Source organism: Pseudomonas sp. THAF187a, assembly GCF_009363395.1.
Classification (GTDB): Bacteria; Pseudomonadota; Gammaproteobacteria; order Pseudomonadales; family Pseudomonadaceae; genus Aquipseudomonas; species Aquipseudomonas khazarica.
The window spans coordinates 2386570-2443356 of record NZ_CP045349.1 but is presented as its reverse complement, the minus strand read 5'-3'; the positions used below and the strand labels follow the sequence as shown (position 1 = coordinate 2443356).

Below are 56787 nucleotides of genomic sequence, written 5' to 3'. Positions count from 1 at the left end.
CGAGGACATCTGCTTGAGGCCGGCCATCTGCCCGAACTGGCGCTCCAGCGGCGCCGTCACCGCGCTGGTCATCACGTCCGGGCTGGCGCCTGGATAGAGGGTCAGTACGCGGATGGTCGGGTAGTCCACTTCCGGCAGGGCCGACACCGGCAACAGGCGATAGGCGATCAGGCCGCTGAGGAAGATCGCCACCATCAGCAGCGTGGTGGCGACCGGCCGCAGGATGAACGGGCGCGAGATGTTCATGCGTCGTTCCGCGCTGCGGCCGTGCCCGGTTTGCCCTTGCCTGCCGCGTCGCCGGCCTGCGTGGCGCTGGCGTCGATCACCTCGACCTGGCTGCCGTCGCGCAGGCGGTCGGTGCCCTCGAGCACCAGACGCTCACCGGGCTGAACGCCTCCAGCCACCATGCTGCGCTCGGCATCGCTGGCGGCGATCGTCACCTGGCGCACACTGACCTTGCTGTCGCTGTCGACCACGTAGACGAAGGTGCCCTGGGTACCGAACTGCACGGCAGCCGACGGAATGATGGTGGCGGCCTCGCGGGTCTCCACGCGCAGGCGCACGTTGACGAACTGGTTGGGGAACAGCATCTGCTCGGCGTTGGCGAAACGCGCCTTGAGCTTGACCGTGCCGGTGGCGGTGTCGATCTGGTTGTCCAGGCTCTCCAGCACGCCCTCGGCCAGGCGCAGGCGCTCACCGCGATCCCAGGCTTCGACGGCCAGGGTCGCGCCTTCGTTGCGGCGCTTGAGCACCGCCGGCAGATCCCCTTCGGGAATGGTGAAGATCACCGCGATCGGGTCGGCCTGGGTGATCACCACCAGCGGCGTGGTATCGCCGCTGCTGACCAGGTTGCCGAGGTCCAGCTGGCGCAACCCCAGGCGTCCAGCGATGGGCGCGCGGATCTGGGTGAAATCCAGGTTCAGCTTGGCCGTGGCCACGTCGGCCTGGTTGCTCTGCAGGCTGCCACGATACTGGTTGACCAGCGCCTGCTGGGTATCGAGGGTCTGCTTGGCGATGCTGTCTTCGGCGTAGAGTCCCTTGTAGCGCTGCAGGTCCAGTTCGGCATTCTTCAGTTGCGCCTGGTTTTCCTGCAACGCGCCTTGTGCCTGCTGCAACGCCACCTGATAAGGACGCGGGTCGATCACTGCCAGCAGGTCGCCAGCCTTGACCTGCTGGCCCTCCTCGAACAGCACCTTGACCAGCTCGCCGTCGACGCGCGAACGCACGTTGACCGTGTTGTAGGAGGTCACCGTGCCGAGCGCCTTGAGCTCGATGGCGAAGTCACCCTGCACCACCGGCGCCACCCGCACCGGGACCGGGCCCGTGTCGCCGAAGCGGCCCCGCCCCATCTGCTGCTTCTGTGGCTCGCTCGGCCAGAACCACCACAGCAGCACGAGCGACAAAGCGAGCAGTGCCAGGCCGATCAGCCACTGGCGAGAGGTATTCGAGGGGGATGGAGAAACGTTCGACATGGCAGGCGTGGGATCACTTTTTCTGGGAGTCGGAACGATAAGCACTCGCCCGCGTCAAGCAAAGCCCATTTACCGGCTATTTACGCTGCGCTTACGTAACCAACTGTTTGCATCCGGCCTTGGCCGGAGATTGGCCAGCACGGCGGACACCTTTTGCGGCAGCAACGAAAACGGCCTGCAGAGCAGGCCGTTTTCAGGTGACGCCTGGCGACTTACTTCAGCACGGCCAGGGCAGCGGCATAGTTCGGCTCGTCGGCGATCTCGCCAACCAGCTCGCTGTGCAGCACCTTGTCGTTCTCGTCGAGCACCACCACGGCGCGCGCGGCCAGGCCGGTCAGCGGGCCGCTGGCGATGGCTACGCCGTAATCCTTGAGGAAGCCGGCGCCGCGCAGGGTGGACAGGTTGACCACGCTCTCCAGACCTTCTGCGCCGCAGAAACGTGCCTGGGCGAACGGCAGGTCAGCGGAGATGCACAGCACCACGGTGTTGTTCAGCTGGCTGGCTTCGGCGTTGAAGGTGCGCACGGAGGTCGCACAGGTCGGCGTGTCGACACTCGGGAAGATGTTCAGCACCTTACGCTTGCCAGCCAGGCTGGCCAGGGTGACGTCGCTCAGGTCGCCTGCGACCAGGCTGAAGGCCGGAGCCTGTTGGCCCGCTTGCGGCAGCTGGCCGTCGACCTGCACCGGGTTGCCTTTGAGAGTGACTTGCGCCATGGGAATTTTCCTTATCGTTCAGGGAGTTGAAGGGCGGATAGGTGACTTAGGCGGCACGCTGACGAGCGCCCTGTCGAATGGCAGGTCACGGCCCGACCATCCGTCCAGACTAGCGCAGAAGCGCGGCCGATACACCTGCGAGCATGTAGGGATATAGCAAAAATCAGAAGTCTCGCCGGTAGAACAGGTCCAGCGAACTGGCCAGGCCACTGGCCGCCTCGAGATACAGGCGGCGGGTCAGCTCGTAGCGCAGGGCGATGGTGTTGGCCGGCTCGAACACCCCCACGCCATAGCGCAGGCTGAGGCGGTCGGTGAGGTTGCCGCTGGCCACCACGCTGGTGGTCAGGCCGCTGCCCTCGGTATCCAGCTGGAAGTCCTTGATGCCCAGGCTGCCTGCCAGGCTGGTGGTCAGCGAACTGCTACCCGCCAGGCCCAGCGCCAGGGCCGCCTGACCAAGCATGTTGTTGTCGCCGCTGCCCTGCCCCATCGGCCGCCCCAGCACCAGATAGGACAACGCCTGCTCCTGGCTCATGGCCGGCTCGGCGAATACCGTGGTGCTGGGCTGCTCGGCACTGCCGGACAGGCGAATGCCGGCCACCACGTTATCCACGCGGCGAATCGCCTCGACATCGAGGAACGGCTGATCGATCGGCCCGGTGAACAGCAGGCGCGCGCGGCGGATGGTCAGGCGCTGGCCGTAGGCGCGGTAGCGACCATTGACCAGGTCCAGTTCACCACGGGTGTCGAGGTCGTCGCCGATGTGCACGCGGCCGCGCAGATCGGCGCTCAGGCCAAAGCCGCTGAAGGCCAGCTTGTCCTGGCCGACCTCGACGTCGACGTCCATGGCGATGCCCAGGCCCTGCTCGGCCAGCGGTTCCTCGCGACCGACCACCCGGGCGTCGCCGGACAGCTTCACCGTGGACGGCGGCAGTTCACGCACGCTGATCAGGCCACGCGGCACGCCCACCTTGCCGCTGACCGCCAGGTGCTGCTCGCGCAACTGCAGGCGCAGGTCGGGCTCGACCTCCAGCTCGGCGTAGGGCTCCACCTTGACCGGCAGGCGCTGGCCCTGCAGGGTCAGCTCAGCGCTCAGCCCGGCGGCCCAGTTCAGTTGCCCGTTGAGCTGGCCACTGCCCTGCTCCCCGCTGCGCCAGTTGCCGGACAGCTGCACCTGCTCGCCGGCGATCAGCGCCTGCACCTGCAGCGCCTCGAGGCTCACCGGCAATGCGCTGCCGGACAGCGCACCGCCCTGCAGACGCAACTGGCCATCGATCTGCGGCGCCAGCAATCCGCCCGCCAGCCTGCCCGCGCCCTGCAGGCGGCCTTCGAGTGTTTCCGCCATCGGCACGAAGGGGCGCAGCACGGCCAGGTCGAAGCCGCTCAGGCGGAACTCGCCGCTGATCGGCTTGCTCTGCGGCCGTGGGTCGATCCGCGCCTGCAGCGACAGCTCACCCAGGCGCTCGCTGAAGAAACGCAGCTGGCTGTCGACCCGTTGCGGGCGCAGGCTGCTCTCCAGGCGCAGGCTGTCATAGGGGAAATCCAGCCACTGCTCCTGCTCCGGCTGCCGGATACGCAGGGTGCCAGCACCGGCGTCGAGGGTGATCTCGCCATTGGGGCCGCTTTCGGGCAGATCGACCTTGAGCCGGCCGTCCAGCTGCCCTTGCCAGGCAAAATCCTCGGGCAGCCAGGGTTGCAGGCTGGCCAGTGGGAAGTCCTGCAGGCGCCAGTCGAGACTGGGCTGCGGCATCAGCCGCTGCTGACCACCACACAGGCTCGCCGCACCGGACTGCCAGCAGTGTGCACCCAGGTTCAGCCGGCCGCTGGCCAGGCGTTCCAGGCTGGCGGCCTGTTGCAGCTGCCAGTCCTGGCCACCGCTCTGGATACGGCCGCTGGCGATACGCCCTCGCCAATCCCCTTGTTCACCGAGCCGGCCATCCAGCGCCAGCGCCAGTGTCAGCAACGGCCCTTGCAGGTCCAGCTGCAGCGCCTGGCGTTGCAGGTCGCCACGCGCTTCGGCCTGCAAGCGCCCGAGCAGGGTGTCACCAATGCGGATACCCCGCAGGTTCAAGGCGATGTCCGCCTGCTGCCGGGCATCCAGCGTCGCATCCAGTTGCAGGCGACGCACGCTGGGCTCGCCGAATGCCAGCCGTTCCCCGGTCAAGGCCAACTGCCCCTGTGCAGCCTGCCGGCTGCCGGCCAGCGCAAGGCGCCCCTGAAGCTGCCCCTGCAGGCCGGGCCAGAGCTGCCCGAGACGTGGCAACGCCACATCCAGCTGGCCACGCAAGCGCTGCTCGAGCGCGCCCTGGCCGCTGATGCGGTTGTCGCCCAGGCGCACCGACAGCCGATCCAGCTGCCAGTGTTCGCCACCCCCGCCCCCCTGCACCTGGAGCTGCGCAGGCTGGCCGCGCAGACGGCCGTTGAGGTCGATATCGGCGCGCGCCTGCAACACGTCCGCGGCGAAGCGCCCCGAGGTGTTCAGCGGGCCAGCCAGCGTGCCCGGCATCTCCGCCAGCCAGTAGCCAGGGTCTAAATCGCTGAGCTGCAGCATCGCCTGCCAGTCGATGCCTGTGGCGAAGCCAAGCCTGACCACACCCTCCGCTCGTCCCTGCCCGGCCACCAGCTGCAACTGGGGCAGACTGACCTGGCCAAGATCGCCGCTGACCGGGCTGCTCAGGCTGAACTCACCGGCCGGCCCCTGCAGCTGTGCGCTGAAGTTACCCAGGTAGTTGCCCTCGCTGAAACTCATCTCGGCCTGCAGGCGACGCAGCGCCACCGGTGGCGGCTGGTCCAGCGGGTAGAGGCGCTGCCAGGGAAAGTCCTGCCAGTCCAGCCGCGCATCGATGCTGAACACGTCGCTCCAGTCCAGTGTGCCGTCGAGCTGCACATGCTGCTCCTCGGCCTGGATGCGCAGCACGTCGATCTTCGCCCCCCGGGCATCGACGCGGCCGCTGAGCTGCACCGGCATGGGCGCCTGCTCGGCCGGCAGGCTGGCCGTGCCGTCGATGCGATAGCCGGCAGCCAGATCGCCCCTGGCCTGCAGGTCCAGGTCGCGCAGCTGCAGGGTCGCCGGCAAGGCGCTGCTGGCCTGGAACTCGCGACTGCTCAGATGCAGTTCCGCCGGCAGCTGCTCGGCCAGCGCCTGCACCTTGCCCTGAATGCGCGCATCCAGGTAGCCGCTGCTGTCCGCGCTGAGTTGCAGGGTGCCCTGCAGCTCGCCCGCCACCTGCAAGGCGACCTGCCAGGGCCTGTCATCGACCTGTGGCAGTTGCAGACGACCACTCAGGGTCAGCGGCCAGTCGCCCTGTGGCGTCAGTTGACCGCTGACTTCCAGCTGCAGGTCGTCACGCTGCAAGGTCAGACGCTGCAGATCGACGCCCTGTTCGTTCCAGTTGCCTATCAGTTGCACGTCCGTCAATTGCGACTGCCCGTCCAGGCGCAGCTCACCCAGACGGATATCTCCGAGCTGCAGGCGCAGGGGCAGCTCCAGGTTCGGCAGGCGCAGCGGCGCGGCGCTCGCCTCGCTCGGCGGCACGCTCAGCGCGGCCTGCTCGAGATGCACGCGGTCGAGGCACAGGGTCAGGCGCAGCAGGCAGGAAGGTGACCAGGCGAAGTCCACTCGCTGCAACTGCAGCTGCGTATCCGCCTGTTGCCAGCGCACACGTTCAGCCTGCCAGGCGCCACCCAGACGACCGCTGAAGTGCTCGACCTCGAGCCCCGGCACCTGGGCCAGCAGCCAGCGACTGCCTCCCTGCGTACCGAGCAGCCCCGCCAGCGTGGCGCCCAGTACCAGCAGCAGCCCCAGTGAAGCGGCCAGCAGGCCTTTCAGCAGGCGCCGCGTCATAGCTCGGGCCCCATGGAGAAATGCAGGCGGATGCCGCCATCGTCATCCAGGGCGTGGGCCAGGTCCAGGCGCAGCGGCCCGACCGGCGACACCCAGCGCACGCCGAAGCCGACCCCGGTCTTCAGCGTTGGCAGCTTCAGTGAATTGAAGGCATTGCCCTGGTCGATGAAGGTCGCCAGGCGCCATTTGTCCGTGAGGCTGTACTGGTACTCGGCGCTGACGGCGAACAGGTAGCGGCCGCCGATCTTGTCGCCCTGGTTGTTCTCCGGCGACAGGGTCTGGTAGTCGTAGCCCCGCACGCTCTGGTCACCGCCGGCGAAGAAGCGCAAGGACGGCGGCACGGCGGTGAAGCCGTTGGTTTCGGTGCCGCCGAACTGTACGCGACCGAGCAGGCGATGGTTGTCGAACAGCGTGGTCAGCCCCTTGAGCATGACGTTACCGTGCAGCACGTTGGCGTCGGACAGCACCCCGTCCACGGCACCACGCACATCGAACTGCAGGCGATAGCCCTGGTTCGGATCGAGCCGGTTGTCGCTGCGCAGCAACGAATAGCTGGCGCCCGGCATCAGCAGGGTACTGAGGCCGGAATCGTCGCCCAGGCGATACTCCTCGCGCTGCCACTTGAGCGAGAGCACCCGCTGCCAGCCTCCGGAGCGCTGGCTGTGCCATTCCGGCCCCAGGCTGAGCAGGCGGCTGAGGCTGTCCTTGCTGGCCAGCTCCTCGTACTGATAGCCACCCGCCAGGCGCAGCTTGTCCGTCAGCGGCGGATCGCCCGGTATGTCGTACCACAGCCCGACGTTCTGCCGTGGCGCCGACAGCTCGCTCTCTATGCCATAGCTATGCCCTTGCGGGTTGCGCCAGTGGCGCGTCCAGTTGGCCCGCAGGCGCGGCCCGACGTCGGTGGAGAAACCCAGGCCCAGCCCCATGGTGCGCGGCTCACGCACTTGCAGCGCCACCGTGACGGGAATGCGCTGCTGATCGGCCTGCGTAGGGATGGCGTCGACCCGTACCGATTCGAAGTAGCCGCTGGATTGCAACGCCTGGTACAGCTCGGCGATCAGTTCGGAGTCATAGGGCGTGTCCGCCTCGAATGGCGCCATGCGCCGCAGCAGCGCTTCGTCGAAGGGGAAATCGCCGGTGAAGCTGAGATCACCCAGGCGGTAGCGCGGCCCGCTGACGAACACCAGCTCGATATCGGCCACCCCGGCGTCCGGGTCGATCAGCAGGCTCTGCCGGGAAAAACGGCCATCGAAGAAGCCATAGCGCGAGGCCTGGTTCTGGATCAGGCGCTTGGCATCCTCGTAGCGCCCATGGTTGAGCACGGCGCCCGGCTGCAGACGGCTGGCGCTGGGCACGCGAAAGGCCGCCAGGTCACTCGCCGGGCCCTCGATTCGGATATCGACGGTGCGCAGGCGTACACGCTCGCCGGGCTCGACCTCCAGCACCAGGCGCGGCGGCTCACCTTCGTCAACATGGCTGCGGATACGAGCCTGGTAGTAGCCCAGCGCCTGGGCGGCCTTGTCGGCCTCGCCCTCGACGATGCGCCGCAGACGGCGCAATGCCTGCCGGTCGCGCCCGTCCAGGCTGCCGACATAACCTTCGATATTGGCTTTCAGAGCGGCGTTGCTCGGGGTAATCCGTACGTCCAGTTCGTTCGCGGCGAAAGCCCCCGAACTGATCAGCAACAGCGCCAGGCTGCGCCTGATATGTCCATATACACTCATGGCGGGGGATGCTACCACGGAGCAGAGCCCCAGCCAGAGCCGTCGCGTACCGGGCAGACAGCCGGGGTTCAGGCGCTGACGCGCACCACCGGCTGCGGGTTGGGATGAAAGAACACGTGCTCCACCACCGGGCCGAGCGCCAATTCACCGATTTCCTCGTAGCCCTGGCGGCGATAGAACTCCAGGTGCCTGGCATTCCCGGTATCCAGCACCACGCCCTGCGACCCGCTGTCCTGCGCGCACCAGTCATGCAGCGCCTCGAGCAGTTGCTCACCACGGTGCTGGCCCTGGAACTCGGGATGAACGCCGAGCAATGGCAATACGTGGTAGGGACCCGGCGGCAGGCAGGCGAGCACGGCATCGTGGTAGTCGAGATAGCGACGGGTGCAGCTGAAGCCGGTGGTCAGCAGCATGCGCAGGCGCCAGCTCCAGCTTTCGGTGATGTCCAGCCGCCGCTGCGGCGGTGCGATCAGGGCCGCACCGATCAAACGATCGTCGATCAGCAGGCCGATGGCCGGCAGGTCCTCGGCAAAGTGCTGCTGCACCAGCTCGCGAATCGTTGCGCGAACACGCTGATCGAACCCCGGCCGATCCGCGTCGAACAGATAGCCGAAGGTGGGTTCGTGGCGGTAGGCATGGTAGAGCAGCGAGCGCACCTCACGGGCGTAACCACCATCGAGCATGCGCACTTCTGCAGGAGCGTTGTGGGGCATGGCGGACCTCTGTTGTTATAGGTTGTGGGCCAGATGGATCACGGAGACTCAGGCGCTGTCCGTTACCGCCTGTTGATGCACGGCCCGGACTTCGCCCGCTGACTTTTCGTACAGACCCTAGCACCGCCATGCCATGCTCGCCAGGCGCTGGCCGCAGCCGTGAAGGATCGGCTAGCATCGCCTTTTGCCCAGGACCCGCTGCCCATGAAAATCGTTTCTTTCAATATCAATGGCCTGCGCGCGCGCCCTCATCAACTGCAGGCGCTGATCGAGAAACACCAGCCAGACGTGATCGGCCTGCAGGAAACCAAGGTGTCCGATGAACAGTTCCCGGAGGCCGAGATCCGTCAGCTCGGCTATCACGTGCACTACCACGGGCAAAAGGGCCACTACGGCGTCGCCCTGCTCTCGCGCCAGGAGCCGCTGAGCCTGCACAAGGGCTTTCCGGGCGATGACGAGGAGGCCCAGCGACGTTTCATCTACGGCACCTTCGCCGACGCCGCAGGCAAGCCGGTCACGGTGATGAACGGCTACTTCCCCCAGGGCGAAAGCCGCGACCACCCCGTGAAGTTCCCGGCCAAGCAACGCTTCTACGCCGACCTGCAGCAGCTGCTGACGGAAGGTTTCGATCCGCAGCAGGCGCTGGTGGTGATGGGTGACATCAACATCAGCCCCGAGGATTGCGACATCGGCATCGGCGAACCCAATCGCCTGCGCTGGCTGAAAACCGGCAAGTGCAGCTTCCTGCCGGAAGAGCGCGAGTGGCTGGCGACCCTGAAGAACTGGGGCCTGGTGGACAGCTTCCGCCACCTCAACCCCGAGGTGAACGACCGCTTCAGCTGGTTCGACTATCGCAGCCGGGGTTTCGAGGACGAACCCAAGCGCGGCCTGCGCATCGACGTGATTCTCGCCAGCCAGGCGCTGCAACCACGCCTGCTCGACGCCGGTATCGACTACGAGCTGCGTGGCATGGAGAAGCCTTCGGATCACGCGCCGATCTGGCTGCAGATTGCTGAATGATCCACGCAGGCTAGGCTAATTCGGTAACGCCATCATTTTCTCCGGTGGCGATCTCGAGGGTCCGGCCATGAGCAGTTCCGCCACCTCACCTCCCGACGCCCGCCACTGCGCAGCGGGCGTTGCAGCCCTGGTTTGCCTGCTGGTACTCGGTGCTTGCCTGCTGGGTATCCTCACCCGCCCGATCGGCCACCTGGCGGCGCTGTGGCCGGCCAACGCCGTGCTGCTCGGTGCCCTGGTCCGGTTTCCCCGCCTGGCTCGTCCGGCCGGCTGGTGCGGCGCGCTGTGCGCCTATCTGCTGGCCGATCTGCTGGCCGGCAGCAGCCTGCAGCAGACCCTGCTGCTGAGCGCCGGCAACCTGTCGGGGGTGATCGTCGGCTTCCTCCTGCTCAGGCGCCTGCACGCCGGTCATCGCAGCCTGCGCACGCCCGCCTCGGTGCCTTACCTGGTGCTGGCCATCGTCGCGGCGGCCGCTGCCTCCGGCTGCTTCGGCGCAATCACCGACCCGCTGCTGTATGGCGGCAAGCCGATGGGCGGCTGGGTGTTCTGGTTCATGACCGAGCTGGTCAACTACATGCTGTTCCTGCCGGTCATGCTCACCCTGCCCGCATGCCGGGCCGTGCGCACCGAGCGGCGGCGCCGCCCGCTGTGGACGGCCGAACAGGCGCGCAAGCTCCTGCCACTGCTCGGGCTGCTGGTCTCCGCGGCGCTGTGCCTGCTGATCGGCGGCCCCGGCGTGGTCGCCTTCCCGGTGCCGGCGTTGCTGTGGTGCGCCCTGAGCTACCGACTGTTCAGCACCGCCTTGCTGACGTTCCTGGCCAGTGGCTGGGTGCTGGTGTCGATCGCCCTGAACGGCCTGTCGCTGGCGCCGCTGGACGTCAACTCACGGCCGGTGCTGCTGTCGCTGCGCCTGGGCGTGTCGCTGATCGCCCTGGCACCGCTGACCGTGGCCAGCGTGATGTCGGCGCGCAACGAGCTGCTGCAACGCATGCGCTACCTGGCCAGCCATGACCAGCTAAGCAGCCTGCTCAACCGCTGGGCCTTTCGTGAGCAGGCCAGCGAACAACTGAGTCTGCTGGCTCAGCAACAGCGCCCCCTGGCCTTGCTGATGCTGGACATCGACCATTTCAAGCGCATCAACGACAACCATGGCCATGCCGCCGGCGACCAGGTCCTCAAGGCCTTCGCCAACCTGGCTGGCAGCGGCCTGCGCAAGGACGAACTGCTGGCGCGCATCGGAGGCGAGGAGTTCGCCCTGCTGCTGCCCGGCTGTGACCTCGAACAGGCACGGGAAATCGCCGAACGCATTCGCCAGCGCTTCGGCGACACCCAGGTGCAGCTGGACACGCAGACGATCAGTTGCACCCTGAGCATCGGGGCAGTGGTCGCCTGGCCACCCTTCGGCGACCTGGACGGCCTGCTGCTGGCGGCCGACCGCATGCTCTACCAGGCCAAGGCGCTTGGCCGCAACCGCTGCGAGATCACCTTCCTCGGCGGCGCCTCGGAGCCCGGTGCAGAGCCACCCGGCGGCCCGCTGTAACCTGACTGTCATTCAATCGACTTATTCTGCGCGACACTTTCTCCCACCCACTAGAAGGTGCCTGCCGCATGCCGCGCGCCCTGTCCTACGCTGATCGCGACCTCTGGGGTCGTACCCTGTCCCTGCTGCTCATCGGTTTCATCTGCTACGCCCTGCCCCTGTCGGTGTTCGCCGCCCTGCCCGCTTCCCAGGGCAACCAGCCGGTCCTGCGCATCCAGGGCTCCAACACCATCGGTGCCAAGCTCGGCCCGGAACTGGTCAAGGGCCTGTTCGAGGCCCAGGGGCTGCGCGACATCCGCAGCGAAGCCGGCGCCCGGGAAAACGAGCAGCGCATCGTCGGCCGTCAGGCCAACGGCCGCAGCGTGATCGTCGAGGTGGCAGCCCATGGTTCCGGCACCGGCTTCGCCTCGCTGCAGAACGGCAGTACCGACCTGGCCGCCTCGTCCCGCCCGATCAAGGACAGCGAAGCCGCCAGCCTGGCGAACCTGGGCGACCTGCACAGCCCGCAGAGCGAACAGATCATCGCCATCGACGGCCTGGCGATCATCGTCCACCCCGGCAACCCGATCAGCGCCCTCAGCGTCGAGCAGATCGCCCAGCTGTTCTCCGGCGAGATCAGCGACTGGGCCGCCCTCGGCGGCAAGCCTGGCAAGGTGCAGGTCTATGCGCGTGACGACAACTCCGGCACCTACGACACCTTCAAGGAACTGGTCCTGGCGCCAGGTGGCCGGGCGCTGGCCGCCAGCGCCCGGCGCTTCGAGTCCAGCAACCAGCTTTCCGACCTGGTCAGCGGCGATCCCAACGGCATCGGCTTCATCGGCCTGCCCTACGTTCGCCAGGCCAAGGCCATCGCCGTGGCCGCGGGCGAATCGCATCCGATGCTGCCGAGCACCTCGCTGATCGCCACCGAGGACTACCCGCTCGCACGCCGCCTGTTCATCTACAACGATCCGCAACTGGAAAATCCCTGGGCCCGCGCGCTGATCGACTTCGCGCACAGCCCTCGCGGCCAGGCGATCGTCGACAGCGCCGGCTTCATCGCCCAGACCGTGCAGGCGATCAAGGTCGCCCCGGAAACGCAGATGCCGAGCGACTACCGCCAGCTCGCCGAGCAGGCGCAGCGCCTGTCGGTGAACTTCCGTTTCCAGGAAGGCAGCGCGACCCTGGACAACAAGGCCTACCGTGACCTGCAGCGGGTAATGGACTACCTCAAGCAGCACGACAAGCTGCGGAACAAGGTGGTGCTGGTCGGCTTCGGCGACCCCAAGAGCGACCCGGAGCGCGCCGCACTGCTCTCCAAGCTGCGGGCGATGGCCGTACGTCGGGAACTGGCCAAGCAGGGCGTACTGTTCCGCGAGATCACCGGCCTGGGTAGCGAACTGCCGGTAGCGGCCAACGACCAGGACAGCGGGCGCATCCGCAATCGCCGCGTCGAGGTGTGGGTCTACTGACCACGCCAACAATCCTCGTCAGGGGGCTTGGCAGTTTCTCGGCGCAGCGTTAGCCTTTGCTCCGCGTGACGCCGGGCCCCTCTGGCGGTGAGCTGCTCACCGTGATGTCGGAGTCACTGAGTCGATTTCTTTCAACTCAGGCAGACACAGGGAGGGCTCATGGACGCTCTACTCGCCTTTTTGACACCCCCACTCTTCGGCACACCTGGCTGGTTCTGGCTGGCCTTCCTGCTGCTGATCATCGCCCTGCTGGTACTCGACCTCGGCGTGCTGCACCGCGACCAGCATGAAATCGAGGTGCGTGAAAGCCTGCTGCTGTACGCCGGCTACTTCAGCGTCGGCGTCGCCTTCGGCGGCTGGATCTGGTGGCAGCTCGGCGGCACCAAGGCCATGGAGTACTACACCGGCTTCCTGGTGGAGCAGTCGCTGTCGATGGACAACGTCTTCGTCATGGCGATGATCCTCGGCTACTTCAACATCCCCCGCCGCTACCAGCACCGCGTGCTGTTCTGGGGCATCCTCGGCGTCATCGTGCTGCGCGCGCTGATGATCGGCCTGGGCACGGCGCTGGTGCAGCAGTTCGACTGGATTCTCTACCTGTTCGGCGCCTTCCTGCTGTTCAGTGGCGTGAAGATGCTGCGCAGCAACGATGAAGAGACGCACCCGGACCTGGCGCAGAACCCGCTGCTGCGCTTCGTGCGTACGCGCATCCGCGTCACCGACGACCTGCACGGCGGCCGCTTCCTGGTGCGCCTGAAGGATCAGGCCAGCGGCAGAGCCCTGCTCTACGCCACGCCACTGCTGCTGGCGCTGGTGCTGATCGAACTGGCCGACCTGGTGTTCGCCGTTGACAGCGTGCCCGCCGTCCTGGCCATCTCGCAGGACCCGTTCATCGTCTACACCTCGAACATCTTCGCCATCCTCGGCCTGCGCGCGCTGTACTTTGCCCTGGCCGCACTGATGCACCGCTTCATCTATCTGAAGTACGCCCTGGCGCTGGTGCTGATGTACATCGGCGGCAAGATCTTCCTGCATGACCTGGTCAAGGTTCCCGCCCTGCTCTCACTTGGCGTAACCTTGGGCCTGCTGGCCGGCGGCGTGTTGCTTTCCCTGCTCAAGACACGCGACCGGAAGGCCATCGACTAGCCAGGAGTTGCGATGCCCGACGTCTGCATAGAACTCATCGAGCGCCAGGGTCAACGCCTCTGGCAGGTACGCCTCGGCCGTCGCGCGCTGACGTTCCAGGACGAGCTGGCAGCCCGTCATTTCGCCGCGCAACTGCACATGCGCCTCGGCTGGCTGGGCCAGACCCAGCCAGCCGAAGACCGCCTGCCCTGAGGCGCAAACGCAGAGGCCCGCAGGATGCGGGCCTCTTCATCTACAGCGGCGGATTCAGCGGCTGGCTTTCATCATTTCGCGCGGCACGTACTTGCCGATCTCGTACTTGCCGATCGCCGCACGGTGCACTTCATCCGGACCGTCCGCCAGGCGCAGAGTACGCTGCATGGCGTACCAGTAGGCCAGCGGGAAGTCGTTGGAGACCCCGGCGCCACCGTGCATCTGGATCGCCCGGTCGATCACCTTGAGCGCCACGTTGGGCGCGACCACCTTGATCTGGGCGATCTCGCTGGCGGCGATCTTGTTGCCCACCGTGTCCATCATGTAGGCCGCGTTCAGCGTCAGCAGGCGCGCCTGGTTGATCTCCATGCGCGAATCGGCGATGTGATCGATGTTGCCACCCAGGCGGGCCAGCGGCTTGCCGAACGCCGTACGGCTCACGGCGCGCTTGCACATCAGTTCCAGGGCGCGCTCGGCCATGCCGATCGAACGCATGCAATGGTGGATACGGCCCGGGCCGAGGCGGCCCTGAGCGATCTCGAAGCCGCGCCCCTCGCCCAGCAGCACGCTGTCGTAAGGCACCCGCACGTTCTCGAACAGCACCTCGGCATGGCCGTGCGGGGCGTCGTCATAGCCGAACACCGGCAGCGGTCGCAGTACCGTCACGCCGGGCGCGTCCATCGGCACCAGGATCATCGAGTGCTGCTGGTGGCGCGGCGCGTCCGGGTTGGTCAGGCCCATGAAGATCATCACCTTGCAGCGTGGGTCGCAGGCGCCGGACGTCCACCACTTGCGCCCGTTTATGACCCACTCGTCGCCCTCGCGGCGCGCATTGGCCTGCATATTGGTGGCGTCCGACGAGGCCACCCCCGGCTCGGTCATGGCGAACGCCGAGCGGATCTCGCCGGACAGCAGCGGCTCCAGCCATTGCTGCTTCTGCGCCTCGCTGCCGTAGCGCACCAGGACTTCCATGTTGCCGGTGTCCGGCGCCGCGCAGTTGAAGGGCTCCGGGCCGATCAGCGAACGGCCCATGATTTCCGCCAGCGGTGCGTATTCGGTGTTGGTCAGGCCGGCGCCGTAGTCCGACTCGGGCAGGAACAGGTTCCACAATCCCTCGGCCTTGGCCTTGTTCTTCAGCTCTTCCATGATCGCGGTCGGCTGCCAGCGGTCACCTTCGGCCACCTGCTGCTCGAATACCGCTTCGGCCGGATAGACGTGCGCTTCCATGAATGCGCTGACGCGCTCACGCAGCTCTTGAACCTTCGGGGAATAGGCGAAATCCATGGGCAATACCTTCTGGCGGATCGGGTGTGATGTCGGTGTGGAAATGATGCTAGAACAGCGCTTAAGATTTATCTAACCTATTTTCAGCGTGTATGAACATTCATAACCGATATATGATCGATTGATATCGACAGCCCTGGAGTGCTTGCGGCATGAACTTGACCAAGGTGGATCTCAACCTCTTCATCGTCTTCGACGCCATCTACACCGAGGCCAATCTGACACGTGCCGGACAGATCGTCGGCATCACCCAGCCGGCGGTTTCCAACGCCCTCGCCCGCCTGCGCGAAACCTTCAACGACCCTCTGTTCGTGCGCACCGCCCAGGGCATGGTGCCCACGCCGATGGCGCAGAACATCATCGGCCCCGTGCGCAACGCCCTGCAGTTGCTGCGCGTGTCGGTGCAGGAGAGCCGCACCTTCAACCCGCAGCAGGCCGGCAAGACCTACCGCATCAGCATGACCGACCTCTCCGAGCAGATTCTCCTGCCGCCGCTGTTCCAGCGCCTGCGCCGCCTGGCGCCGAGCGTGTGCATCGAGAGTTTCCTGGCCAAGCGCCGCGAAACCACCAAGGAGCTGGCCGCCGGGCGCCTGGACTTCGCCGTCGACGCCCCGCTCAACACCGACCCGCAGGTGCGCCACGTCAAGCTGCTGGATGACCGCTACGTCTGCGCCATGCGCCCTGGCCACCCGCTGGCCAAGGAGAAGATCAGCCTCGACGAATACCTGTCGCTGACCCACATCCACATCTCCAGCCGCCGCAGCGGCCTCGGCTATGTCGACCTGGCCCTGGGCAAGATGGGGATTCAGCGCAAGATCGCCCTGCGCTCGCAGCACTACCTGATGGCCAGCAGCGTGATGCAGCAGACCGACATGGTGATGACCGTGCCGGAGCGCTTCGCCCGCCGCCACAACCTGCACCATGTGACCTTGCCAGTGGGCGACGTGCCGGCACTGGAAACGCACCTGTACTGGCACGAAAGCACCGACCAGGACCCGGCCAACCGCTGGATGCGCGAGCAGATGATCGAGCTGGCGCAGCAGGTCGCCGCGCAGGAGAAGAAGGCCGAGCAAGCGCCGGCAGCATGATCGCCCGGCGCTGAACGCAAGAAGGCCCGCATTGGCGGGCCTTCCTGTTGCTGCGGAAGCGAATCAGCCAGCGATCTTGCCGTCGACCGACAGCTTGCCGGCACCTTCGAACACCAGCGCGATGCTGATCGCCAGCAGCGCCAGGGCGAACTCGTAGCCGTTGTTACTCATGAAGAAGCCGTTGGCCAGGTGCACGCTGAAGATCGCCACCAGCATGGTCACCGCCAGCACCGCAGCTGCCGGACGCACCAGCAGGCCGATGATCAGTGCCACACCGCCGAAGAACTCGGCGCTACCGGCCATCAGCGCCATCAGGTAGCCCGGCGCCAGACCGATGCTTTCCATCCACTGCGCGACACCGGCCAGACCATAGCCGCCGAACCAGCCGAACAGCTTCTGCGAACCATGCGCGGCGAAGGTAAGGCCGGCGATCACGCGCAGAATGGTGATACCCATGCCGGCCTGGCTGGCGGTGATGCTCTTGATCAGGTTGTTCATTGCAAGGCTTCCTTTGATGTGTGAGGTAGATGGCGCACAGAATATCCAATTTATTCGATTTAAAAATCGCAAAATACCGCTAAAGATAATCGAAAAAATAGATACCTATTTAACCGTCAGACGCTGTCCTTGCGGTTCGAGCAAATAGCGCTCGCGGTCATAAGCAAGGTAGTACTTATTCACCGAGTTCACATAGCTCACGACCCCCATCCCCATCTGCTCCATGGCCACCCGCTCGACCTGAAAGAACCACTGATTGGGATTGAGGCCACGCCGACGCGCCTCCGCCCGCAGACTCTGCACCCGTTGCGGCCCGAGGTTGTATCCCGCCAGGACGAAGGCCATGCGCTCACGCTCGTTGAGCTGCGGGCTGTTGAAGAAGTTGTGCCGGATCATCGCCAGGTACTTGCTGCTGGCCTGGACGTTGGCGTCGACCTGCGTGATGTTGCTGACGCCGACGCTGCGCGCCGCCGCCGGCGTGATCTGCATCAGCCCGGTCGCCCCGCTGGCACCGCGGGCCGCAGGATTGAGGGTCGACTCCTTGAACGCCAGCGCCGCCAGCAGCAGCCAGTCGAAGCCCTGCTGCTCGGCGTGTTTCTGCAATACCGGGCGCACCTTCTCCAGACGCTGGCGCTCGGTTCGCCCCAGGGGCGAATGCACCTTGTACAGGCGCCGATAGACGCGCTGGAAGGCACTGTCCTGATCGGCCGGGGCCTGATAGCTACTGAAGAAGCGGTCGATGCTGGCGCGCAGCATCGGCGCGTCGGGGCGCACGAACCACTTCATCTCGCCGTCACGCGCCAACACCAGGTGCTTGTCGACGCGCAGCCTGGGCATCACCTTGGCCCAACGCTCGGCGATCGGCAGCTCCACCGCCGTGCGTTCGAAGATGCCGGCCTGGACCATTTCCAGAACGTCCTCGACCGCCAGGCTGGGGTCGACCCACTCGACCACGATGGGCGGCAGCTTGCGCTCCGCCAGTTGCTGATTGATCCGCCGCAGCGCCTCGCCGACCGCGCTGCCCGCCGGCAGCGAAAGACTGCGCCCGGCCAGCTGCTCGAGGCTGCGGTAGTGCCGGTTGCCCTGCTTGGACACCAGCACCAGCGGTACCTGACGGCGAATCGCGGCGCTGGCGCTGACATCATGACCGGCGCGCACACTGAGCAGCTCCCCGGGGGCGACGAGATCGCCCTCGCCGCGCTGCAGGGCGCCGAGCAACTGGTCCTTGGCCTTGGGGATGATCTTCAGGGTGATGCTGCGCCCGTCGCGGGCGTTGCGATTGAGGTACTGCTCGAACGCGCGCAGACGGTGGTACTCGACACCGATGCTCTGCCCTTTCACCAGGCCCGAGCTGTTGCGGCTCTGATTGACCAGGACGCGCAGCTCGCCGCTGGCGCGAATCGCCGACAGGTCACGGGCGCTGCGCGTCTGGCTGCCGACCTCGGGCGGGCCTGCCAGGCGTGCGCTGACCGGCAGCGGCAGCGCGACCAGCAGGCACAGGATCAGCAGCAATCGCGACATCGACTCTCCAACAATGGCAGCAGGCCGGCGAAGCCTCGCGGGGGTGCTTGATCTGCTGCTCGCGGATGCGCGCCAGACGGCAACTGACTGCGAAGCTGCCAAACAAGTTCCCTGGGCCGACACGGGGGCGCGGAGATTGGCACAGGCGAGCCCCGCCACGCCAGCCCATGGCCCTCCGCCGGTCCTGAAAACAACTACCAAGCCGTTGTTTTCAATCGACTTCCTGACGAACGGATGGCGTCTGCTATTCTGCCCCCCCTCGCGCTAATCAGGTGGCACCATGCAACTCGTCGACATCGCAGTCAATCTCACCCACCCCAGCTTGGCCGCCCAGGCCGAGGCGCTGCTCGAGCGCGCCTATGCAGCCGGCGTCTGCCAGATGGTGCTGACCGGCACCAGTCTGAACGAAAGCGAGGCCAGCCTGGCACTTTGCCGACAGCTGGACGCCAGCGGCCAGCGACTGTTCAGCACGGCCGGCATCCACCCGCACGATGCCAGCAGTTGGAGCACGGCCAGCAGCACCGCCCTGAAAGCACTGCTGAACGAGCCCGAGGTCCGTGCCGTTGGCGAATGCGGCCTGGATTTCGACCGCGACTTCTCACCCCGGCCCGTCCAGGAAAAGGTCCTCGAAGAACAGCTGGCGCTGGCGGTGGAACTGCAGATGCCGGTGTTCCTGCACGAGCGCGAGGCCAGCCAGCGCCTGCTGGATATCCTGCGCAGCTATCGTGACCAGTTGCCCGCAGCAGTGGTGCACTGCTTCACCGGCGAGCGCCGTGCCCTCTATGCCTATCTCGACCTCGACCTGCACATCGGTATCACCGGCTGGGTCTGCGACGAACGCCGTGGTACCCATCTGCATCCATTGCTCAAGGACATCCCCGCCGAGCGCCTAATGCTGGAGACCGATGCCCCCTTCCTGCTGCCACGCAGCCTGCGGCCCAAGCCCAGGAGCGGGCGCAACGAGCCGGCCTACCTCGTCGAGGTCCTGCGCGAAGTGGCACTGCATCGTGGCCAGAGCGAACAGCAGCTGGCGGCGCAGTCGACGGCATGCGCACGGGCATTCTTCGCCATGCCGACCATACTGGAGAGTGGCGATACAGACTCTTGATTGACGTCAAGACTCTGACCTTGCCCCAAGGCATACTACTGGCACATAGCCAATAGTGAACGCAGCGAAACGGATAACGACAGCATGGGCGCCTGGATCAGCGATCTTTCTCTCAAGTACAAATTCTGGGCGGTCAACGCCGTCGCATTCGTCATCAGCCTGATGCTGGTGCTGTTCGCCCTGCACACCGAGCAGGCGGCCCGCAGCCTCGATGCGCGCCAGGCAGCCAGTGCCCAGGCACGTCTGCTTCAGCAGTGGCCACAGCAGGCGACACTGCCCAGCTCCGGCAATGTTCAGGTACTGCAAGGCGATGCCTCCCTGGCGAATGCCCAGGGCGCGGCCGATGCCAGCGGCTGGCAGGTGCTGAAACACGACGCCTGGTTCGACAGCATGCCGGCGGTTGGCGCGCAGCGGGTTTCGCTCGCCGACGGACGCAACCTCGCCGTCGTGGCGCGGGCACCGAGCCTGTTCGACCTGTTCACCGAGCACGCGCTGTCCTATGCCTTGGCGGTGGCGGTGCTCATGCTGCTGTTGCTGGCGGCCTCGCAGTTGCTGATCCGCTTCCTGCTCAGCCACCTCAACACGCTCAAGGACGTGATGCTGCAGGCAGAACGCAGCGGCGACCTGTCATTGCGCGTACCGCTGGACAGCCGCGACGAGGTCGGCCAGATGGCCGCCGCCTTCAACGCCATGCAGGCCGGCTACCAGCGTGTGGTCGGCACCGTCGGCCAGGTCGCCAGCGAACTCGACAGTGGCACGCGCAACATGGCCCAGCGCATGGGCGCGGTGCGCCAGGGCATGCTCAGCCAGCAGAGCGAGACCGACCAGGCCGCCACGGCGATCAACGAGATGTCGGCGACCGTGCAGCACATCGCCGATCACGCCGGCACGACCCGCGACCAGTCGCTCAGCGCCGACCAGCTGGCACGCGCCGGCCAGCAGGTGGTCGAACGCGTGGAGCAGTCCATCGCCGCCCTCTCCCAGGGCGTGCGCCAGAGCGCCGGCAGCATCGAGCGCCTGGCCGAGGACAGCCAGCACATCAGTCGCGTGGTCGGCGTCATTCATGGCATCGCCGAACAGACCAACCTGCTCGCCCTCAATGCGGCCATCGAGGCTGCCCGCGCGGGCGAAATGGGTCGCGGCTTCGCCGTAGTCGCCGACGAAGTGCGCAACCTGGCCAAGCGCGTGCAGGACTCCACCGACGAGATCACCCAGATGATCGGCAACCTGCAAGGCGGCACCCGTGACGCCGTGGAATTCATGCGCGAGAGCTCGGAGAACGCCAACCAGTGCGTGCAGCTGGCACAGGAAGCCGGAGAGTCGCTGGAAGCGATCACCGCCGCCGTGGCCCTGATGCGTGACAGCAACACGCAGATCGCCGTGGCAGCCGCGCAGCAGAGCCAGGTGGCCGAGGAAATGAGCCGCTCGGTCGTCGGCATCCGCGACGTCACCGAGCAGACCGTTGGCCAGACGCTGGAATCGGCAGCCACCAGTCAGCAACTGGCCACATTGGCGGGCCAGCTCAACCAGGCGATCCGCCAGCTCAAGCTGTAGGCTCGCAGGAGGCTATGCCGGTCATAGCCAGAAACGATTCGTCGCCCGTGCCGGTGCGCTCATAGACTGGTTGCAACCCTCTGAGGAATGCAACATGAGCGCCCTTCTGCTTGACCCGTACAGCACCGCCCGCGCCATTCACCAATTGGCGGCGTGCCTGCTGCTGCTCGCCGTGGCCCTGCTGGTGACGGCCGCCTGCCAGCCCAGCGCGCTGGCCCTGGTCCTGGCCGGCATCGGCCTGCGCGCCGCCTTCGTCCTGCGTCGCCATGCCGGCGCGAGCCAGGCAACGCCCTGAATCCGCGCGCCTCCGTTCGTCGGGCCAATTCAGGCACCCAGGCTAAACCACGATAGCATCGACAATATATTGACCGATGGCAGCCGTATGTCGATGTCACGACATTTTATTGTCATGTATTGCGTGACGTTTTTCTGTCTGACCGCGGTCAAGGCGGAGCCCGTCCCCTACCCCCAGGACCGCCCGGCGTTGCGCCTGTACCTGGCCGACGGCCGCCAGCAGAGCTTCACCCTGCACCAGTTGCAGCGTTTCCCGCAAAGCACCATTCGCCTGCGTGACGCCACGGGCAAGGAACAGGTGTGGGTGGGCGTGTCCCTGCCGTGGCTGCTGCAATCCATGGATGAAGAAACGCACGACAGACCGGTGTACACCCGCTCGCTCAATCACTACTCGGTGGTGATCCCGGCGGCCGACATCCGGCGCTACCAGCCGTTGATCGCCTACCAGCGCGACGGCCAGTTCCTCTCCATCCGCGACCTCGGGCCGCTGTACCTCATCTACCCGCTCGACGACTACCCCGAACTGCACCAACAGGTGTTCTACAACCGCTCCATCTGGCAGCTCAGCGAGATTCACGTCGAATGAGTTCGATTGCAACGCCCCCCGTTTCGCCCTCCCGTCACCGCCTGAAACTGTCCGCCCTGATCACCCTGGTGCTGGCCATGGCGCTGGTCACGCTCGGCTCGCTCTGGCTGGTGCAGGAGCAGGCACGCCAACTCGCCCTGCCGACGCTGCACAACGAGCTCTGGCAGGCGTACCAGATCGACAACGAGATGAACCACTTGCTCGACGCGGCGCACAGCCTGCGCAAGGGCGAGCTGGACAGCGACGATCTGGTAGTGCGCATCCAGGTGCTGCGCAGCCTGACCCAGTCACTGGAACGCCACCATCTGTTCGACTTCCTGCCCGAGTCGCAGTCGATCACCCAGGGCACGCTCGATCAGATCATCGGCCTGAGCCGCGACTGGGATGCACGCGCGCGTTGGGGTGACCCGCAGGGTGTCCGGCAACTGGCCGAGGAAATCCATCAGCGCCTGCCGCAGCTGCTCAAGCCGATGCATGAGGTGATGGTGGCCAGCAAGATTTCCCTGGCCAACAAGATCGACGCCAAGCGCCAGCTCCTGCACCGCTGCTTCATCGGCCTGGGCTGGACACTGCTCGGTCTTCTGCTCGGCGGCGCCCTGCTGGTGTCGCGCCTGGTCAGCGACTACCGCAAGGCGCGCACGCTGTCGCACAACCTGGCCGAGCTGAACCAGCACCTGGAACAACGCGTCAGCGAACGCACCGCCGAGCTCAGCGAGGGCCAGGCGCTGCTGCGGCAGATCCTCGACGCCAGCCCCAGTGACGTGGCGCTGATCAGCGACGACGGCAAGCAGGTGCATTTCGTCAACCAGCGGCTGCACCAGCGCCTGGAACTCGATGCCAGCAGCGACTTCTCGCTGAGTCGCCTGTTCAGCAACGCCCGCGAGGCCCTGCACTTCAGCGAGGCCTTGCAGGCCCGCCAGCGCCTGGACGGCTGGGAGACCCAGCTGGCCGGAGCCGAACCCTACTGGGGCGTGGTCTCGGGACGCGTGCTGGAGTATCACGGCAGGCCTGCGCTGCTGATCTGGAGCTACGACATCAGCCTGCGCAAGCAGATGGAACAGGAACTGCTGGTGCTGGCCACCACCGACGCGCTCACCGGCCTGAACAACCGCCACGCGTTCCTGCAGCGCGCCGGCGAGCTGTTCAAGAGCGCCGAACGCTTCGACCAGCCCTGCACTCTGCTGATGCTCGACATCGACCATTTCAAGGCGATCAACGACAACCACGGCCACCAGAGCGGCGACGAGGTCCTCGCCCGCCTGGGCGAGTTGCTGCGCCAGGTGCTGCGTGAAGTGGACATCATCGGCCGCCTCGGCGGCGAGGAGTTCGCCGCCCTGCTGACCCAGACCGACCGTTGCGACGCCCTGCAGGTGGCCGAGCGTCTGCGCCTGAGCGCCGAGGCCCTGGCCCTGAACGGCGCCGACGGCCAGCAACTGGGCATCACGCTGAGCGTCGGCCTGGCCGAGCGCCGCCCCGCGGAGCCTCTGGAAGGTGTGCTGGCGCGCGCCGACAGCGCGCTGTACCGGGCCAAGGCAGAGGGCCGTAACCGCACCGCCCAGGCCGTCGACTGAGGCCGCTCAGCCGAACACCGTCACCGTCTGCCGGCTCAGCGCCAGCAGGTCGCCCGCCGGGCTCCACATGGCCGCGGCGACATGCCCATAGCCATCGCGTGCATGCTCGATCTCGGCGCGGTACAGGCACCACTGCTCGGTCGTCAGCGCCTGCAGCGGCTGGACGAACTCGATCGTCCAGGTCAGCGAGCTACCGGGCGCCGGGCTGCTCAGGTGTGGCAGCACCGCCGGCGGCCAGGCGTCGACCAGCGCCAGCAGGTAGGCCTCGTCCAGCGGTTGGGCCGCCTGCTCGCCGCGCAGGCGCACCCAGCCGCCCATCTGCCGCGAAGGATTGTTGCTGAACGGCATGCCGCCAATGCCCCAGCGCATGGCCAGGTAACGGGTGAATTCCGGCGTCACGCCCGGCACGTAAGGCAACTCCTGGCACTGCTCGACCGGCGTGATCTCCGGGGCTGCCAGCGCCGCCACGTCGACCGCGGAGGCACGCGACGCGCCAAAGCTGCCCTGCACCACCGTCACCACCTGGCCATCCTGGACCGCGCGCAGGAGCATCTGGCTGACGGCCTTTCCCTCGCGCAGCACTTCCGCCTGGAAGCTCACCGGCACGTGCGGGGCGACGGGGCCGACGAAGGTGATCGCCAGCGAACGTACCGGGCGCCCTTGCGGGACCTTGGCACGCATGGCCTCGAACGCCAGGGCGGCGACCAGGCCACCGAAACTGGCACGCCCCTGACCCCATTCGGCCGGTATCACCACGGCATCGGGATCGCGGCGCACCGCGTCGAGCAATTGCAAAAGCGTCATACGGACCTCGCGCGTCATCAAGGGCGATGATCTTAGGGGATGGCGCAGCCTGGAAGATAGGCCGTCAAGATGCCGATTCGGTCATATTGCCGGCGAAAATGTCGCCTCATTCGCTCAGGGGAAAGTCGCCGAACAACGCGATCAGGGCGCCGTCCGCACGTTCCTCGGCAGCCAGCTGCCCCTGCAGCCAGGCCTCCCGGCAGGGATGCAGCGCCTCGACCACCTCGCTCTGCGCCAGCCACTGCAGGTGGTCGTGCCAGTCGCCCAGCGCGCTCTGGGCGCGCTTGAGCCGCGCCAGCGCCGCCCTGTCCAGGCCGCTCTGCAAGGGATAGGTTTCGCCCGCGTAGCGCACCCGCTTGATCAGCAGGCGCAGGCGATGGCGGTCGTGCGCAGGATCACGCAGGGCCTGCGCCAGCTGCGCCTGCTGACGCCGCAGGCGACGCTGGATGCGTTTGCTGACGCTACGCAGCTGGCCACGCCGTGCTGCCTCGCGCCAGGCAACCGGCCAGCTGTCGAGCAAGGCGATCAGTTCGGCCAGTTCACGACTGCTGGCCACAGCCGCAAAAGCCCTGGCATGCGCCTCCCGGTCAAAGGCGAGCAAGCGGCTCAGGCTCATGCGTTCGAGTTCGGCCATCAACACCTCGCGATCGCGCAAGGGACCGGTCAGCCGGCCCAGTACCGCGGCAGCCTGCTCCAGGGCATCCACCGTCGCCAGGCCGCGCATGGGGCGCAGCAGGCTGCGCAGCTGGCGCAAGGTGATGCGCAGGTCGTGCAACGCCTCGGCGTCGGTGAATCCGCCCAGGCGGGCCTGGCAGGCATAAAGCCGTACCTGCAAGGCCAGCACACGCTGCAGGCTGCGCTCGATCAGATCGCTCATGCTCGCTACTCCTTGACGCTCAGGGTGACGACCAACAAACCCGTCGCGCCCGAAAAATCCTAATTCAGCCAGCGCCAGGGCAACGCCTGGCGCAACTTACCCAGCGCCTGACGCAGCGCGGCCGGCGCCACGGCCTGGCCGGCGTACTGCTGGCGCTCGAAACACGCGGCGAACGCCTGGATCTGCGCCGCCTGCGCCGGCAGTTCCTGGCTGGCGCGCCGGGCGAAGGCACGCATGCCCTCGCCGGCCTGCCGATGTACGCCATGCCGTGCCAGCAGACGCTCGAACCGTCGCAGCACCTGACGCAGAGGGTCACGCCGCTGCTGCCAGGGTTTGAGCAGCCACAGCGCCAGCAGGCCGAGCAGCGCCGCACCACCCCCGACCAGCGCCAGGGCGAGACGCTGCCAGTCGAGACTGCCGAACCAGCTCTGCAGCAGGCTGAGCTGTTGCTCTCCCTGATACCCCAGCACCCAGCGTTGCCAGCCGTAGTTGAGACGCTCCCAGCTCAGGCGCAACTGGTTGAGCCAGGCCAGCTCCCGGTAACGCAGCGGCGAGAAGGGTTGGTCGTCGAGAAAACCGTCCTCTTCGCTCAACGCCTCCTGCAGGCCCTGCTCGATGCGCTCGGGGGCGACCTGGAAGGTCGGGTCGACGCTACGCCAGCCGGTCCCGGGTTGCCAGTACTCGACCCAGGCATGGGCGTCGAACTGGCGAACCTGGATGTAGTTGCCCGAGGGGTTTAGCTCGCCACCCTGGTAGCCGGTCACCACGCGCGCCGGGATGCCGGCGGCACGCAGGACGAAGGTCATGGCCCCGGCGTAGTGGGCACAGAAGCCACTGCGGGTGTCGAACAGGAATTCGTCGACGCTGTTCTGACCCAGCGTTTGCGGACGCAGGGTGTAGGCGAACGGCTCACGATTGAAATGCCGCAACAGCGCGTCCACCAGCGCATCGGCCTGCGGGTACTGGCGCTGCAGTTGGGCGGCCCAGGCGCGACTGCGCGGATCGCCCTGTGCCGGCAGCTGCAGGGCATGGCGCAGCGTCGAGGGTTGCGCATCGGCCTCGCGCAGGGCCTGCGGCCAGGAACGCACCTGGTAGAGCAGGCTGCGGTCCACGGGGCGACGATTCTGCCAGCGGAAGTCGCTCATCATGCGCGTGCCATCCTGGGCGACCTCGCCGACATCGAGCGCGAACAGCCAGGGTTTGCCGCTGGGTTGCATGATGATGCTGTAATCCAGCGGTTGCCCGGCCTTGCTCCACTGCGGCGCCCTGGGCAGCTGCGCCAGGCTCGATTGCGACCAGCGCCGACCATCGAATCGGTCCAGCGTCAGTGCCCGCCAGTACAGCTGGTTGCGGGGCGGCACGGCGCCTTCGAAACTGGCGCGAAACGCCAGCTCCGAGGAGCGGCTGAGCTCGGCGATATCGGCCGGTTCCATGCTGTCGGAGAGGCCGGTCCGGCCCTTGTCGCTGGGCATCGGCAACGACCACAGCGGCCCCATGCGCGGAAAGAACACGAACAGCAGCAGCATCAGCGGCAACGCCTGCAGCAGCAGGCCGCCGGCAAGACGCAGGGTGGGCCAGGGCCGCTCGGCAAAGCCGCTCTGCTGCAGACCGACCAGGGCAGCCAGCAGCGCCGTGACCGGCAGCAGGCTGTAGAGCGCGGCGACGATGCCATCCTCGAACAGGTAGGCAGTGACCACGCAGAAGAAGCCAAGGAAGACCAGCACCAGCGCGTCACGCCGCGTCCGCATCTCCAGCAGCTTGAGGATGAAGGTGGCGATCAGCAGCACCACGGCGGCATCCAGCCCGACCAGGGTCCCCCGCGAGAACAGGATGCCGATCAGGACCAGCAGCACCAGGCCGCCCTTGACCCAGCCACCGGGATAGCGCGCACGCATGCGGAAGATCTGCACCCGCCAGCTCGCAGCGCCCAGCCACAGGGCGATCATCCACATGGGCAGATGCACCAGATGCGGCACGATCACCAGCACCTGCGCCACCAGCAACCAGGTCAGGGCAATGCGCGGAATGCCTGGCAGCCGGCTCATGGACGTTGCCCGAACAACGCCAGGGCGCGTAGGCAGGCATCGCGATGCGCCTCGCCAACGTCCGCAGCGATCGACGTGCCCGGCAACTGCAGGCCGAAAGGCTGCTGTCGCGCGGAGAACTGCAGCACCCAGTGGCACAGCAGTGACAGACGCATTTCGCTGTCGCCAGCCAGGCTCTCGTAGTCGAGCCACAGGTCCCGCCCACTGAGCATGGCGAAGTCCTTGACCAGCAGCCCCTGGCCGCGCGAATAGGCCTTCCAGTCCAGCCGCCGCTTGGAGTCGCCCGGCTGGTAGTCACGCAGCCCCTGGAAGTCATCGGCACCCTGGCCACGCGCCCGCATGCCTTCGTCGTCGTCCTCGCCGAGACCGGCGGACACGGGCAGATCGCCTTCCAGCGGGCGCGGGTAGACCAGTACCGCCTGGTCCAGGTCGACCCAGCTCCACGCCACCAGCAGGCCCAGCGGGAAGCGGCTCTCGACCCGCAGACGACCGGGCCGCAACCAGCCACGCCGCCGCGCCGGCAGGCTCACCTCCACCTCGCACTGGCCTTCGCGCGGCACATCACGCAGCACCAGCTCGGCCGGTGGCCAGCCCAGGGCCACGGCCTGGTGCTCACGCCCGCGGCTCTCCAGGCGCACGCGAAAGACGGCCTGCTCACCCACGAACACCGCCCCGCCACCGCCCGCCTTCAGCACCAGCCCGGCAAGATTGCGATAGGTGTGCAGGATGGCGACGACGAACACCGCCATCAGCAGGAACGTCAGGCCATACGCCAGGCTGTTCTGGTAGTTGATGGCGACCAGCAGCATCAGCACCAGGGCGACGGCGAAGGCCGCCCCGACCCGACTCGGCACGATGAAGATGCGCCGCTGATTGAGGCGAACGCTGGCCGCAGGCGGGATGCGCCGAGCCAGCCAGCGTGCCCAGAGGGGCCTCAGCGCCGTGCGCATCAGAGCGCCGGAACTTCGCGCAGCAGCCACTGCACCAGGCTGCCACCGCCATGGCCGGCCGGATCGGCGCGTTCGCGCAGGCGGTGACCGACCACGGCGGGCAACACCGCCTGCACGTCCTCGGGGATCACGTAATCCCGCTCGGCGAGCAGCGCCCAGGCCCTGGCCGCGGCCAGCAGCGCCAGGCTGGCACGGGGCGACAGGCCCCAGGCGAACTGCGGCTGGCTGCGGGTAGCCTCCACCAGGCGCAGTACGTAGTCGATCAGGGCATCGCTGGCGCGAATCTTCGGCACCTCGGCCTGCAGGCGCGCCAGTTCGGCATGGTCGAGCACCGGCTCGAGCCTGGGCAGGATGTCGCGCCGCGCATCGCCAAGCAGTAGCGCACGCTCTGCCGCCTGGGCCGGATAGCCGAGCGACAGGCGCATGAGGAAACGGTCGAGCTGGGATTCGGGCAGCGCGAAGGTGCCGCCACTGCTGACCGGGTTCTGCGTGGCGATGACGAAGAACGGCTCGGGCAACGGCCGGGTCGCCCCCTCGATGGTGACCTGCCCTTCCTCCATGGCTTCGAGCAATGCGCTCTGGCTCTTCGGCGTGGCGCGGTTGATCTCGTCCGCCAGCACCAGCTCGGCGAAGATCGGCCCCTGGTGAAACACGAACTGCCCGGTGTCCTTGTCGAACACGGAAGTGCCGAGAATGTCGCCCGGCAACAGGTCGGAAGTGAACTGGATGCGCTGGAAACTCAGCCCCAGCACCCGTGCCAGGGCATGGCTGAGGGTGGTCTTGCCCATGCCGGGCAGGTCCTCGATCAGCAGGTGACCACGCGCCAGCAGACAGGTCAGCGCCAGACGCACCTGCGCCTCTTTGCCCAGTACCACCTGATTGACCGAGTCGAGGCAGGCATCCAGTTTGGTTCGCATCGTTTGCTCCTTGTACGGACTGCCGATGCTACTGGGCCACTCGGCCGGGGCAAAGCGCCATGTAACCTTTGCTCACGAAACTGTGAATGGCCGTCCAAAGTGCGCCGCAGGCGAACAGCGCGGCCTCACAGGCGGAAGTGCCCCGCCATGCCCTGCAGTTCGCGCCCCAGTTCGGCCAGCTGAATGCTGGACGCCGCCGTCTCGTCCATCGCCGTGGCCGACTGATCGGCGATGTCGCGGATCGAGGTGACGCTGCGGTTGATCTCTTCGGCGACGGCCGTCTGCTGCTCGGCCGCCGCAGCGATCTGCTGGTTCATCTCGGAAATCAGCGTCACTGCCTCGGCAATGGCCACCAGGGCGACTTCGGTCTGGCTGGCGTCGTCGACGGTCTTTTCCACCAGCCCGGCGCTCTGCTCCATGTCTGCCACCGCACGCCGGCTGCCCTCGCGCAAGGCGGAGATCAGCGACTCGATTTCCGCCGTCGATTGCTGGGTACGCTTGGCCAGCGCCCGCACCTCGTCGGCGACCACCGCGAAGCCTCGGCCCTGCTCACCCGCACGGGCCGCCTCGATGGCGGCATTGAGGGCAAGCAGGTTGGTCTGTTCCGCAACGCTCTTGATCACCTCCAGCACGGCGTCGATACGCTGGGTATCCTGGCTCAGGCGCTGGATGCTGGCGGTCGTGGTGTCCATCGCCCGGGCCAGCTGCTCGATGCGCTGCAGGGTCTGGCGAACCACCTGGCTGCCATTGCCCACGCGCTGGTCGGCCTGCTCCGTCGAAGCGGCTGCCGCCTCGGCGTTGCGCGCCACTTCGTGCACGGTGGCGGTCATCTCGCTCATGGCCGTGGCCACCTGATCGGTCTCCAGTTTCTGCCCGTTGACGCCCTGGCGGGTCTGCTCGGCGGTCGCCGAGAGCGACTGAGCCGAGTTGGAAATCTGCGCCACGCCACCCTGCAGGCGGCCGACCATGTCGCGCAGGTTGCCGGCCATGCGCTGCATGGCAGCGAGCAGCTGGCCGATCTCATCGCGGCGGTCCTGTTCGAGGTGCACGCTCAGGTCACCGCCGGCGACCGACTCGGCCAGCGCGATGACGCGCTTGAGCGGCCTGACGATGACCAGGCTGATGATGATCGCCGCCGCAAGGCCGAAGAGCAGCGCCAGCGCCGCAGCCACCACGATCAGGCCACTGCTGGCCTTGCGCTCCGCCTGCATGGCCTGCTGCTGCGCCTGCAGTGCCTGATCGACACGCTGCAGCAACAGTTCGACCTGGGCGACGAGCTGGGCGTAGACCGCCTTCTGCTGCTGCAACTGGCTGGCGTACTCCTGCAGGCGTTCGTTGAACGAGTCGACGTTGACCACCACCTCACCGAGCACGGCGGAATAGCCGGGGTCGTCGAGCGCATCGCGCAGCTCTGCCGCCAGGGCCTGCGCCTCGCCCGCCTGGGCGATCTCCGCCTGTTCGGTGGTGTCCGCACGGCGGCTGGCTTCCAGGCGCTGGCGCGCCTGATCCAGCGCCTGCAACAGCAGCTGGTGGATCTTGCCGACCTGCCCTGCCTGCAGCACCGAGTCGCCGCCCCGCTCGCCCTGGGAGCTTTTCAGCAGGTCGACGCCATCCTCGGACAGCCCCTCCTGCAGCAGGTCCAGGCTGTTGGCCGCAGCGACCACCAGCCAGTCGGCAGCCTGCAAGGACAGCTGCATGTTGTCGGTCAGTTCGACATAGCGCGCGAAGGCCGTGCGGTAGTCGGCCAGGGCCGGCTCGACCTGCGCCAGGATAGCCGCGCTGTCGCTGTCCAGCTCGCCCTGCAGCGCCTGGCTGGCCTGGAGGATGGCATCGGCCTGCTCGTTGAGCCGTTCTGCATGCTGACTGTCGCCGGCCAGGGCGAAGGCCTGCTCGCTCTGGCGCATGCGCAGCACCTGTTCACCGAGAGCGCTCATGCGCTGCTGCAGTTCGGCGCCGGCGCTGACCTCGCGCAACGCCAGCAGGCCGGTGGCGGCCACCAGCGCGGTCAACAGCAGCACCAGGGCGAAGCCCAGCATCAGTTTGCTGGCCGTACTCAAGCTGGCCAGCCGCTTGGTCAATGAGCTACCCATGACATCCCCCTGCCTACTGCAGCCAGCCCAGAATCCTGAAACATAGGAGCACCGCCCTGCTGGCGACAAGCCAGCAGGCGGCAGGATGGCCGGAACAGTTAACTGGAGGTCGTTTTCAGAACGAATTCAAGGGCGTTGCATGTTGAAGACATCGCGCGTGCGGCAATAGGCGCTGCCGCCGAGGCGACCGACCAGATCGAGCTGCAGCGGGTCGAGACGGCCCTGCTCGGTCAGCAGCGCGTCGTCGATATGGGCCAGCAGCACTTCGGCGAAGATCAGGTGACTGTTGGGCCGCTGCGCGGGGTACGGCTGGATCTGCGCGACGCGGCACTCGAAGGTCACCGGGGCGCCGACGACACGGGGCACGTCGATGCGCTCGCAGGGCACGCTGGCGATGGCGTAATGCTCGAACTCGCTGATCTCGTGGGGCAACACCGCGGCGCTGGCATTCATCGCTTCGGCCTGCGCGAAGCTCACCAGCTGAATCGCCAGTTCGCCACTGGCCTGGGCGTTGCGCAGCGTGTCCTTGAGACTGCCGTCGTCACGGGTGTTGACGTTGACCAGCAGCGTGGGTGGATTGTCGCTGATCACCTGGAAGAAACTGAACGGTGCCAGGTTGGCGACGCCCTCGGGCGAACGACTCGACACCCAGGCAATGGGGCGCGGCGTGACGCTGGACGCCAGCCAGCGATAGGCATCCAGAGGGCTCAGGGCAGAGAAGTCGAGCTGCATCAGCGCCCCGCTCGCGATTCGCGGATGTAGAAGCGCGCACGCTCGGCCTTGCTGGTACAGCCTTCGTAGGCCTCGAACTGCTGCTGGGTCTTGGCGGCCGTCAGCAGCGACAACGCCTTGGAATAGCTCACGGTGCCGGCGAAGCCTTCGGCCTCGGCGATGCTCAGCTCCTTCCAGGCGGCATCCAGCTGGTTGGCGCAGGTATCGCGGTAAACCGTCTTGCCGGCACAGCCGGTCAACGCTACCGCGAGCAGCGGCAAACAGATCCAGTGTTTCATCAACCACACTCCCCGAACGGACATGACTACGGATTGGCCCAGTCTATGACGCCAAGGCCGGGCGAAAGTGCCCGGTTCAGCGTTCGCTGCGACTGCGCAGGTACTCCACCACCGCCTGCTGCTCGCCCGCGAACTCGATGCGCCCGGACTTGCTTTCACGTTGGAACACATACATAGGATCGTAGTACTCAACCAGCAAAGCTTCGATCCAACCGCGATGGCTGTCGACCACACCATCGTTCTGCTGCTCGTGCAGCGCCTGCTCCATGATCGCGGCCAGGCGCTGGTAACGCTCGCCACCCAGGCGCCGGGTGATGTTGGCCAGGCTCTCGCGCAGCCGCGCGGCGAATGCGGGGAATCCCTCCTCCGCCCCCTGCACCGCGACGAACTCGGCGCACAGTTCGACGACGTAGGCCTGCAGGATGCGCTCGATGCGGTTCTCCAGGCTGTCTTCCAGCCACACCAGGGGGTAGTTCTGCATGGCCTGGTGCAGCGACAGCGGCAAGGAGCAACGACCGATCAGGCGTGCCTCGTCCTCCAGCACGAACTGGCGCTGGCCAGTCGCCTGGCGCTTGAGCAGATCGATGGCCAGGGCGTTCTCGAAATCGATCTGCGCCGGCTGGCCGCTGGCGCGCTTGCCGAAGCTGGAGCCGCGGTGATTGGCATGTGCCTCCAGGTCTAGGCTGTTGCCCAGCTGGCTGATCACCTCGGTCTTGCCGGTACCGGTCATGCCGCCCACGAGGACGAAATCGCACTCTTCCACGGTCTGTTCGGTGATGTGCAGGAGGTAGTTGCGCATCGCCTTGTAACCGCCGACCACGCGCGGATAGTCGATGCCGGCCTCGCTCTTCAGCCATTGCTGGACGATCTGCGAACGCAGGCCGCCGCGAAAGCAGTACAGGTAACCTTCGGGGTTGGCCCTGGCGAAGCGGGCCCAGGCTTCGATACGTTCGTCCTTGCTGCGCCCGCTGACCAGCTGGTGACCCAGCTCGATGGCGGCCTGCTGGCCATGCTGCTTGTAGCAGGTGCCGACCTTCTGCCGCTCCACATCGTTCATCAGCGGCAGGTTGATCACGCCCGGGAAGGCGCCCTTGTGAAATTCGACCGGCGCACGGGCATCCATCATCGGCCGGTCGTGCAGGAAGATGTCGCGGTAATCGGTGCAGTTGTCACGCATTACAGCACCTCGACCGCGTAACGCTGTCGCTCGACCATCTCGCCGATCGGCGCCAGGTCCAGCCCCAGTTCGGCGGCGACCGCCAGGAACTGCGCCTCGCCCTCCGGCGCCACGGCCACCAGCAGCCCGCCGCTGGTCTGCGGATCGCACAGCAGCAGCTTGCTCAGCTCGGGCAGTGGCGCGATCCGCTCGCCGTAGCTGTCGAAGTTGCGCAGGGTGCCGCCCGGCACGCAACCTTCCTGCAGGTAGTATTCCGCGCTCTCCAGCCGCGGCACGCGGGCGAACTCGATGCGCGCACTGAGGTGGCTGCCGTCCGCCATCTCCACCAGGTGGCCGAGCAGACCGAAGCCGGTGACATCGGTCATCGCCCGCACGCCTTCCAGCTTGCCGAAACGGCTGCCAGGCTTGTTCAGCGTGCACATCCAGTCCCGCGCCAGGCCGATGTCGGCGTCGCGCAGCTTGGCCTTCTTCTCGGCCGTGGTGAGGATACCGATGCCCAGTGGTTTGGTGAGGTACAGCTTGCAGCCGACCGTCGCGGTGTCATTGCGCTTCATGTTGCCCTTGCTCACCAGCCCGGTGACGGCGAGGCCGAAGATCGGCTCGGGGGCATCGATGGAATGGCCGCCGGCCAGTGCGATTCCGGCTTCGTCGCAGACCGCGCGGCCGCCACGGATCACCTCGCGGGCGACTTCGGGCGCCAGCACGTTGACCGGCCAGCCGAGGATGGCGATCGCCATCAGCGGGTCCCCGCCCATGGCGTAGATGTCGCTGATGGCGTTGGTCGCGGCGATACGGCCGAAATCGAACGGATCATCGACGATCGGCATGAAGAAGTCGGTGGTCGACACCACTCCGCGCTCCTCATCGATGGCATACACCGCGGCATCGTCGCGCGATGCATTGCCCACCCACAGCTTGGGGTCGAGATTCTGTGCGCCACTGCCGGCAAGAATCACCTCGAGCACCTTGGGCGCGATCTTGCAGCCGCAACCGGCACCGTGGCTGTACTGGGTCAAACGAATGGGTTTGCTCATGCTTCTCTCTCACTGCGACGACTGGCGACGGATTCTAGCAAAGACCGCCTTGGCGCAGCGTCATCGCGCGAGTAAGGTCGTGGCTTGGATGGGGGATTTTTCACATGAGCAAGAAAGTGGCGCTGGTACTGGGCTCGGGGGGAGCGCGTGGCTATGCGCACATTGGCGTGATCGAGGAGCTGCAGGCACGCGGTTACGAAATCGGCTGCATCGCGGGCTGTTCGATGGGCGCAGTGGTCGGCGGCATCTTCGCCGCCGGCAAGTTGCGCGAATACCGCGAGTGGACGGAGAGCCTGGACTACCTGGACGTGCTGCGCCTGCTCGACGTCAGCTTCCGCCTCGGTGCGATACGCGGCGAACGGGTGTTCGGACGCATCCAGGAGATCGTCGGCGAGGTGGACATCGAGAACCTCGATATCCCCTTCACCGCCGTCGCCACCGACCTGACCAACCAGCAGGAAATCTGGTTCCAGGAAGGCTGCCTGCACCAGGCCATGCGCGCCTCGGCGGCGATTCCCAGCCTGTTCACCCCGGTGGTCCAGGGCAAGCGCATGCTGGTCGACGGCGGCCTGCTCAACCCGCTGCCGATCGTGCCGGTGGTCTCCAGCCACTGCGACCTGATCATCGCGGTCAACCTCAACGCCACCAACCATACCCATTACCAGCTGCCGGTGATCGAACGGCCGGCCGCCCTCAAGGGACGCATCGACCAGATGATGAGCAGCCTGGGCTCGCGCCTGCCCAGCTTCCGGCGCAAGAGCGAGGATGAAGTCCTGCTGCTGGCCGAGGGACAGCAACAGGCCGATGACATCAGCCCGGCCGCGGCACCGAATCATGACGATGACGAAGCGGCGCCGAAATCCGCCAGCGGTTCGCACGTGGCGGAGTTCAGCGGGCCCGCCTCGCTGCTGGAGCTGGTCAACCAGAGCTTCGAGGTGATGCAGACCTCACTGGCGCAGTACAAGATCGCCGGTTACCCACCGGACATCCTGATCAACGTGCCCAAGCGCGTGTGCCGCTTCTTCGAGTTCTACAAGGCGCCGGAGCTGATCATGCTCGGCCGGCAGATCGCGCGCGATACCCTGGACAAGTACGAAAGCGAGCGCGGCTGACGATCAACCGCGCGTCTCCTCGTCCGCCAGCGGCTTGTCCACCAGGTTCTCGGCAGGCGGCGCCCGGTCCGCCACCCAGTCGCTGAGCAGGCTGTAGGCCACGGCCAGCAGGGTCGGGCCGAGGAACAGCCCCATGAAGCCGAAGGCGAGAATACCGCCGAACACCCCGAGCAGCACCACCACCAGCGGCAGGTTGCCGCCGCGACTGATCAGGTAGGGCTTGAGAATGTTGTCCACGCCGCTGATGACGAAGAAGCCCCAGACCCCGAGGAAGATCGCCATGCCGATCTCCCCCTGCCAGACCAGCCAGGCCACGGCCGGCCCCCAGATCAGCGGCGGGATCATGATGAAACTGAAGCCGAAGGTGAGCAGCCCCAGCACCAGCGCACCCGGCACCCCGGCGATGACGAAACCGATATAGGCCAGCACCGCCTGTGCCGCTGCCGTGCCGATCACCCCGTTGACCACCCGCTGCACCGTGCCGGCGACCAGCTCCAGGTAGTGATCGGCGCGGTCACCGATCAGGCGCTCCAGCAGGCTGTGCACGAACACGGCCAGGCGCGGGCCGTCACGGTAGAAGAAGAACACCAGCACCAGGCTCAGCGCCAGTTCGACCATGCCGCCGCCGATTTTCGCACTGCGCGCCACCAGCCAGTTGCCCACCTGGCCCAGGTAGGGTCGCACGGTGTCGAAGAACGCCGCGCCCTGCTGGTCGATGGTGTGCCACATCTCCACCAGGCGCCCGCCCACCAGCGGTATCGCTTGCAGCCAGCTCGGCGGTGGCGGCAGGCCTTCGACCTGCAGGTCCTTGACCAGTGCATTGGCGTCCTTGATGTGATCGGCAAGGTTGAACCCCAGCCAGACCAGCGGCACCGCCACCAGCACCACCCAGACCCCGGTGAGGATCCCGGCGGCCAGCGACATGCGGCCGTTCAGCAGTTGCGTCAGCAGACGCATCAGCGGCCAACTGGCGAACGCCAGCACCGCCGCCCAGAACAGCGCCGACCAGAATGGCGCCAGCACCCACAGGCTGGCCGCCAGCAAACCGAGCAGCAGAATCTGCACCAGCAGACGATCATTAGTGGCCATCAATCGAAACTCCATTCGACGAAACGACAAAGCGCCCGAGATGGGCGCTCTGCAAACTTCCCCCGGTACGCCCCTGCTTAACGCAGCAGCCGCACATTCAGCGCATCGCCTTCGTCCTCGCCCAGTTCGAGCCTGGCCTCGCGCACACGCTGCGCCATCAACGCTTCGCGCCAGGCCGGCGCCTGGCCGCCGGACAGGCTGACGCGCAGAGTGCTGTCCAGATTCAGGCTGCGCGCCAGCACCTCGACCCAGGCGCTGTCGGCCTTGGCATCCACCGGCAACTGCAGTTGCCCATCGCTGCGCAGTTGCCGCAACAGGGTCGCAGGCGTCGGCAGCAAGGCACCCAGCGGCGCGTCGGCATCCAGCTGCTCGGCATGCAGGTAGGCCCGACGGTTACCACGGGTGATGCTGTACAGCGCCAGCAGGCTTTCGTGATTCGGCTCGGCCAGGCGCAACAGGGCATAGGCCTGCTGGTCATCCGAACCGTACAGGGTGGAATTGCCGAACACCGCATTGGCCCACAGGCTGCTGGAGCCGCACTCACGCCCCTGGCACCAGTACAGCAGCTCGGCGCCCTGCTTCAGCAGGGCCTCGCGCGATGCGCTGAAGACCTGGTCGGCGCTGTGGGTGCCCGGCAGCTCGTAGGTCACGGCCTGATGCCGGCCCTGCGCCAGGATTTCGCGCTCGTAGCGCAGGCGTCCGCTGATGCGCCGGACCGAGCCCTGCGGATAGATGCGCTCGGCCGCGGGCTCCTGCGCGAAGGCCACGATGTGGCTTGCAGGAAAGCGCGGCAACGCCTCGAGGTCACGGCTACCGGGCACATCGGCAGCGGCGGCGAGCAGCGCGCCGCTGAAGACACTGGCAAACAGCGCAGAGAACAGCTTCATGCCTCCCCTCATCGAGTGAACATCCTCTGAGGGAAAACGGTAGACGGTCTTGCTGAACAATGAGTGGCGACTTCGAAAGAGTCGATCATGCGATCCTCCATGGCAGACCGCCACACCTTTCCCCAGGAGCCGCCGGCAAGTCAAGGCACGCGCAGGAATGGATTGAAACAATCCGCTACGAGTTGCGCCCCCCGTTCGTCGTCGAGGTGCAGGTGGTGACCGCCCGGCAGCGTGTGCACCTCGAACGGCAGGTCCTGAAGCAAGGCCCTGACCGCAGGTTGCGCGCCCATCATGCCCTGCTCCGCCAGCACCAGGCTGACCGGGCATTGCAGCGCGCGGACGAAGGCCTGCGCATGCGCCCAGCTCAGGCGCAGTGGCGACGGCAGGGTCAGGCGGCTGTCGGTGCGCCAGGTGTAGCCACCCGGCACCGGCATCAGGCCGCGCTGGGCCAGCAGCTCGGCGGCCTCGCGGCTGACCGCGCCGACGCCCTTCATGCGCGCCTCCACGGCACGCGAGACCTCGGCATACACCGGCTTGCGCTTGTCACTGAGCTGTTGCCGGGCACGTAGCGCCTCGCCGAGCTTCTCCGGGGCCTGCTCGGCCTCGCCGGTATAGGGCACCAGGCCATCGATCAGCGCCAGGCGCGCGACCCGCTCCGGCAGGGCTGCCGCCAGCAGCACGGCGGTAATCGCGCCCATGGAATGGCCAAGAATGGAAAAGCGCGACCAGCCGAACTGTTCGGCCACCTGCAGCACATCGAAGGCATAGTCCCACAGGGCGTAGCCGGCACCTGCCGCACGGTGCTCGGAATGGCCATGCCCGGCAAAGTCCAGAGCGACGATGCGCAACCCTTCGAGCCTGGGCGCCAGGCGCGCGAAGCTCGCCGCGTTGTCCAGCCAGCCATGCAGGGCCAGCACCGGCACGCCATCCTCGGGGCCATACAGGTGCGCCGCCAGCTCGATGTGCGGCAGACTCAGGCGTACTTCTTCGAAACCGCTGTTCATGCTCTCTCCTCCTGGCCGCCGGCCCAGCGCAGGAACAACTCGCGCAGCAGCTCGGCAGTCGCCTGTGGCCGTTCCAGAGGGAACATGTGCCCTCCGGGCAGGCTGTGATATTCGGCCCGCGGCATGCTGCGCAGCAGGCGTGCGTGGTGCGGCAGGACCACACGGCTATGGCGGCCGCGCACCATGGCCAGCGGCACCGCCAGCTGCTGCGGTCGCCCGGGCGAGGTGTGCGGCACGCTGCGATAGATGCTGATCTCGGTAGCCGGATCGAAACGCAGGCGCAGGCCCTGCTCGTCAGCCTGCAAGCCGTGACTGACATAGGCATCGAGGCATTCGGGATCGAAGCGGCGGAACAGGCTCTTGCCAGCGAAGTAGTCACGCGCCTCGTCCGGGTCGGCGAATGCTTCACGCCGGCCCAGGGTACGCCCGGCGGGCGTGATGTGGTCGATGAAGCCGAAGCGCTTGGCCGCACGGATCACCATGCGATCGGCCAGCGTCAGCACCGGCGAGTCGAGCATCACCACGCCGCGATACAGCTCCGGACGGAGCAAGGCGGCGTGATAGTGCAGCACCCCGCCCAGCGAGTGGCCCACGCCCCAGACCGGCTCGTCACTGCGCTGCAGGTGATGGATCAGCTCGTCGACCAGATTGGACCAGTTGTCATTCACCGGAAAACGCGGGTCGTGGCCGTGCTGCTGCAGGTGCCGGACCTGGAAGTCCGGCGCCAGGGCTGCGAACAGCTTGCCGTAGGTCGCGGACGGAAAGCCGTTGGCGTGAGCGAAGAAAAGCGGCTGCGGCATGCATGAAACCCGAGGAAGTCAGTACCAGCGCGATTCTCCGGCAGCCCGCCAGGTACGACAATGACCGTAACCGCCATTGATGGCGGCGCAATGGTCAGGACTATAACAACAGGCGGCCGACGATACTCGCCGCCACCAGCAGGAACACCAGGCCGCAGACGAAATCGATGGTCGGCGCCACCTGCAGCAGGCGCTGGCGCATCAGCGGCCGGCTCAGGGTCATGCCGAGCAGGCTGAACCAGAACAGGCTGAGGCCGAACAGCAGCGCCGCGCAGGCCATCTTGCCGGGCAAGGACATGTCCGCCGGCACCAGGCTGGTGAGCAGCGCGAGGAAGAACACCAGCGCCTTCGGGTTGCCCAGGTTGGTGAACACGCCCCGCAGCCAGGGACCCAACACCGAGGGCGCCAGTTCGCCGTCCAGGCGCCGATTGCCCGGGGCACCGCGCCACCAGGCCTGTACCGCACCGACACCCAGCCAGGCCAGGTACAGCGCCCCGCCGACCTGCAGCAGGTCGAACAGCCACTGCGTGCGACTGAGCAGCAGCGCCACGCCACTGAGCACCAGGGTGCCGTGCAGGAGAATCCCGCAGGCCAGGCCCAGCGCGCTGAGCAACCCGGCACGCTGCCCCTGGTGCAGCGCCGTACGCACGACCAGCGCCACATCGGGGCCGGGACTGATGAGCGCTACCGCGAACACGGCAGCCAGCGACAGCAAGACGGACGTCTCCTGCATGGTGAACTCCACGAGATTGAAGGGATGAATCGGGGCGGCTGGGCTCAGCGCTGACGCAGTCGCGCGGGTGGCAAGCCGTAGGTGCGACGGAACAACCGCGAGAAATGCGCCTGGTCGTAAAAGCCCAGGCGCAGGGCGATGTCGCTGAGCGACTCGCCCGCCAGCACCAGCGGCAAGGCGCGCTGCAGGCGCAACTGCGTCAGCCACTGATGCGGCGGCAGGCCGGTGTGCTGGCGAAAACGCCGCAGTGCCTGCCAGGGGCTCATCGCGCAGAACGAGGCGATTTCCTCCAGCGAGGGCGGATCGTCCAGGCGACTCTCCAGCCACTCGCGCAGCTGCCGCCAGGTACGGCTGTCGAATACCCGGTCGGGCTCGCTGACACGCAGGGTCGAGCCCATGTCCAGCAGATAGGCCAGCGCTTGCCAGAGCGCGCTTTCCTGCGCCAGCGTCGAACCGTCGAGCATGGCCGCATGAAAACGTTGCAGATGCTGCGACAGCAGCGGATGGCGCAGGCTGGTAGTGGTCAGCCTGGGCGCACCCTGGCGCCCATCGCTGAGGGTCCGGCTGGCCTCGTCGAGCCAGTGCGGGTCGAAGGCCATCACGCGGATGCGATAGCTCTCTCCCTCCAGACACGCTCCATCGTGGATCCCCTCCGGCGCCATCAGCAGCACATCCCCTGCCCCGACCTGGCGCCGCTCGCCGCGATAGGCATAGCGATGCTGCCCCTGGATCAACAGGCCAACGTGGTACTCCAGGTGGAAGTGCCGGGGGAAGGCAAAGCGGCGGTACTCGGCATCGATCAGGCGAACGCCGGGCAAACTGCTCTGGATGTGAGTGATCTGGTCCATGGCGCTTACTCTAGCGCCATGTGCCGGGTAAATCTTGGATGAAATTGCAGCCTCGGCACCCGCTCAAGGGCGCCGCTGCCGGGTTCGCAAAGGCTGCTCACGATCTCGACGGCGTAATCACCCGAAGACGCGCGGTTCAGCTGCTGTAGATGCGCATCTTGAGGGGAGTTTCAACAGCGCTTGGCCAACGCGCAGCAGATCGTCGACAGACGATCAGGCCTTCGGCGGCTGCTCACCCAGGGGCACGATGGCCATGGTCAGGCGCGAGATGCAGCTGGGCTTGCCATCGTCACCGCTCAAGCGGATATCCCAGACGTGCGTGGTGCGCCCCAGGTGCACCGGGCGTGCCACGGCATGTACCCGGCCACTGCGCAGGCCGCGCAGGTGGTTGGCGTTGACCTCCAGCCCGACGCAGTAGAAACGCTGGTTGTCGATGCACAGGTAGCTGGCGGTGGAACCCAGGGTTTCCGCCAGCACCACCGATGCCCCGCCATGCAGCAGGCCGTAGGGTTGATGGGTGCGCGCGTCTATCACCATGCTGGCGCTGATGGAGGCGTCGTCGAACGACTCGAAGCGAATGTCCAGCACTTCACCGACGGTGTTCTTCAGGGTCGCGTTGAGTTCATCGAGGTCGGGAGTTCGTTGCCACAGGCCCATGCAGGTAGTACCTCACGTCCACTGGAGACCGGGCCGGCATGAACCGGCCCACCCTGTTCAGTCGTGCCAGAGCACCGCTTCGCTGCGCTCCTGCCACTCGGCGAAACGCTCGCCGTAGGTGCCCTCGATCACCGCCCGCTTGATCTTCAGGGTCGGGGTGAGGAAGCCGTTCTCCACCGCCCAGACCTCCTTGACCAGGACCAGCCCCTGCAAGCGCTCATGCTGATCGAGACGGCCGTTGACCTCGCTCAGCAGGGCCTTGAGGCTGCTCTCCAGATCGCTGCGGCTGTCATTGGCCGCCTCCTGCCGCCCCATCTCGGAGAGCACGCACAGGGCGATGGGCTGCGGCAGCCCGTCGCCGACCACGCAGACCTGCTCGATACGCGAATGTTCGCCGATGCGGTTCTCGATCGGCGCGGGCGCCACGTACTTGCCCTTGCTGGTCTTGAAGATTTCCTTGATCCGCCCGGTCAGGCGCAGATTGCCCTCGGCGTCCTGCTCGCCCTTGTCACCAGTGCGCAGGAAACCGTCGTCGGTCAGCGCTTCGGCGGTCTTGATCGGGTCCTTGTAGTAGCCCTGCATCGTGGCGCCACTGCGCACCTGCACCTCGCCGTCCTCGGCGATGCGCACCTCGACGCCCGGGTTGTTCTGGCCGATCCAGCCCTGCTTGAAACTGCCGGGCCGGCATACATGCGAGTAGCCGCAGTTCTCGGTCATGCCGTAGACCTCCTGGATCTCCATGCCCAGGCGGCGATACCAGTTGAGCAGCGCCTCGGGGACGGGCGCCGCACCGGACAACGCGTAGCGGATGGCATCGAGCCCCAGCCCGGCGAGCACCTTGCGCCCGACCAGTCGGCCGATGATCGGCAGCCTGAGCAGGCGGTCGAGCTTCTGTGCGGGCATCTTGCCGTACACGCCCATCTGGAACTTGGTCCAGATCCGCGGCACGCCGAACATCACCGTCGGCCGTGCGCGCTTGAGGTCTTCGAGGAAGGTGTCCAGGCTCTCGGCAAAGAAGATCGTCTGCCCGGCATAAAGAGACGCCAGCTCGACGAACATGCGCTCGGCAACGTGACACAACGGCAGATAGGAGATCAGGCGATCGTCCTCGCCCACACCGAACAGCGCGGTGGCGTGGCCGGCAGCGAAGCCGAAGTTGGAGAAATTGTGCATCACCCCCTTGGGCATGCCCGTGGTGCCGGAGGTGTAGATGATGGTGGCCATCTGATTGGCCGCCGGCTTGGGGTCGTCCTGGATCGGCGTGCTGCGCTGCAGGTCGTCCCAGCTGTAGTCGAAGTCGCCCGGCGCATGCAGTGGCAGGCTGATGGTCGGCAGGCCCTGCGGCACGCCCGGTGCCATCGCCGCCCAGTCATCGAGCTTGCCGACGAAGGCCAGCGCCGCTTCGGAGTGCTCCAGCACCTGTCGCATCGACTCGGCGGTAAGGTTGGGATACAGCGGCACGGAGACATGGCCGGCCATCCAGATCGCCAGATCGCTGATGATCCAGTGCGCGCAGTTCTTGGAGATGATGGCGATGCGGCTGCCCTGCGGCAGTTCCCGGCTGCGCAGCCAGCTGGCGGCCCGCCGCGCCTGGTCGCCGACATCGGCCCAGCTCAGCTCCAGCAGCTGACCGCCACCCAGCGGCTGTACCATGTAGCGTTTGTTCGGGTGCCTTGCTTCACGTTCGTAGAACAGCTCGAGCGGCAAACGGATTGCATCAGCCACAGGGCTTCCTCCTTGTTGTTTTTGTAGGAATCAACCAAGCACTTGCTTGGTCGACTATTCCACGCAGACACAGGAGGCGCAAGTTAAGAAATGTTTCTCGACAGGACACACTTCGCCAGGGCTCGCGTCAGCCCGCAGCCCTGGCGGATCAGTGCGGATGGATCAGCGCGAGCAGCTCCATCAGCCCCGCAGCCGGGATGTCGCCTTCCAGCTCGGCCAGGCTCGCGGTACGCATCGGCAATGGATCCTGGCGGTGCCCATGGACCAGCAGGCCACCCAGCGCACCGATCAGGGGCTGGTGACTGACCAGCAGCACCTCGGCTCGCTCGCGCTCGTCGAGGTACTTCAGCACGTCACGCGGGTCGCTGTCGGGCGTCAGCCAGGGCACGGTGTTCACCTTGCCAGCGAAGCCAAGCGCCTCGCGCACCAGCTCGGCCGTCTGCTGAGCGCGCACGTAGGGGCTGGCGACGATGGCTGTCAGCGGCCGGCCAGCGAGCTGGGCGGCCGCCTGCTGCACCTCGTTGCGGCCATGGGCGGTCAGCTCGCGAGCGGCATCGCTCGCGGCCCGAGGCTCGGCCTCGCCATGTCGCAACAGCCACAGCCTCACAGCTTGGGCTCCTCGTCGCGCACCGGATGCGCAGCGGGGGGAATGCTGTGTGCGGCCTCGCCTTCCGGCGCCCGCGGCGTCGGCCAGTCGGCGAACGGCCAGGGCTTCTCGTCGCTGTTGAAGGTGCCGAAGCGACCGATCTGCGCCAGGTACTGGCTCAGGCTGTCGCCAAAGCCCAGCAGGCTGGCGTTCGGTGCACCGTAGAACAGGCGATAGCCGAGTTGCAGCAGCACCACGGCGCCGAGCAGCAGCTCGGCCAGTTGCCAGACGATGACGAAGATCACCATCCACAGAATGCGCAACAGAATCGACTCGCGCTCAAGCTCCTGTTTTTCATCGCTCATGCTTCAACTCTCCTTGATTGACTTAGCGCTGCTAGAAACCTGCGGTGGGAATGAAGTCGACGTCGGTCTTGGGTTCACCGGCCATCAACAGTTCGATCACCTGAGCCAGCGTACGCCCCTCGAAGAGGATGGCATGCAGGCCCGCGACCAGCGGCATGTAGACGTCGAGCTCCTCGGCGCGCGCCTTGAGGACCTTGAGCGTGTTGACCCCTTCAGCCACCTCGCCCAGACGCTCCACCGCCTCCTGCAGGCTGAGGCCCTCGCCGAGGGCAAAGCCGACCTGATAGTTACGGCTTTTCGGTGACGAGCAGGTGACGATGAGATCGCCAACCCCTGCCAGCCCCAGGAAGGTCATGGGGTTGGCGCCGAGCTTGACGGCAAAGCGGGTCATCTCGGCCAGGGCACGGGTGATCAGCATGCTCTTGGTGTTCTCGCCCATGCCCAGCGCGGCGGCCATGCCGGACATGATGGCGTAGACGTTCTTCAGCGCACCGCCCAGCTCGACACCGAAGCGATCGGCGCTGGCGTAGACCCGGAAGGTCCGGCCATGCAGCGCCTGCTGCACGCACAGGCACAGCGCTTCGTCTTCGCTGGCGATCACCGTGGCGGTCAGTGCGTGGTCGGCGACTTCCTTGGCCAGGTTCGGGCCGGACAGCACGCCGATACGCGCCTGCGGGGCGATCTCTTCGAGAATCTGACTCATCAGCTTGAAGCTCTTGGCCTCGATGCCCTTGGTGGTGCTGATCAGCATCTTGTTCGCCAACTGCCCGGCAACGGGCTGCAGGGCGTCGCGCAATGCGCTCGACGGCAACGCCACCAGCACCAGCTCGGCCTGCTGCAGCACGCCGGCCAGATCGCTGGTCGGCTCGATTCCGGGGTGCAGCTTCACGCCCTTCAGGTAGCGCGGGTTCTCGCCACTCTGGCGCATCTGCTCGGCCTGTTCAGGGTCACGCATCCACTGCAGGACACGCTGGCCGTTCTCTGCCAGCAGATTGGCCAGGGCGGTACCGAAGCTGCCGCCACCCAGGACGGCAATGGGTTGAAGCTCTGTCATATGTCTTCCGAATGAGGCCATGGGTGATGGCGGTCTGCGCTCATTATACGGAGCCGAGAGTACCCGGCCAGGGCAAAAGTTCAGCACGGACGGGCAGATAGATGGCACAAACGCGAATTACCGCAGAGTGCGCGCGCCTGCCACTGGTAAAGCCCGGCAGCTGCGTTAACATGCCGGATCGACGTCAGTTGCCAAGGACAATTCGTGCCAACAGGCAAGCCTTTGCCCGAGCCCTGCCCGCCACGCTCAGACGCGGCAGCGCCACATCCAACCAGGGACGGTAGGGCCTCGAGGCAACGCCGTGGCTGGAACATTCATACCCGCACGCAACTGATCAGCGTTGGCCCGGCGCTGCTGCTGACCCTGTTGCTGACGGGCTTTCTCACGTTCACGCGCCTGCAGGACCTGCGCCAGGAGCAAGGCCACACCGGCCAGCTGATCGCCAACCAGCTGGCGCCAGCCACCGAATACGGTGTGCTCAACGGCGACCTGAGCATCCTGGAAAACCTCCTGCGCGCCACCCTGAGCACGCCCGACGTGCGCTTCGCCGAAGTCCGTGATCGCGACGACAACATCCTGGTGTACGTCGAACGCGCCAAGGAACAGGGGCAGAGCACCCCGCAGGTGGAAGTCTTCCAGGCCGCGATTCGCCTGCACGCCTCGCAGACCCGCGAACAGCTGCCGCTGGGCAAGGTGCTTGGCAACGGTTACCTGGGGCGCGTGGTGATCGGCATGTCCAACGACACCTTCAATGCCCGCCAACAGGAAATCCTGCTCAAGGCCGGCGTGCTCTCGCTGGTCGCCCTGCTGCTGACCTTCCTGCTCGCCAGGCGCCTGGCCAGACGCCTGGCTCAGCCGCTCAGTGCCATGGGCCAGGCGCTGGAGCGCATCCAGAGCGGCGACTACCGACCGGCGCTGGTCGAACGCGGCAACGACGAACTGACCGACCTGGCCCGCCACATCAACAACCTCGCCTGCGCGCTGGAACAGAGCGGCCAGGAACAGCAGCAGGCGATTGCCGAGCTGATCCAGGCACGCGAGGAATCCGAACAGGCCAACCGCGCCAAATCGGACTTCCTGGCGATGATGAGCCACGAGCTGCGCACCCCCATGAACGGCGTGCTGGGCATGCTGCAGCTGCTCGAGACCACCAGCCTCAGCGACGAACAGGCCGAGTACGCGGCGCTGGCCACCGAATCGACCGAGCACCTGCTCAAGGTGATCAACGACATCCTCGACTTCTCCCGCATCGAGCGCGGTGCGCTGGAGCTGGAAGCCATACCCTTCAACCTGCTGGAGTTGCTGCAGAGCTCGATCCAGGTGTTCCAGCACAGCGCCCAGCAGCGCGGCCTGCAGCTGCTGCTGGAAAAGCAGGCCGGCCTGGAGCAGCTGGAAGTGCGCGGCGACCCGACGCGCATCCGGCAGATTCTGGTCAACCTCATCGGCAACGCGCTGAAGTTCACCGAAGAAGGCCACATCCGCGTCGAGACCCACTGGCAGCCGCTGGATGAGCAGGTGCTGTGGTTCACCTGCGCCGTCCACGACAGCGGCATCGGCATCGACAGCGAACGCCTGGAACACATGTTCGACGCCTTCCAGCAGGCCGACACCTCGATTTCCCGACGCTACGGCGGCACCGGCCTCGGCCTGCCGATCGCCAGGACCCTGGCCGAGCGCATGGGCGGCACCCTGCGGGCAGACAGCCAGCTGGGCAGCGGCTCGGTGTTCACCCTGGAAATTCCGCTGCCATTTCGCACCTACAGCGAACGGCCGCATGACCATGAGAACCTGCCCCTCGGTCAGGACGCAGGCGATGGCCAGGCCGTGCTGCTGGTAGAGGACAACCCGGTCAACCAGACGGTGATCGAGGCCATGCTGCGCAGCCTCGGCTATCAGGTCAGCCTGGTCGGAGACGGCCAGCAGGCGGTGCAGAGCTGCACGCAGAACGACTATGCGGCGATCCTGATGGACTGCCGCCTGCCCGTCATGGACGGCTACGAAGCGACCCGACAGATCCGCCAGCTGCAACAAGGCCAGGATGTGCCGATCATCGCCCTGACCGCCAATGCCCTGCAGGGCGACCGCGAAGCCTGCCTGGCGGCCGGGATGAACGATTACCTGGCAAAGCCGTTCAAACGTGCGGATCTGCAGCGCATTCTGCAGCGCTGGCTACCGGTGCGACCTTAGGCCAGTAGCCCTGATGACGAACACGGGTTACAAGGAGAAATTGCAGGGTCTGTGACATTGCGCGGCCAGCGGAGTACAACTGTACTCACTGCGCTGTGACTTTCACCACAACGCAACAGTCTATGACTAGGCTGCCGGCATATGCCCACCGGGCGTGGCCGGCCAGGACGATTCGCCCAGCCTTAGAAGCGTGGGGACAATTGAGGAGCTCGCATGACAAAACAAAACGCCTACACCCGGGAAGACCTGCTCGCCTGCAGCCGCGGCGAACTGTTCGGCCCGGGGAACGCGCAACTGCCCGCCCCCAACATGCTGATGATCGATCGCATCGCTCACATCAGCGAAACCGGCGGCAAGTACGGTAAAGGCGAAATCGTCGCTGAGCTCGATATCAACCCGGACCTGTGGTTCTTCGGCTGCCACTTCGAGGGCGACCCGGTCATGCCCGGTTGCCTGGGCCTCGACGCCATGTGGCAGCTGGTCGGCTTCTACCTCGGCTGGCAGGGCAACCCCGGCCGCGGCCGTGCCCTGGGCAGTGGCGAAGTGAAATTCTTCGGCCAGGTACTGCCGACCGCCAAGAAGGTCACCTACAACATTCATATCAAGCGCACCATCAGCCGCTCGCTGATCCTCGGCATCGCCGACGGCAGCGTCAGCGTCGATGGTCGCGAGATCTACAGTGCCGAAGGCCTGCGTGTCGGCCTGTTCACCTCCACTGACAGTTTCTGAAGGACTTGCACATGCGTCGTGTCGTGATTACCGGTCTGGGCATCGTTTCCTGCCTGGGCAGTGACAAAGCAAGCGTGGCCAGCAGCCTGCGCGAGGGTAAATCGGGTATCCGTTTCAACCCTGCCTACGCCGAAATGGGCCTGCGCAGCCATGTCTCCGGCTCGGTCAACCTGAACCTGGAAGAGCTGATCGATCGCAAGATCATGCGCTTCATGGGGGATGCCGCCGCATTCGCCTACCTGTCCATGGAACAGGCGATCAAGGACTCCGGCCTGACTCCCGAGCAGGTTTCCAACCCGCGTACCGGCCTGATCGCCGGCTCCGGCGGTGCTTCCACCTTCAACCAGATGGAAGCCCTGGACACCCTGCGCGAGAAAGGCGTCAAGCGCATCGGCCCATACCGCGTCACCCGCACCATGGGCAGCACCGTTTCCGCCTGCCTGGCCACGCCGTTCCAGATCAAGGGTGTGAACTTCTCCATCTCCTCGGCCTGCGCCACCAGCGCGCACTGCATCGGCCAGGCCATGGAACAGATCCAGCTGGGCAAGCAGGACGTGGTCTTCGCCGGCGGCGGTGAAGAGGAGCACTGGAGCCAGAGCTGCCTGTTCGACGCCATGGGCGCCCTCTCCACCCAGTACAACGAGACCCCGGAAAAGGCCTCGCGCGCCTACGACGCCAAGCGTGACGGTTTCGTCATCGCCGGCGGTGGCGGCATGGTCGTGGTCGAGGAACTGGAGCACGCTCTGGCCCGTGGCGCGAAGATCTACGCCGAAATCGTCGGCTACGGCGCCACCAGCGACGGCTACGACATGGTCGCCCCGAGCGGTGAAGGCGCCGTGCGCTGCATGCAGCAGGCACTGTCCACCGTCGACACCCCGATCGACTACCTCAACACCCACGGCACCTCGACGCCGGTCGGTGACGTCGCGGAAATCCGTGGCGTACGTGAAGTGTTCGGCGACAAGGCACCGAAGATCAGCTCGACCAAGAGCCTCTCCGGCCACTCGCTGGGCGCCGCCGGCGTACAGGAAGCGATCTACTGCCTGCTGATGATGGAGAACAACTTCATCGCCGGCTCGGCCAACATCGAAGAGCTCGACCCGGAAGTCGCCGACCTGCCGATCCTCTGCAAGACCGAGGAAAACGCCAAGGTCGACACCGTGATGAGCAACAGCTTCGGTTTCGGCGGCACCAACGCCACCCTGGTGCTCAAGCGCTGGAACGGCAAGTGATCGCCACCCGGCTGTAAGCAGAACGGCGCCCCAGGGCGCCGTTTTCTTTTGCCGGCTGCGCTCAGACCTTGAAGCGCGCCACCAGGCCGTTGAGGTCCACCGCCAGGCGCGACAGTTCCTGGCTGGCCGCGCTGGTCTGGTCGGCGCCGGCCGAGGTCTGCATCGACAGATCGCGGATATTGACCAGGTTGCGGTCGACCTCGCGCGCCACCTGCGCCTGCTCCTCGGAGGCGCTGGCGATGACCAGGTTGCGCTCGTTGATCGAGGCGATCGCCTGGGTGATCTGTTCCAGCGCCACCCCGGCAGCCTGTGCGACCTCCAGCGTCGAGCGCGCACGCCCGTTGCTGCTCTGCATGGAGGTGACGGCACGCTCGCTGCCGTCCTGGATGCCACCGATCATCTGCTCGATCTCCTGGGTCGACTGCTGGGTGCGGTGCGCCAGCGCTCTCACCTCGTCGGCGACCACGGCGAAACCGCGCCCGGCTTCCCCGGCACGAGCAGCTTCGATGGCGGCGTTGAGCGCCAGCAGGTTGGTCTGCTCGGCAATGGAGCGGATCACGTCGAGGACCTTGCTGATCTCGCGTACACGTTCGGCCAGCTGCTCCACCTCGGCCGCCGTGGTGCCTACGTCGTCGCTGAGCTGGCTGATCGAGTCGACGGTCTGGCGCACCTGTTCGCGCCCCTGCTGCGCGGTGACGTTCGACTCGCGCGAGGCCTCCGAGGTGCTGACCGCATTGCGCGCCACCTCCTCCACGGCGGCGGTCATCTCGTTCACCGCGGTAGCGGCCTGCTCGATCTCGGTATTCTGCTGGTGCAGGCCGCGGGTCGCATCCTCGGTCACCGCATGCAGCTCCTCGGAGGCCGAGGCCAGCTGGTTGGAGGAATCGGCGATGCCCTGGATGGTGCTGCGCAGGCTCTGCTGCATGCTGCGCAGCGCCAGCAGCAGGCGCGCCGGTTCATCCTTGCCCTCGGCCTCGATGTTCCGGGTCAGATCGCCCGAGGCCACGACCTCCGCCACCTGCACCGCCTCGCTCAGCGGCGCGACGATGCTGCGGGTCAGCAGCATGGCCAGCGCGACGGTGATCAGCGCCGCTACCAGCATCATCACGATGCCCCAGACACGTGCCGACTCGAACACCGCGATCGATTGCGTGGCGGCATCGGCGGCGCCACTGCGATTGAGCGCGGCGAGCGCCGTCAGCGCCCGGGAGATGTCATCGGCATGCTGATTGATCGTACCGCTCATGACCCCCTTGGCCTGCTCGAAATCGTCCTGGCGGACGAATGCGGTGATCTTTTCCTGCTCGCCCAGGTAGCCCGTCTTCGCCTGCTTGAAGCGGTCGTAGAGCGCGCGCTCCTCATCGCTGGAGATCAGCTTCTCGTAGTTGGCTTCGGCCTGGCCGAGCTTGGCCCGCAGCTCCTCGACGGTACGCAGGCTGGCCTGTACCGTCGCCGCATCCTGGCTGACCAGCATGCGCAGGGTGAGTGCGCGCAGACGCTGAGAGTCCTGGCTCAACTCCCCCAGCGCCATGACACTGGGCAGCCAGTTGCTGTCGACCGCAGCGGACTGCTTGCGCATTTCGGACATCTGCAGCAGGGAGAACATCCCGAGCAGGATCACCAGCAACGCCACCAGACCGAAGCCCAGGGCTGCTCTAGGTGCAATGGACAGATTACGCAGCGACATGTGGCGAAACTCCTTTTACGCACGGAAATCGAGACCTCCGCCGCATGATCCGGCGGGGGACCTGGGGAAACCGAAGCCACTCCCTGCGTAACTATCGGCACGGCGCGCCAACGCTTGATAACGAACCTGCGCTAACGGCGCAGCGCGCTGGCCATCGCCTGATCGACCTGGTGACGCCACTCCCGGTCACTGCGCTGCTGATCCCGCGCCCAGCGCCAGTCATCGGCATGTTGCACCTGCTCGCACTGGCGAAAACCGTCATCCCAACCCTGCGCATACAGCGGCTCCCGCTGATAGCGTAGCGGGGCTTTGTCGAACGCGCCCAGCGGGCCGACCGTCGCTCGTCCGGAGCTGCAACCGGCCTCGAAACCGTCCACGTAGGTCGGCGGATAATCAGCCGCGAGCAACTGCTCGCGCAGGCTGGCGCAGCCGCCCAGCAACGCCAGCGTCAGGATGCCGCCGAGCAGGCGCGATGCACCCACCTCACACGCCCTCGACCAGCGACGTCAGCTTCGCCTTCAGTGCGCAAAGTGCCCAGGGGGTGGTGCTGCAGGCACCGCTTTCGAGAGCGATGCGCAGCGCGCCGACATCGGCCCCGCGGATATAGCGTTCGGCATCGCCCATGCGATCCTCGCCACCGAAGCCTGCACCGGCCATCTCCGCCAGCGCCTGCTCCTTGCTCCAGCCCTGGTAGATCACCCGGTACATGGCGGCGATCAGTCCCGTGCGGTTCTGTCCGTGCTTGCAGTGGATCAGCACGGCCCCACGACTTTCGCCCTCGCGAATGCTGCGCAGCGCGGCGATCACATCACTGTCGTCGACACGATCGGTATGCATCGGCAGGTGCACCTGGGTGACCTGCGGATCGCGCAGCCATTCAGCGTCGCTGTGCTGGTAGAAATTGACCACCGTGGTCACGCCCAGCCGTTGCAGGGCCGGCCAGTCAGTGGTCTTCGGCAAGGCACTGCGGTACAGCCCCGGCCCCATGCGGTACAGGTTCAGGCGCGGTTCCAGAGATTGCGCCCAGCCCGCCGGGTGAGCCGGTTCGAGTGGCAGCGCGCTGCTGGCGCCCCAGGCCATGCTCAGTGGCAGCGCCAGCAGAGCGCCGAGGAACACCAGTGCGGCAAGACCCAGTCGAGCCAGTTGCAGATAACCTGTCATTGAAGCTGCCCTCCCATCACCAATCGAGCATCCGCGGAGTGAACGGCCGGCGCGCGGTAGAGCACGAGCCGGTAGGTGACCAGGCAGATGACCCAGTCGATCAGCAAGGTCCAGACGTTGTGCGAGAGGAAGTGCGCGCCTTGCAGCATGCGTCCGAGCGAGAACAGCGAACCCAGGCCCAGCGCCACAGCCAGGGCAACGCGGGCGGCCCGTGGGCGGCGATCACGCAGGACGAAGAACAGCGCCAGCAGCGAGAAGCCTGCCGAGGCATGCCCGCCCGGCCAGCAGCGCCCGGGCTTGGCCGTGGGGGCCCGCTCGGCAAGCAACGGGGTGAACTGCTCCTGGCCGCCGAACTCGGTGAGACTCCAGGGGCAATGCATGCCGGTCAGGGCCTTCAGCGGTGTCACCACCGCGGTCGACAGGCCCAGCGCCAGCACCAGGTAGCCCAGCGGCCGGCGCCATGCACGCAGCCTCGTCGGCAACAGGCTGAGGACGAAACCGACGATCGCCAGCACACCGACGACGATCACGGCCTGCTTGGCGCGGTCATGCAGAATGTCCTCCAGCCAGAAGCTGTGGCGCCCGATGAAGCCCTGGCCCGGTTCGTAGAACAGGTTGGCCAGGGCGAAGTCCAGCGGGGCCGGGTCGATCAGCAGCAAGGCCGCCATCAGGGCCAGGGGGATGCCCAGGGCCAGGCGAAAGTCCAGATAACGCGAAGTCATTGAGGTCTCCTCGGCGGCACTAGCGCTGGCTGACATGCTGCGAATCTTCGCTGTCGGCCTGCCAGGCGATCAGGCGCTTCTGGAAGGCATGGCTGGCCCCCTGGTAGTAGGCGATGTCACGGCGCAGCAAGGGGTCGGTGGTGTCGACACGCGCCTCGTGGCTGAGCCCCAGGGCGTCTTCGTGGCGACGCATGCCCTGCTGCGGGCTGAGGATGGCCAGGTCATGCCCGTCGAACAGCCCCAGGTGCTGGTAGTTGCCCAGCAGGGCGCGGCCCGGCGCATGGTCCTCGCGCAGCACGTTGCGGCCGAAGAAGGTGGACACGTAGTCGAGGTTGAGCAGGCCCATCAGCGTTGGCGCCACGTCGATCTGACTGACGACGTCGGTGTACTCGGCCGGCTTGACGTGCTTGGGCGAATAGACGAACAGCGGGATGTGGTAGTTGGCCACCGGCAGGTCCTCACGCCCGGCGCTGCCGGCCGTGTGGTCGGCGACGAAGACGAACAGGGTGTCGTCGAACCAGGGCTTGCTCCGTGCCTCGGCCAGGAACTGGCCGATGGCGTAGTCGGTGTACTTCACCGCGCCTTCGCGTCCCTCCCCCGACTTGATATCGATACGCCCATCGGGATAGGTGTAGGGACGATGGTTGGAGGTGGTCATCAGCTGCAGGAAGAAACGCTTGCCGCCGGCATGATCGGCATCGGCCACCTTCATGGCCTGGCGATAGAGATCCTCGTCAGCCATGCCCCAGGCGTTCTGGAAGCTCATGTCGGCGTCGGCGACGCTGCTCTGGTCGACGATGCGGTAGCCGTTGCCGCCGAAGAAGGCGTTCATGTTGTCGAAGTAGCCGCGCCCGCCATAGACGAACACGCTGTCGTAGCCCTTGGCGCCCAGTTGCTGGCCCAGGCTGGCGTAACCGGACTCGCGGCCGATGCGCTTGACGATCGACCGCCCCGGGGTCGGCGGAATCGACAGGGTGATCGCCTCCAGGCCGCGATCGGTGCGGGTGCCGGTGGCATACAGGTTGGTGAACACTAGGCTGTGCTTGCGCAGCTCGTCGAGGTTCGGCGTCAGCCCGCGAGTGTCGCCGAAGCTCCCCAGGTACTTGGCGCTGAGGCTTTCGATGGTCACCAGCACCACGTTCAGTGGCTTGGCCTTGCCGGGGTTGTCGATGACCCGGCGGATGTCTTCCGGGTCGCGACCGATGAAGCGCGCATTGGGTTCGCTGACCTCTTCGCGCAGCAGCCCCGCCACCGCGCCGTCCGGCAAGGTGGCGTAGAACTGCCGGTAGTCCAGCTCGTTGTTGCGGAAGGCGGCGAAGAACTGATACGGGCCGTTGCTCGCCAGTTCACGCTGATAGGTGTTGCCGCCCAGGCCGCGCGGTGCGTCCTGGCCGACCAGGCCACTGCACAGGCCGACCAGCAGGGCCAGCATCAGCACGCCATAGAGCGACCGGCTGAACGGCAGGCGCGGAGCCTGCAACGCGGCGTGCAGGGTACGACGCAGGGCGAAGGTCAGGCCGATGGCCACGACCGCCAGCAGCGACAGCAGCGGATAGATCGGATAGGACTCGAGAATGTTGTTCACCACCTCCTTGGAGTACACCAGGTAGTCGACGGCGATGAAGTTGAAGCGCACCCCGAACTCGTCCCAGAACAGCCACTCCGCCACGGCGGTGAAGAACATAACGAACAGGCTGACCGCGACCACGCCGACCAGCATGCGCTGGTGCCAGCGCCGGCGCCACAGCCAGGCCGGGCACAGCAGCAGGTACAGGGTCATGGGGATGACGGCGTAGACCAGGAAGCTCAGGTCATAGACCAGGCCGACGCCGTACAGCCCGAACAGGTCCGTCAGGGACACGCTGGCGTCGCCCAGGTGGCTGAGCAGCAGCACGCTGCGCGTCAGGAAGAAGACCGCCAGCCAGGCCAGCAGAATGATCGACAGATAACGAAGTTGCGCGTAATGGAGCCGAGGCATCGTATGATCCTTGTGGGATGAACGAGCCGAAGTCTGCTCAGTGCATCGTGAGCCGTTCGTCAAAGCCTTGTGAAAAATTCGTCAAACCCGGGACTATTCGCCGATGCGCATTCTGGTCATCGAAGACAACCGCGACATCCTCGCCAACGTGCTGGACTACCTGCAGCTCAAGGGTTTCAGCGTCGACTGCGCCCAGGACGGCCTCAGCGGCCTGCATCTGGCCAGCACCGGGCATTACGACCTGATCGTGCTGGACATCATGCTGCCGGGCATCGATGGCTATCAGGTGTGCAAGCGCCTGCGCGAGGACGGCCGCAACGAGGTGCCGATCCTCATGCTCACCGCCCGCGATGCGCTGGACGACCGCCTGCAGGGCCTCAACGCCGGGGCCGACGACTACCTGATCAAGCCGTTCGCCCTCTCCGAACTGGTGGCCCGCATCGAGGCCATCCTGCGGCGCAGTCAGGGCACCCGCAAACGCCAGCTGCAGATCGCCGACCTGCTCTACGACCTCGACACCCTGCACGTCAGCCGCGCCGGCCAGCCGCTCAAGCTCAACCCGCTGGGGCTGAAGCTGCTGGCCATCCTCATGCAGCGCAGCCCGGCCGTGGTGCGCCGCGAAGCGCTGGAGGAAGCCCTGTGGGGCGACGACTGCCCCGACAGCGACAGCCTGCGCAGCCACGTCCACCAGTTGCGCCAGGTGCTCGACAAGCCCTTCCCGAGCCCCTTGCTGCACACCATCCATGGCGTGGGTTACCGCCTGGCGGAGAACGAGCATGCTGGCTAAGCAGCCTTTCGAACGGCGCATCCTGATCGCCTTCGTGCTGATGACCGTGATGGTCAGCGGCCTGTTCTCGCTGAGCATCGTCGCCGTGGTGCACTTCATCGAGGAGCACCTGGTGTCACAGGAGATGAGCCGCGAACTCGGCGAAACGCTGAACGAGGACATCCACCACGGGCGCCCGCCGCGTCTCGACTCGAGCACCCGCTTTTTCTCCTCGAGCAACCCCGACTACGCCATCCCGGCCGAATACGACGGCCTGGCGGAAGGCTTCAACGAGGTCGTCAGCGGCAACGAGGCGCTCTATGTCTACGTGCAGGAGATCAATGGCCAGACCTACATGCTGGTGCAGGAACAACAGGAATTCGAAGCCCGGGAAAATGCCCTGTTCAACGTCGTGCTGGCGGGTTTCCTGCTCACCGTGGTCGCCGCCTGGGGCCTGGGCCTGATCACCGCGCGCAAGGTGATGGCTCCCGTCACCCGCCTGGCCCAGCAGGTGCGCCATCGCGACCAGTTGCATCCACTGGCTCCGCCCCTCGCCCCGGACTATCCGGATGACGAGATCGGCCAGCTGGCCGCCGCCTTCGACAGCACGCTGGGCCAGGTGCGCCAGTCGCTGGAGCGCGAACGCCTGTTCACCAGCGACGTCAGCCACGAGCTGCGCACGCCGCTGATGGTCATCGCCACCTCGTGCGAACTGCTCGCCGAAGCGCCCCTGGCGCCGCGCGAGAAGGAGCAGCTGGCACGCATCACGCGGGCGGCCGAGGAGATGCGCGAGCTGGTACAGACCTTCCTCGAACTGGCGCGCGACAAGTCCAACGAGGCAGTGCTCATGGGCACCCGTCCGCTGGCCACCATCGCCCAGGAGCAGGCCAGTCGCTGGGGCGCACTGATGAAGGAAAAAGGCCTGGACTTCCAGCTGATCGAAGAAGGCCAGGACGACGGCCGCTACAACACCACCTTCCTCGCCACGGTGATGGCCAACCTGCTGCGCAACGCCCTGCACTACACCGAACGCGGTAGCGTGCGCCTGATTCTGGAACGCGGCGCCTTTCGCATCGAGGACAGTGGCGCGGGCATTCCAGCCGAACAGCACGAGCGTATCTTCCAGCCGTTCGTCCGTGGCGCCCAGGCGCGCGGTGAAGGGCTCGGCCTGGGGCTGTCGCTGGTCAAGCGCATCTGCGCCAAGCAGGGCTGGAGCGTCAGCCTGCAGAGCGAACCGGGCGATACCCG

Annotated in this window: 52 protein-coding genes and 2 pseudogenes (2 of these 54 cut by a window edge); 17 read left to right on the top strand and 37 right to left on the bottom strand. The window is 66.4% G+C overall.

Annotated elements, in window-relative coordinates:
* The 6 genes from FIV02_RS11405 to FIV02_RS11380 all read right to left on the bottom strand — a co-directional run.
* On the bottom strand, positions 1-246 hold the beginning of the coding sequence (locus FIV02_RS11405) for an MdtB/MuxB family multidrug efflux RND transporter permease subunit (protein ID WP_152488655.1). 2847 nt of this gene lie to the left of the window's left edge; only the first 246 of its 3093 coding nucleotides appear in the window; it begins with the start codon at positions 244-246; the stop codon falls past the left edge of the window.
* Complete coding sequence (locus FIV02_RS11400; protein WP_152488654.1) at positions 243-1472, bottom strand: MdtA/MuxA family multidrug efflux RND transporter periplasmic adaptor subunit; 1230 nt, start codon at positions 1470-1472, stop codon at positions 243-245. Before FIV02_RS11400 ends, FIV02_RS11405 begins: the two co-directional genes overlap by 4 nt.
* Positions 1473-1684: 212 nt before the next feature.
* Positions 1685-2185 carry a thiol peroxidase gene (tpx, locus tag FIV02_RS11395; RefSeq protein ID WP_037052072.1) on the bottom strand — a complete coding sequence of 167 codons (501 nt, stop codon included), beginning with the start codon at positions 2183-2185 and terminating at the stop codon, positions 1685-1687.
* A gap of 163 nt (positions 2186-2348) precedes the next feature.
* Positions 2349-6026 (bottom strand): translocation/assembly module TamB domain-containing protein, encoded by a 3678-nt coding sequence (locus FIV02_RS11390; protein ID WP_152488653.1) that lies wholly within the window; start codon positions 6024-6026, stop codon positions 2349-2351.
* Entirely contained in the window at positions 6023-7750 is a 1728-nt protein-coding gene (locus FIV02_RS11385; protein WP_152488652.1) for an autotransporter assembly complex family protein, read from the bottom strand. Before FIV02_RS11385 ends, FIV02_RS11390 begins: the two co-directional genes overlap by 4 nt.
* 68 nt (positions 7751-7818) lie before the next feature.
* Entirely contained in the window at positions 7819-8463 is a 645-nt protein-coding gene (locus tag FIV02_RS11380) for an N-acetyltransferase (RefSeq protein ID WP_152488651.1), read from the bottom strand.
* Positions 8464-8667: 204 nt separating this feature from the next.
* On the opposite strand from FIV02_RS11380, the gene xthA reads away from it, so the two are divergent.
* From xthA to FIV02_RS11355, 5 genes are all read left to right on the top strand, one after another.
* The gene (gene xthA / locus FIV02_RS11375; RefSeq protein WP_152488650.1) at positions 8668-9483 is read left to right on the top strand and encodes an exodeoxyribonuclease III; all 816 of its coding nucleotides are present in this window, start codon (positions 8668-8670) and stop codon (positions 9481-9483) included.
* Between the two features lie 67 nt (positions 9484-9550).
* Positions 9551-11020, top strand: a complete 1470-nt coding sequence (locus FIV02_RS11370) for a GGDEF domain-containing protein (RefSeq protein WP_152488649.1) — start codon at positions 9551-9553, stop codon at positions 11018-11020.
* Between the two features lie 68 nt (positions 11021-11088).
* Complete coding sequence (locus FIV02_RS11365) at positions 11089-12471, top strand: substrate-binding domain-containing protein (protein WP_152488648.1); 1383 nt, start codon at positions 11089-11091, stop codon at positions 12469-12471.
* A 159-nt stretch (positions 12472-12630) separates the two neighbouring features.
* On the top strand, positions 12631-13617 hold the full coding sequence (locus FIV02_RS11360; RefSeq protein ID WP_152488647.1) for a TerC family protein: 987 nt from the start codon (positions 12631-12633) through the stop codon (positions 13615-13617).
* A gap of 12 nt (positions 13618-13629) precedes the next feature.
* On the top strand, positions 13630-13809 hold the full coding sequence (locus tag FIV02_RS11355; RefSeq protein ID WP_037052063.1) for a hypothetical protein: 180 nt from the start codon (positions 13630-13632) through the stop codon (positions 13807-13809).
* 54 nt (positions 13810-13863) lie between these two features.
* Here FIV02_RS11355 and FIV02_RS11350 read toward each other — a convergent pair whose 3' ends face one another.
* Complete coding sequence (locus FIV02_RS11350; protein WP_152488646.1) at positions 13864-15093, bottom strand: acyl-CoA dehydrogenase; 1230 nt, start codon at positions 15091-15093, stop codon at positions 13864-13866.
* 152 nt (positions 15094-15245) lie between these two features.
* Here FIV02_RS11350 and FIV02_RS11345 point away from each other — a divergent pair, with 152 nt between their 5' ends.
* A complete protein-coding gene (locus FIV02_RS11345) occupies positions 15246-16181 on the top strand; it encodes a LysR family transcriptional regulator (protein WP_037052061.1) in 936 nt (311 codons plus the stop codon).
* Positions 16182-16244: 63 nt separating this feature from the next.
* On the opposite strand, the gene FIV02_RS11340 is transcribed toward FIV02_RS11345, so the two are convergent.
* Positions 16245-16679, bottom strand: a complete 435-nt coding sequence (locus FIV02_RS11340) for a DoxX family protein (protein WP_134675899.1) — start codon at positions 16677-16679, stop codon at positions 16245-16247.
* Positions 16680-16784: 105 nt separating this feature from the next.
* Entirely contained in the window at positions 16785-18200 is a 1416-nt protein-coding gene (locus tag FIV02_RS11335; protein ID WP_152488645.1) for a transglycosylase SLT domain-containing protein, read from the bottom strand.
* A 280-nt stretch (positions 18201-18480) separates the two neighbouring features.
* Here FIV02_RS11335 and FIV02_RS11330 point away from each other — a divergent pair, with 280 nt between their 5' ends.
* The 5 genes from FIV02_RS11330 to FIV02_RS11310 all read left to right on the top strand — a co-directional run bounded on the left by FIV02_RS11330 (position 18481) and on the right by FIV02_RS11310 (position 23313).
* The gene (locus tag FIV02_RS11330) at positions 18481-19308 is read left to right on the top strand and encodes a TatD family hydrolase (protein ID WP_152488644.1); all 828 of its coding nucleotides are present in this window, start codon (positions 18481-18483) and stop codon (positions 19306-19308) included.
* An 84-nt stretch (positions 19309-19392) separates the two neighbouring features.
* A complete protein-coding gene (locus tag FIV02_RS11325) occupies positions 19393-20862 on the top strand; it encodes a methyl-accepting chemotaxis protein (protein WP_152488643.1) in 1470 nt (489 codons plus the stop codon).
* A 94-nt stretch (positions 20863-20956) separates the two neighbouring features.
* Positions 20957-21157 (top strand): hypothetical protein, encoded by a 201-nt coding sequence (locus FIV02_RS11320; RefSeq protein ID WP_152488642.1) that lies wholly within the window; start codon positions 20957-20959, stop codon positions 21155-21157.
* Positions 21158-21280: 123 nt separating this feature from the next.
* A complete protein-coding gene (locus FIV02_RS11315) occupies positions 21281-21742 on the top strand; it encodes an oxidoreductase (RefSeq protein WP_150609491.1) in 462 nt (153 codons plus the stop codon).
* Positions 21739-23313 (top strand): GGDEF domain-containing protein, encoded by a 1575-nt coding sequence (locus FIV02_RS11310; RefSeq protein ID WP_152488641.1) that lies wholly within the window; start codon positions 21739-21741, stop codon positions 23311-23313. The genes FIV02_RS11315 and FIV02_RS11310 overlap by 4 nt, the downstream gene beginning before the upstream one ends.
* A 6-nt stretch (positions 23314-23319) precedes the next feature.
* Here the strand turns inward: FIV02_RS11310 and FIV02_RS11305 are convergent, their stop codons facing one another.
* The 11 genes and pseudogenes from FIV02_RS11305 to selD form a co-directional block, all read right to left on the bottom strand.
* A complete protein-coding gene (locus FIV02_RS11305; protein ID WP_134675903.1) occupies positions 23320-24117 on the bottom strand; it encodes an acyl-CoA thioesterase II in 798 nt (265 codons plus the stop codon).
* 106 nt (positions 24118-24223) lie between these two features.
* Positions 24224-24994: a CHAD domain-containing protein gene (locus FIV02_RS11300; protein ID WP_152488640.1), complete on the bottom strand. Its 771-nt coding sequence runs from the start codon at positions 24992-24994 to the stop codon at positions 24224-24226.
* 59 nt (positions 24995-25053) lie between these two features.
* Complete coding sequence (locus FIV02_RS11295) at positions 25054-27039, bottom strand: DUF3488 and transglutaminase-like domain-containing protein (RefSeq protein ID WP_152488639.1); 1986 nt, start codon at positions 27037-27039, stop codon at positions 25054-25056.
* Positions 27036-27989: a DUF58 domain-containing protein gene (locus FIV02_RS11290; protein ID WP_134675906.1), complete on the bottom strand. Its 954-nt coding sequence runs from the start codon at positions 27987-27989 to the stop codon at positions 27036-27038. The genes FIV02_RS11295 and FIV02_RS11290 overlap by 4 nt, the downstream gene beginning before the upstream one ends.
* Positions 27989-28906, bottom strand: coding sequence for a MoxR family ATPase (locus tag FIV02_RS11285; RefSeq protein ID WP_150609481.1), 918 nt, complete (start codon positions 28904-28906; stop codon positions 27989-27991). The genes FIV02_RS11290 and FIV02_RS11285 overlap by 1 nt, the downstream gene beginning before the upstream one ends.
* 125 nt (positions 28907-29031) lie before the next feature.
* Positions 29032-29736 carry a methyl-accepting chemotaxis protein gene (locus FIV02_RS25265; protein WP_371923280.1) on the bottom strand — a complete coding sequence of 235 codons (705 nt, stop codon included), beginning with the start codon at positions 29734-29736 and terminating at the stop codon, positions 29032-29034.
* A 198-nt stretch (positions 29737-29934) separates the two neighbouring features.
* Positions 29935-30117: pseudogene (locus FIV02_RS25260) on the bottom strand (methyl-accepting chemotaxis protein); the annotation flags it as partial.
* A gap of 1005 nt (positions 30118-31122) precedes the next feature.
* A complete protein-coding gene (locus tag FIV02_RS11275) occupies positions 31123-31728 on the bottom strand; it encodes a flavin reductase family protein (protein WP_152488638.1) in 606 nt (201 codons plus the stop codon).
* Positions 31728-32006, bottom strand: coding sequence for a hypothetical protein (locus FIV02_RS11270; RefSeq protein WP_037052024.1), 279 nt, complete (start codon positions 32004-32006; stop codon positions 31728-31730). The genes FIV02_RS11275 and FIV02_RS11270 overlap by 1 nt, the downstream gene beginning before the upstream one ends.
* Positions 32007-32082: 76 nt before the next feature.
* On the bottom strand, positions 32083-33183 hold the full coding sequence (mnmH, locus tag FIV02_RS11265; protein WP_152488637.1) for a tRNA 2-selenouridine(34) synthase MnmH: 1101 nt from the start codon (positions 33181-33183) through the stop codon (positions 32083-32085).
* Positions 33183-34217, bottom strand: a complete 1035-nt coding sequence (gene selD / locus FIV02_RS11260; protein WP_152488636.1) for a selenide, water dikinase SelD — start codon at positions 34215-34217, stop codon at positions 33183-33185. Before selD ends, mnmH begins: the two co-directional genes overlap by 1 nt.
* Before the next feature lie 104 nt (positions 34218-34321).
* On the opposite strand from selD, the gene FIV02_RS11255 reads away from it, so the two are divergent.
* A complete protein-coding gene (locus FIV02_RS11255) occupies positions 34322-35329 on the top strand; it encodes a patatin-like phospholipase family protein (protein WP_152488635.1) in 1008 nt (335 codons plus the stop codon).
* 3 nt (positions 35330-35332) lie between these two features.
* On the opposite strand, the gene FIV02_RS11250 is transcribed toward FIV02_RS11255, so the two are convergent.
* The 11 genes from FIV02_RS11250 to FIV02_RS11200 all read right to left on the bottom strand — a co-directional run bounded on the left by FIV02_RS11250 (position 35333) and on the right by FIV02_RS11200 (position 45077).
* The gene (locus FIV02_RS11250) at positions 35333-36418 is read right to left on the bottom strand and encodes an AI-2E family transporter (RefSeq protein ID WP_152488634.1); all 1086 of its coding nucleotides are present in this window, start codon (positions 36416-36418) and stop codon (positions 35333-35335) included.
* Positions 36419-36495: 77 nt separating this feature from the next.
* Positions 36496-37305 carry a DUF4892 domain-containing protein gene (locus tag FIV02_RS11245; protein WP_047584468.1) on the bottom strand — a complete coding sequence of 270 codons (810 nt, stop codon included), beginning with the start codon at positions 37303-37305 and terminating at the stop codon, positions 36496-36498.
* Between the two features lie 140 nt (positions 37306-37445).
* Positions 37446-38309 (bottom strand): alpha/beta fold hydrolase, encoded by an 864-nt coding sequence (locus FIV02_RS11240; protein WP_047584469.1) that lies wholly within the window; start codon positions 38307-38309, stop codon positions 37446-37448.
* Positions 38306-39109, bottom strand: coding sequence for an alpha/beta fold hydrolase (locus FIV02_RS11235; protein WP_152488633.1), 804 nt, complete (start codon positions 39107-39109; stop codon positions 38306-38308). The genes FIV02_RS11240 and FIV02_RS11235 overlap by 4 nt, the downstream gene beginning before the upstream one ends.
* 100 nt (positions 39110-39209) lie before the next feature.
* Positions 39210-39842: a LysE family translocator gene (locus tag FIV02_RS11230; RefSeq protein ID WP_152488632.1), complete on the bottom strand. Its 633-nt coding sequence runs from the start codon at positions 39840-39842 to the stop codon at positions 39210-39212.
* A 44-nt stretch (positions 39843-39886) separates the two neighbouring features.
* Positions 39887-40690: an AraC family transcriptional regulator gene (locus FIV02_RS11225; protein WP_134675913.1), complete on the bottom strand. Its 804-nt coding sequence runs from the start codon at positions 40688-40690 to the stop codon at positions 39887-39889.
* 213 nt (positions 40691-40903) lie between these two features.
* Positions 40904-41347 (bottom strand): hotdog fold thioesterase, encoded by a 444-nt coding sequence (locus FIV02_RS11220; RefSeq protein WP_047584472.1) that lies wholly within the window; start codon positions 41345-41347, stop codon positions 40904-40906.
* 57 nt (positions 41348-41404) lie between these two features.
* Positions 41405-43072 (bottom strand): AMP-binding protein, encoded by a 1668-nt coding sequence (locus FIV02_RS11215; RefSeq protein ID WP_152488631.1) that lies wholly within the window; start codon positions 43070-43072, stop codon positions 41405-41407.
* A gap of 148 nt (positions 43073-43220) precedes the next feature.
* Positions 43221-43679: a phosphohistidine phosphatase SixA gene (gene sixA, locus FIV02_RS11210; protein WP_152488630.1), complete on the bottom strand. Its 459-nt coding sequence runs from the start codon at positions 43677-43679 to the stop codon at positions 43221-43223.
* Positions 43676-44023, bottom strand: coding sequence for a DUF4389 domain-containing protein (locus tag FIV02_RS11205; RefSeq protein WP_037051991.1), 348 nt, complete (start codon positions 44021-44023; stop codon positions 43676-43678). Before FIV02_RS11205 ends, sixA begins: the two co-directional genes overlap by 4 nt.
* Before the next feature lie 31 nt (positions 44024-44054).
* A complete protein-coding gene (locus FIV02_RS11200; protein WP_134675915.1) occupies positions 44055-45077 on the bottom strand; it encodes an NAD(P)H-dependent glycerol-3-phosphate dehydrogenase in 1023 nt (340 codons plus the stop codon).
* A 204-nt stretch (positions 45078-45281) separates the two neighbouring features.
* On the opposite strand from FIV02_RS11200, the gene FIV02_RS11195 reads away from it, so the two are divergent.
* From FIV02_RS11195 to fabB, 3 genes are all read left to right on the top strand, one after another.
* Positions 45282-47264, top strand: coding sequence for a response regulator (locus FIV02_RS11195; RefSeq protein ID WP_037051985.1), 1983 nt, complete (start codon positions 45282-45284; stop codon positions 47262-47264).
* 213 nt (positions 47265-47477) lie between these two features.
* Positions 47478-47993 (top strand): 3-hydroxyacyl-[acyl-carrier-protein] dehydratase FabA, encoded by a 516-nt coding sequence (gene fabA, locus FIV02_RS11190; RefSeq protein ID WP_037051983.1) that lies wholly within the window; start codon positions 47478-47480, stop codon positions 47991-47993.
* An 11-nt stretch (positions 47994-48004) separates the two neighbouring features.
* Positions 48005-49225, top strand: a complete 1221-nt coding sequence (gene fabB / locus FIV02_RS11185) for a beta-ketoacyl-ACP synthase I (RefSeq protein WP_037051981.1) — start codon at positions 48005-48007, stop codon at positions 49223-49225.
* Positions 49226-49286: 61 nt separating this feature from the next.
* On the opposite strand, the gene FIV02_RS25255 is transcribed toward fabB, so the two are convergent.
* The 6 genes and pseudogenes from FIV02_RS25255 to FIV02_RS11160 form a co-directional block, all read right to left on the bottom strand.
* The gene (locus tag FIV02_RS25255) at positions 49287-50330 is read right to left on the bottom strand and encodes a methyl-accepting chemotaxis protein (RefSeq protein WP_371923279.1); all 1044 of its coding nucleotides are present in this window, start codon (positions 50328-50330) and stop codon (positions 49287-49289) included.
* 90 nt (positions 50331-50420) lie between these two features.
* Positions 50421-50912: pseudogene (locus tag FIV02_RS25250) on the bottom strand (MCP four helix bundle domain-containing protein); the annotation flags it as partial.
* Positions 50913-51043: 131 nt separating this feature from the next.
* Positions 51044-51394 (bottom strand): hypothetical protein, encoded by a 351-nt coding sequence (locus FIV02_RS11175; RefSeq protein ID WP_152488628.1) that lies wholly within the window; start codon positions 51392-51394, stop codon positions 51044-51046.
* 1 nt (position 51395) lies between these two features.
* The gene (locus FIV02_RS11170) at positions 51396-52073 is read right to left on the bottom strand and encodes a tyrosine-protein phosphatase (RefSeq protein WP_152488627.1); all 678 of its coding nucleotides are present in this window, start codon (positions 52071-52073) and stop codon (positions 51396-51398) included.
* On the bottom strand, positions 52070-52795 hold the full coding sequence (locus tag FIV02_RS11165) for a phosphatase PAP2 family protein (protein WP_152488626.1): 726 nt from the start codon (positions 52793-52795) through the stop codon (positions 52070-52072). Before FIV02_RS11165 ends, FIV02_RS11170 begins: the two co-directional genes overlap by 4 nt.
* A 19-nt stretch (positions 52796-52814) precedes the next feature.
* Positions 52815-54773, bottom strand: a complete 1959-nt coding sequence (locus FIV02_RS11160) for an LTA synthase family protein (RefSeq protein ID WP_152488625.1) — start codon at positions 54771-54773, stop codon at positions 52815-52817.
* Positions 54774-54876: 103 nt separating this feature from the next.
* Here FIV02_RS11160 and FIV02_RS11155 point away from each other — a divergent pair, with 103 nt between their 5' ends.
* Positions 54877-55560: a response regulator transcription factor gene (locus FIV02_RS11155; RefSeq protein WP_047586466.1), complete on the top strand. Its 684-nt coding sequence runs from the start codon at positions 54877-54879 to the stop codon at positions 55558-55560.
* On the top strand, positions 55550-56787 hold the 5' portion of the coding sequence (locus FIV02_RS11150) for a HAMP domain-containing sensor histidine kinase (protein WP_152488624.1). Its footprint extends 31 nt past the window's final position; 1238 of the gene's 1269 nt are visible here — the first part of the coding sequence; the start codon lies at positions 55550-55552; the stop codon falls past the right edge of the window. The genes FIV02_RS11155 and FIV02_RS11150 overlap by 11 nt, the downstream gene beginning before the upstream one ends.

Excerpts from the sequence above, each read along its gene's own strand:
- FIV02_RS11400 (WP_152488654.1), bottom strand. The coding sequence starts at position 1,472 with ATGTCGAACGTTTCTCCATCCCCCTCGAATACCTCTCGCCAGTGGCTG.
- tpx (WP_037052072.1), bottom strand. The coding sequence starts at position 2,185 with ATGGCGCAAGTCACTCTCAAAGGCAACCCGGTGCAGGTCGACGGCCAG.
- FIV02_RS11390 (WP_152488653.1), bottom strand. The coding sequence starts at position 6,026 with ATGACGCGGCGCCTGCTGAAAGGCCTGCTGGCCGCTTCACTGGGGCTG.
- FIV02_RS11385 (WP_152488652.1), bottom strand. The coding sequence starts at position 7,750 with ATGAGTGTATATGGACATATCAGGCGCAGCCTGGCGCTGTTGCTGATC.
- FIV02_RS11380 (WP_152488651.1), bottom strand. The coding sequence starts at position 8,463 with ATGCCCCACAACGCTCCTGCAGAAGTGCGCATGCTCGATGGTGGTTAC.
- xthA (WP_152488650.1), top strand. The coding sequence starts at position 8,668 with ATGAAAATCGTTTCTTTCAATATCAATGGCCTGCGCGCGCGCCCTCAT.
- FIV02_RS11370 (WP_152488649.1), top strand. The coding sequence starts at position 9,551 with ATGAGCAGTTCCGCCACCTCACCTCCCGACGCCCGCCACTGCGCAGCG.
- FIV02_RS11365 (WP_152488648.1), top strand. The coding sequence starts at position 11,089 with ATGCCGCGCGCCCTGTCCTACGCTGATCGCGACCTCTGGGGTCGTACC.
- FIV02_RS11360 (WP_152488647.1), top strand. The coding sequence starts at position 12,631 with ATGGACGCTCTACTCGCCTTTTTGACACCCCCACTCTTCGGCACACCT.
- FIV02_RS11355 (WP_037052063.1), top strand. The coding sequence starts at position 13,630 with ATGCCCGACGTCTGCATAGAACTCATCGAGCGCCAGGGTCAACGCCTC.
- FIV02_RS11350 (WP_152488646.1), bottom strand. The coding sequence starts at position 15,093 with ATGGATTTCGCCTATTCCCCGAAGGTTCAAGAGCTGCGTGAGCGCGTC.
- FIV02_RS11345 (WP_037052061.1), top strand. The coding sequence starts at position 15,246 with ATGAACTTGACCAAGGTGGATCTCAACCTCTTCATCGTCTTCGACGCC.
- FIV02_RS11340 (WP_134675899.1), bottom strand. The coding sequence starts at position 16,679 with ATGAACAACCTGATCAAGAGCATCACCGCCAGCCAGGCCGGCATGGGT.
- FIV02_RS11335 (WP_152488645.1), bottom strand. The coding sequence starts at position 18,200 with ATGTCGCGATTGCTGCTGATCCTGTGCCTGCTGGTCGCGCTGCCGCTG.
- FIV02_RS11330 (WP_152488644.1), top strand. The coding sequence starts at position 18,481 with ATGCAACTCGTCGACATCGCAGTCAATCTCACCCACCCCAGCTTGGCC.
- FIV02_RS11325 (WP_152488643.1), top strand. The coding sequence starts at position 19,393 with ATGGGCGCCTGGATCAGCGATCTTTCTCTCAAGTACAAATTCTGGGCG.
- FIV02_RS11320 (WP_152488642.1), top strand. The coding sequence starts at position 20,957 with ATGAGCGCCCTTCTGCTTGACCCGTACAGCACCGCCCGCGCCATTCAC.
- FIV02_RS11310 (WP_152488641.1), top strand. The coding sequence starts at position 21,739 with ATGAGTTCGATTGCAACGCCCCCCGTTTCGCCCTCCCGTCACCGCCTG.
- FIV02_RS11305 (WP_134675903.1), bottom strand. The coding sequence starts at position 24,117 with ATGACGCTTTTGCAATTGCTCGACGCGGTGCGCCGCGATCCCGATGCC.
- FIV02_RS11300 (WP_152488640.1), bottom strand. The coding sequence starts at position 24,994 with ATGAGCGATCTGATCGAGCGCAGCCTGCAGCGTGTGCTGGCCTTGCAG.
- FIV02_RS11295 (WP_152488639.1), bottom strand. The coding sequence starts at position 27,039 with ATGAGCCGGCTGCCAGGCATTCCGCGCATTGCCCTGACCTGGTTGCTG.
- FIV02_RS11290 (WP_134675906.1), bottom strand. The coding sequence starts at position 27,989 with ATGCGCACGGCGCTGAGGCCCCTCTGGGCACGCTGGCTGGCTCGGCGC.
- FIV02_RS11285 (WP_150609481.1), bottom strand. The coding sequence starts at position 28,906 with ATGCGAACCAAACTGGATGCCTGCCTCGACTCGGTCAATCAGGTGGTA.
- FIV02_RS25265 (WP_371923280.1), bottom strand. The coding sequence starts at position 29,736 with ATGACCGCCACCGTGCACGAAGTGGCGCGCAACGCCGAGGCGGCAGCC.
- FIV02_RS11275 (WP_152488638.1), bottom strand. The coding sequence starts at position 31,728 with ATGCAGCTCGACTTCTCTGCCCTGAGCCCTCTGGATGCCTATCGCTGG.
- FIV02_RS11270 (WP_037052024.1), bottom strand. The coding sequence starts at position 32,006 with ATGAAACACTGGATCTGTTTGCCGCTGCTCGCGGTAGCGTTGACCGGC.
- mnmH (WP_152488637.1), bottom strand. The coding sequence starts at position 33,183 with ATGCGTGACAACTGCACCGATTACCGCGACATCTTCCTGCACGACCGG.
- selD (WP_152488636.1), bottom strand. The coding sequence starts at position 34,217 with ATGAGCAAACCCATTCGTTTGACCCAGTACAGCCACGGTGCCGGTTGC.
- FIV02_RS11255 (WP_152488635.1), top strand. The coding sequence starts at position 34,322 with ATGAGCAAGAAAGTGGCGCTGGTACTGGGCTCGGGGGGAGCGCGTGGC.
- FIV02_RS11250 (WP_152488634.1), bottom strand. The coding sequence starts at position 36,418 with ATGGCCACTAATGATCGTCTGCTGGTGCAGATTCTGCTGCTCGGTTTG.
- FIV02_RS11245 (WP_047584468.1), bottom strand. The coding sequence starts at position 37,305 with ATGAAGCTGTTCTCTGCGCTGTTTGCCAGTGTCTTCAGCGGCGCGCTG.
- FIV02_RS11240 (WP_047584469.1), bottom strand. The coding sequence starts at position 38,309 with ATGAACAGCGGTTTCGAAGAAGTACGCCTGAGTCTGCCGCACATCGAG.
- FIV02_RS11235 (WP_152488633.1), bottom strand. The coding sequence starts at position 39,109 with ATGCCGCAGCCGCTTTTCTTCGCTCACGCCAACGGCTTTCCGTCCGCG.
- FIV02_RS11230 (WP_152488632.1), bottom strand. The coding sequence starts at position 39,842 with ATGCAGGAGACGTCCGTCTTGCTGTCGCTGGCTGCCGTGTTCGCGGTA.
- FIV02_RS11225 (WP_134675913.1), bottom strand. The coding sequence starts at position 40,690 with ATGGACCAGATCACTCACATCCAGAGCAGTTTGCCCGGCGTTCGCCTG.
- FIV02_RS11220 (WP_047584472.1), bottom strand. The coding sequence starts at position 41,347 with ATGGGCCTGTGGCAACGAACTCCCGACCTCGATGAACTCAACGCGACC.
- FIV02_RS11205 (WP_037051991.1), bottom strand. The coding sequence starts at position 44,023 with ATGAGCGATGAAAAACAGGAGCTTGAGCGCGAGTCGATTCTGTTGCGC.
- FIV02_RS11200 (WP_134675915.1), bottom strand. The coding sequence starts at position 45,077 with ATGACAGAGCTTCAACCCATTGCCGTCCTGGGTGGCGGCAGCTTCGGT.
- fabA (WP_037051983.1), top strand. The coding sequence starts at position 47,478 with ATGACAAAACAAAACGCCTACACCCGGGAAGACCTGCTCGCCTGCAGC.
- fabB (WP_037051981.1), top strand. The coding sequence starts at position 48,005 with ATGCGTCGTGTCGTGATTACCGGTCTGGGCATCGTTTCCTGCCTGGGC.
- FIV02_RS25255 (WP_371923279.1), bottom strand. The coding sequence starts at position 50,330 with ATGATGCTGGTAGCGGCGCTGATCACCGTCGCGCTGGCCATGCTGCTG.
- FIV02_RS11170 (WP_152488627.1), bottom strand. The coding sequence starts at position 52,073 with ATGACAGGTTATCTGCAACTGGCTCGACTGGGTCTTGCCGCACTGGTG.
- FIV02_RS11165 (WP_152488626.1), bottom strand. The coding sequence starts at position 52,795 with ATGACTTCGCGTTATCTGGACTTTCGCCTGGCCCTGGGCATCCCCCTG.
- FIV02_RS11160 (WP_152488625.1), bottom strand. The coding sequence starts at position 54,773 with ATGCCTCGGCTCCATTACGCGCAACTTCGTTATCTGTCGATCATTCTG.
- FIV02_RS11155 (WP_047586466.1), top strand. The coding sequence starts at position 54,877 with ATGCGCATTCTGGTCATCGAAGACAACCGCGACATCCTCGCCAACGTG.